Origin of the sequence: Mesobacillus stamsii (assembly GCF_030814065.1) — a bacterium.
Lineage (GTDB): Bacteria > Bacillota > Bacilli > Bacillales > Cytobacillaceae > Mesobacillus > Mesobacillus stamsii.
Window position 1 is genome coordinate 1 of sequence record NZ_JAUSUN010000005.1, and the last position, 56218, is coordinate 56218.

70 protein-coding genes, 1 riboswitch and 1 other annotated feature are annotated in these 56218 nt (G+C 41.7%); of the genes, 7 read left to right on the forward strand and 63 right to left on the reverse strand.

The features are described from left to right. Positions 1–179: 179 nt before the first annotated feature. From J2S25_RS05220 to J2S25_RS05350, 27 genes are all read right to left on the reverse strand, one after another. Positions 180–860, reverse strand: coding sequence for a lytic transglycosylase domain-containing protein (locus J2S25_RS05220; protein WP_307191423.1), 681 nt, complete (start codon positions 858–860; stop codon positions 180–182). Beyond that, complete coding sequence (locus J2S25_RS05225; RefSeq protein ID WP_307191424.1) at positions 853–1227, reverse strand: hypothetical protein; 375 nt, start codon at positions 1225–1227, stop codon at positions 853–855. Before J2S25_RS05225 ends, J2S25_RS05220 begins: the two co-directional genes overlap by 8 nt. 12 nt (positions 1228–1239) lie before the next feature. Next, the gene (locus J2S25_RS05230) at positions 1240–1485 is read right to left on the reverse strand and encodes a hypothetical protein (protein WP_307191425.1); all 246 of its coding nucleotides are present in this window, start codon (positions 1483–1485) and stop codon (positions 1240–1242) included. A gap of 71 nt (positions 1486–1556) precedes the next feature. After that, entirely contained in the window at positions 1557–1901 is a 345-nt protein-coding gene (locus tag J2S25_RS05235; RefSeq protein WP_307191426.1) for a hypothetical protein, read from the reverse strand. Further along, the gene (locus J2S25_RS05240; protein WP_307191427.1) at positions 1898–2530 is read right to left on the reverse strand and encodes a zonular occludens toxin domain-containing protein; all 633 of its coding nucleotides are present in this window, start codon (positions 2528–2530) and stop codon (positions 1898–1900) included. Before J2S25_RS05240 ends, J2S25_RS05235 begins: the two co-directional genes overlap by 4 nt. Beyond that, on the reverse strand, positions 2530–2874 hold the full coding sequence (locus J2S25_RS05245; RefSeq protein WP_307191428.1) for a hypothetical protein: 345 nt from the start codon (positions 2872–2874) through the stop codon (positions 2530–2532). Before J2S25_RS05245 ends, J2S25_RS05240 begins: the two co-directional genes overlap by 1 nt. A gap of 79 nt (positions 2875–2953) precedes the next feature. Then, entirely contained in the window at positions 2954–3118 is a 165-nt protein-coding gene (locus J2S25_RS05250) for a hypothetical protein (protein ID WP_307191429.1), read from the reverse strand. Between the two features lie 16 nt (positions 3119–3134). Continuing rightward, positions 3135–3521 carry a hypothetical protein gene (locus J2S25_RS05255; RefSeq protein WP_307191430.1) on the reverse strand — a complete coding sequence of 129 codons (387 nt, stop codon included), beginning with the start codon at positions 3519–3521 and terminating at the stop codon, positions 3135–3137. Continuing rightward, entirely contained in the window at positions 3522–3659 is a 138-nt protein-coding gene (locus tag J2S25_RS05260; protein ID WP_307191431.1) for a hypothetical protein, read from the reverse strand. Beyond that, complete coding sequence (locus tag J2S25_RS05265) at positions 3650–3934, reverse strand: hypothetical protein (protein WP_307191432.1); 285 nt, start codon at positions 3932–3934, stop codon at positions 3650–3652. Before J2S25_RS05265 ends, J2S25_RS05260 begins: the two co-directional genes overlap by 10 nt. A 1-nt stretch (position 3935) precedes the next feature. Next, positions 3936–4451 (reverse strand): hypothetical protein, encoded by a 516-nt coding sequence (locus J2S25_RS05270; RefSeq protein ID WP_307191433.1) that lies wholly within the window; start codon positions 4449–4451, stop codon positions 3936–3938. A 169-nt stretch (positions 4452–4620) separates the two neighbouring features. Continuing rightward, on the reverse strand, positions 4621–6507 hold the full coding sequence (locus J2S25_RS05275; protein WP_307191434.1) for a fibronectin type III domain-containing protein: 1887 nt from the start codon (positions 6505–6507) through the stop codon (positions 4621–4623). Positions 6508–6527: 20 nt separating this feature from the next. Then, a complete protein-coding gene (locus J2S25_RS05280; protein ID WP_307191435.1) occupies positions 6528–7868 on the reverse strand; it encodes a hypothetical protein in 1341 nt (446 codons plus the stop codon). A gap of 73 nt (positions 7869–7941) precedes the next feature. Beyond that, on the reverse strand, positions 7942–8130 hold the full coding sequence (locus tag J2S25_RS05285) for a hypothetical protein (RefSeq protein ID WP_307191436.1): 189 nt from the start codon (positions 8128–8130) through the stop codon (positions 7942–7944). A gap of 49 nt (positions 8131–8179) precedes the next feature. Continuing rightward, on the reverse strand, positions 8180–8341 hold the full coding sequence (locus tag J2S25_RS05290) for a hypothetical protein (protein ID WP_307191437.1): 162 nt from the start codon (positions 8339–8341) through the stop codon (positions 8180–8182). A 63-nt stretch (positions 8342–8404) separates the two neighbouring features. Then, entirely contained in the window at positions 8405–8608 is a 204-nt protein-coding gene (locus tag J2S25_RS05295; protein ID WP_307191438.1) for a hypothetical protein, read from the reverse strand. Positions 8609–8611: 3 nt separating this feature from the next. Continuing rightward, positions 8612–8770 carry a PTS ascorbate transporter subunit IIC gene (locus J2S25_RS05300; protein WP_307191439.1) on the reverse strand — a complete coding sequence of 53 codons (159 nt, stop codon included), beginning with the start codon at positions 8768–8770 and terminating at the stop codon, positions 8612–8614. A gap of 14 nt (positions 8771–8784) precedes the next feature. Beyond that, positions 8785–8925, reverse strand: coding sequence for a hypothetical protein (locus J2S25_RS05305; RefSeq protein WP_307191440.1), 141 nt, complete (start codon positions 8923–8925; stop codon positions 8785–8787). 127 nt (positions 8926–9052) lie between these two features. Beyond that, complete coding sequence (locus J2S25_RS05310; RefSeq protein ID WP_307191441.1) at positions 9053–9232, reverse strand: hypothetical protein; 180 nt, start codon at positions 9230–9232, stop codon at positions 9053–9055. Positions 9233–9444: 212 nt separating this feature from the next. Continuing rightward, entirely contained in the window at positions 9445–9744 is a 300-nt protein-coding gene (locus J2S25_RS05315; RefSeq protein WP_307191442.1) for a hypothetical protein, read from the reverse strand. 60 nt (positions 9745–9804) lie between these two features. Beyond that, positions 9805–10101, reverse strand: coding sequence for a hypothetical protein (locus J2S25_RS05320; RefSeq protein WP_307191443.1), 297 nt, complete (start codon positions 10099–10101; stop codon positions 9805–9807). A gap of 48 nt (positions 10102–10149) precedes the next feature. Further along, on the reverse strand, positions 10150–10332 hold the full coding sequence (locus J2S25_RS05325; RefSeq protein ID WP_307191444.1) for a Fur-regulated basic protein FbpA: 183 nt from the start codon (positions 10330–10332) through the stop codon (positions 10150–10152). A gap of 5 nt (positions 10333–10337) precedes the next feature. Then, on the reverse strand, positions 10338–10760 hold the full coding sequence (locus J2S25_RS05330; protein WP_307191445.1) for a hypothetical protein: 423 nt from the start codon (positions 10758–10760) through the stop codon (positions 10338–10340). After that, positions 10760–13111 carry a phage/plasmid primase, P4 family gene (locus tag J2S25_RS05335; RefSeq protein WP_439117487.1) on the reverse strand — a complete coding sequence of 784 codons (2352 nt, stop codon included), beginning with the start codon at positions 13109–13111 and terminating at the stop codon, positions 10760–10762. Before J2S25_RS05335 ends, J2S25_RS05330 begins: the two co-directional genes overlap by 1 nt. 93 nt (positions 13112–13204) lie before the next feature. Beyond that, positions 13205–13540: a hypothetical protein gene (locus tag J2S25_RS05340; RefSeq protein ID WP_307191447.1), complete on the reverse strand. Its 336-nt coding sequence runs from the start codon at positions 13538–13540 to the stop codon at positions 13205–13207. Between the two features lie 48 nt (positions 13541–13588). Continuing rightward, positions 13589–13729, reverse strand: a complete 141-nt coding sequence (locus tag J2S25_RS05345; protein ID WP_307191448.1) for a hypothetical protein — start codon at positions 13727–13729, stop codon at positions 13589–13591. A gap of 187 nt (positions 13730–13916) precedes the next feature. Further along, complete coding sequence (locus J2S25_RS05350) at positions 13917–14180, reverse strand: helix-turn-helix domain-containing protein (protein WP_307191449.1); 264 nt, start codon at positions 14178–14180, stop codon at positions 13917–13919. 150 nt (positions 14181–14330) lie between these two features. On the opposite strand from J2S25_RS05350, the gene J2S25_RS05355 reads away from it, so the two are divergent. From J2S25_RS05355 to J2S25_RS05365, 3 genes are all read left to right on the forward strand, one after another. Further along, entirely contained in the window at positions 14331–14657 is a 327-nt protein-coding gene (locus J2S25_RS05355; protein ID WP_307191450.1) for a helix-turn-helix domain-containing protein, read from the forward strand. Then, a complete protein-coding gene (locus J2S25_RS05360) occupies positions 14654–15325 on the forward strand; it encodes a restriction endonuclease (RefSeq protein WP_307191451.1) in 672 nt (223 codons plus the stop codon). The genes J2S25_RS05355 and J2S25_RS05360 overlap by 4 nt, the downstream gene beginning before the upstream one ends. A gap of 107 nt (positions 15326–15432) precedes the next feature. Continuing rightward, entirely contained in the window at positions 15433–15927 is a 495-nt protein-coding gene (locus J2S25_RS05365; protein ID WP_307191452.1) for an ImmA/IrrE family metallo-endopeptidase, read from the forward strand. 27 nt (positions 15928–15954) lie between these two features. Here J2S25_RS05365 and J2S25_RS05370 read toward each other — a convergent pair whose 3' ends face one another. From J2S25_RS05370 to J2S25_RS05390, 5 genes are all read right to left on the reverse strand, one after another. Next, positions 15955–16125, reverse strand: coding sequence for a helix-turn-helix domain-containing protein (locus J2S25_RS05370; RefSeq protein ID WP_307191453.1), 171 nt, complete (start codon positions 16123–16125; stop codon positions 15955–15957). Between the two features lie 228 nt (positions 16126–16353). Further along, positions 16354–16821 (reverse strand): acyl-CoA thioesterase, encoded by a 468-nt coding sequence (locus J2S25_RS05375; protein WP_044393055.1) that lies wholly within the window; start codon positions 16819–16821, stop codon positions 16354–16356. A gap of 135 nt (positions 16822–16956) precedes the next feature. Continuing rightward, the gene (sdhB, locus tag J2S25_RS05380) at positions 16957–17718 is read right to left on the reverse strand and encodes a succinate dehydrogenase iron-sulfur subunit (protein WP_307191454.1); all 762 of its coding nucleotides are present in this window, start codon (positions 17716–17718) and stop codon (positions 16957–16959) included. Positions 17719–17724: 6 nt separating this feature from the next. After that, positions 17725–19482: a succinate dehydrogenase flavoprotein subunit gene (gene sdhA / locus J2S25_RS05385; protein ID WP_044393059.1), complete on the reverse strand. Its 1758-nt coding sequence runs from the start codon at positions 19480–19482 to the stop codon at positions 17725–17727. Between the two features lie 79 nt (positions 19483–19561). Next, complete coding sequence (locus J2S25_RS05390; RefSeq protein ID WP_044393061.1) at positions 19562–20170, reverse strand: succinate dehydrogenase cytochrome b558 subunit; 609 nt, start codon at positions 20168–20170, stop codon at positions 19562–19564. A 441-nt stretch (positions 20171–20611) separates the two neighbouring features. Between J2S25_RS05390 and J2S25_RS05395 the strand changes: the two genes are divergently transcribed. Then, complete coding sequence (locus tag J2S25_RS05395; protein ID WP_044393063.1) at positions 20612–21064, forward strand: YslB family protein; 453 nt, start codon at positions 20612–20614, stop codon at positions 21062–21064. 186 nt (positions 21065–21250) lie between these two features. On the opposite strand, the gene J2S25_RS05400 is transcribed toward J2S25_RS05395, so the two are convergent. From J2S25_RS05400 to zapA, 22 genes are all read right to left on the reverse strand, one after another. Next, positions 21251–22483 (reverse strand): aspartate kinase, encoded by a 1233-nt coding sequence (locus tag J2S25_RS05400; RefSeq protein ID WP_307191455.1) that lies wholly within the window; start codon positions 22481–22483, stop codon positions 21251–21253. Between the two features lie 147 nt (positions 22484–22630). After that, positions 22631–22807: riboswitch (Lysine riboswitch) on the reverse strand. Positions 22808–22876: 69 nt separating this feature from the next. Continuing rightward, complete coding sequence (gene uvrC, locus J2S25_RS05405; RefSeq protein ID WP_044393066.1) at positions 22877–24649, reverse strand: excinuclease ABC subunit UvrC; 1773 nt, start codon at positions 24647–24649, stop codon at positions 22877–22879. Positions 24650–24664: 15 nt separating this feature from the next. After that, the gene (locus J2S25_RS05410; protein WP_307191456.1) at positions 24665–26125 is read right to left on the reverse strand and encodes a hypothetical protein; all 1461 of its coding nucleotides are present in this window, start codon (positions 26123–26125) and stop codon (positions 24665–24667) included. An 82-nt stretch (positions 26126–26207) separates the two neighbouring features. Further along, positions 26208–27128 carry an FTR1 family iron permease gene (locus tag J2S25_RS05415; protein ID WP_307191457.1) on the reverse strand — a complete coding sequence of 307 codons (921 nt, stop codon included), beginning with the start codon at positions 27126–27128 and terminating at the stop codon, positions 26208–26210. A 35-nt stretch (positions 27129–27163) separates the two neighbouring features. Then, positions 27164–27916 (reverse strand): hypothetical protein, encoded by a 753-nt coding sequence (locus J2S25_RS05420; RefSeq protein ID WP_044393069.1) that lies wholly within the window; start codon positions 27914–27916, stop codon positions 27164–27166. 50 nt (positions 27917–27966) lie between these two features. Beyond that, a complete protein-coding gene (locus tag J2S25_RS05425; protein ID WP_084221781.1) occupies positions 27967–28740 on the reverse strand; it encodes a glycosyltransferase family 2 protein in 774 nt (257 codons plus the stop codon). Beyond that, the gene (locus J2S25_RS05430; protein ID WP_307191544.1) at positions 28733–30202 is read right to left on the reverse strand and encodes an alkaline phosphatase family protein; all 1470 of its coding nucleotides are present in this window, start codon (positions 30200–30202) and stop codon (positions 28733–28735) included. Before J2S25_RS05430 ends, J2S25_RS05425 begins: the two co-directional genes overlap by 8 nt. Before the next feature lie 45 nt (positions 30203–30247). Continuing rightward, positions 30248–31198: an NAD-dependent epimerase/dehydratase family protein gene (locus J2S25_RS05435; protein WP_044393071.1), complete on the reverse strand. Its 951-nt coding sequence runs from the start codon at positions 31196–31198 to the stop codon at positions 30248–30250. A 92-nt stretch (positions 31199–31290) separates the two neighbouring features. Next, positions 31291–32493 (reverse strand): hypothetical protein, encoded by a 1203-nt coding sequence (locus tag J2S25_RS05440; RefSeq protein ID WP_307191458.1) that lies wholly within the window; start codon positions 32491–32493, stop codon positions 31291–31293. 531 nt (positions 32494–33024) lie between these two features. Next, complete coding sequence (gene trxA, locus J2S25_RS05445; RefSeq protein ID WP_044392466.1) at positions 33025–33339, reverse strand: thioredoxin; 315 nt, start codon at positions 33337–33339, stop codon at positions 33025–33027. 627 nt (positions 33340–33966) lie between these two features. Further along, positions 33967–34281, reverse strand: coding sequence for a hypothetical protein (locus J2S25_RS05450; protein ID WP_307191459.1), 315 nt, complete (start codon positions 34279–34281; stop codon positions 33967–33969). After that, the gene (locus J2S25_RS05455; RefSeq protein ID WP_157841623.1) at positions 34259–34498 is read right to left on the reverse strand and encodes a transposase; all 240 of its coding nucleotides are present in this window, start codon (positions 34496–34498) and stop codon (positions 34259–34261) included. The genes J2S25_RS05450 and J2S25_RS05455 overlap by 23 nt, the downstream gene beginning before the upstream one ends. Positions 34499–34744: 246 nt before the next feature. Further along, the gene (locus tag J2S25_RS05460) at positions 34745–35740 is read right to left on the reverse strand and encodes an electron transfer flavoprotein subunit alpha/FixB family protein (RefSeq protein WP_277813882.1); all 996 of its coding nucleotides are present in this window, start codon (positions 35738–35740) and stop codon (positions 34745–34747) included. A 15-nt stretch (positions 35741–35755) separates the two neighbouring features. Beyond that, complete coding sequence (locus J2S25_RS05465; protein ID WP_044393475.1) at positions 35756–36529, reverse strand: electron transfer flavoprotein subunit beta/FixA family protein; 774 nt, start codon at positions 36527–36529, stop codon at positions 35756–35758. A gap of 119 nt (positions 36530–36648) precedes the next feature. Then, complete coding sequence (locus tag J2S25_RS05470) at positions 36649–37422, reverse strand: enoyl-CoA hydratase (protein WP_044393474.1); 774 nt, start codon at positions 37420–37422, stop codon at positions 36649–36651. Positions 37423–37498: 76 nt separating this feature from the next. After that, the gene (fadR, locus tag J2S25_RS05475) at positions 37499–38113 is read right to left on the reverse strand and encodes a fatty acid metabolism transcriptional regulator FadR (RefSeq protein ID WP_044393473.1); all 615 of its coding nucleotides are present in this window, start codon (positions 38111–38113) and stop codon (positions 37499–37501) included. Between the two features lie 214 nt (positions 38114–38327). Further along, positions 38328–40025: a long-chain-fatty-acid--CoA ligase gene (locus J2S25_RS05480; RefSeq protein WP_044393471.1), complete on the reverse strand. Its 1698-nt coding sequence runs from the start codon at positions 40023–40025 to the stop codon at positions 38328–38330. 250 nt (positions 40026–40275) lie between these two features. Further along, on the reverse strand, positions 40276–40680 hold the full coding sequence (locus J2S25_RS05485) for a DUF350 domain-containing protein (protein WP_044393470.1): 405 nt from the start codon (positions 40678–40680) through the stop codon (positions 40276–40278). Positions 40681–40765: 85 nt separating this feature from the next. Further along, a complete protein-coding gene (locus J2S25_RS05490; RefSeq protein ID WP_307191460.1) occupies positions 40766–43120 on the reverse strand; it encodes an endonuclease MutS2 in 2355 nt (784 codons plus the stop codon). A gap of 35 nt (positions 43121–43155) precedes the next feature. After that, positions 43156–44877: a DNA polymerase/3'-5' exonuclease PolX gene (polX, locus tag J2S25_RS05495; RefSeq protein WP_044393468.1), complete on the reverse strand. Its 1722-nt coding sequence runs from the start codon at positions 44875–44877 to the stop codon at positions 43156–43158. Positions 44878–45021: 144 nt separating this feature from the next. Beyond that, positions 45022–45564: a CvpA family protein gene (locus J2S25_RS05500; RefSeq protein ID WP_044393467.1), complete on the reverse strand. Its 543-nt coding sequence runs from the start codon at positions 45562–45564 to the stop codon at positions 45022–45024. Between the two features lie 7 nt (positions 45565–45571). After that, on the reverse strand, positions 45572–45832 hold the full coding sequence (gene zapA / locus J2S25_RS05505) for a cell division protein ZapA (protein WP_044393482.1): 261 nt from the start codon (positions 45830–45832) through the stop codon (positions 45572–45574). Between the two features lie 109 nt (positions 45833–45941). On the opposite strand from zapA, the gene rnhC reads away from it, so the two are divergent. Beyond that, positions 45942–46871 (forward strand): ribonuclease HIII, encoded by a 930-nt coding sequence (gene rnhC, locus J2S25_RS05510; RefSeq protein ID WP_044393462.1) that lies wholly within the window; start codon positions 45942–45944, stop codon positions 46869–46871. A gap of 151 nt (positions 46872–47022) precedes the next feature. On the opposite strand, the gene pheT is transcribed toward rnhC, so the two are convergent. The 3 genes from pheT to J2S25_RS05525 all read right to left on the reverse strand — a co-directional run bounded on the left by pheT (position 47023) and on the right by J2S25_RS05525 (position 51605). Further along, complete coding sequence (gene pheT / locus J2S25_RS05515) at positions 47023–49437, reverse strand: phenylalanine--tRNA ligase subunit beta (protein WP_307191461.1); 2415 nt, start codon at positions 49435–49437, stop codon at positions 47023–47025. 19 nt (positions 49438–49456) lie between these two features. Further along, positions 49457–50494 carry a phenylalanine--tRNA ligase subunit alpha gene (gene pheS / locus J2S25_RS05520; protein WP_044393458.1) on the reverse strand — a complete coding sequence of 346 codons (1038 nt, stop codon included), beginning with the start codon at positions 50492–50494 and terminating at the stop codon, positions 49457–49459. Between the two features lie 55 nt (positions 50495–50549). Then, positions 50550–50796, reverse strand: a binding site (T-box leader). Positions 50797–50840: 44 nt separating this feature from the next. After that, on the reverse strand, positions 50841–51605 hold the full coding sequence (locus J2S25_RS05525; RefSeq protein WP_044393457.1) for a TrmH family RNA methyltransferase: 765 nt from the start codon (positions 51603–51605) through the stop codon (positions 50841–50843). Between the two features lie 117 nt (positions 51606–51722). Between J2S25_RS05525 and sspI the strand changes: the two genes are divergently transcribed. Continuing rightward, a complete protein-coding gene (gene sspI / locus J2S25_RS05530) occupies positions 51723–51935 on the forward strand; it encodes a small acid-soluble spore protein SspI (RefSeq protein WP_044393456.1) in 213 nt (70 codons plus the stop codon). Between the two features lie 328 nt (positions 51936–52263). On the opposite strand, the gene J2S25_RS05535 is transcribed toward sspI, so the two are convergent. Both J2S25_RS05535 and J2S25_RS05540 read right to left on the reverse strand, forming a co-directional pair. Beyond that, the gene (locus J2S25_RS05535) at positions 52264–53349 is read right to left on the reverse strand and encodes a M42 family metallopeptidase (protein WP_044393454.1); all 1086 of its coding nucleotides are present in this window, start codon (positions 53347–53349) and stop codon (positions 52264–52266) included. Positions 53350–53425: 76 nt separating this feature from the next. After that, positions 53426–53917, reverse strand: a complete 492-nt coding sequence (locus J2S25_RS05540; RefSeq protein WP_307191462.1) for a dUTP diphosphatase — start codon at positions 53915–53917, stop codon at positions 53426–53428. A 117-nt stretch (positions 53918–54034) separates the two neighbouring features. Here J2S25_RS05540 and J2S25_RS05545 point away from each other — a divergent pair, with 117 nt between their 5' ends. After that, positions 54035–54421, forward strand: coding sequence for a hypothetical protein (locus J2S25_RS05545; RefSeq protein ID WP_044393451.1), 387 nt, complete (start codon positions 54035–54037; stop codon positions 54419–54421). A gap of 233 nt (positions 54422–54654) precedes the next feature. Here J2S25_RS05545 and J2S25_RS05550 read toward each other — a convergent pair whose 3' ends face one another. The 4 genes from J2S25_RS05550 to infC are packed head-to-tail and all read right to left on the reverse strand — an operon-like array spanning position 54655 to position 56103. Next, positions 54655–54927, reverse strand: a complete 273-nt coding sequence (locus J2S25_RS05550) for a DUF1294 domain-containing protein (protein ID WP_044393449.1) — start codon at positions 54925–54927, stop codon at positions 54655–54657. Positions 54928–54985: 58 nt separating this feature from the next. After that, a complete protein-coding gene (rplT, locus tag J2S25_RS05555) occupies positions 54986–55345 on the reverse strand; it encodes a 50S ribosomal protein L20 (protein WP_044393448.1) in 360 nt (119 codons plus the stop codon). 37 nt (positions 55346–55382) lie between these two features. Next, positions 55383–55583: a 50S ribosomal protein L35 gene (rpmI, locus tag J2S25_RS05560; protein ID WP_044393446.1), complete on the reverse strand. Its 201-nt coding sequence runs from the start codon at positions 55581–55583 to the stop codon at positions 55383–55385. A gap of 16 nt (positions 55584–55599) precedes the next feature. Continuing rightward, the gene (infC, locus tag J2S25_RS05565) at positions 55600–56103 is read right to left on the reverse strand and encodes a translation initiation factor IF-3 (RefSeq protein ID WP_044393445.1); all 504 of its coding nucleotides are present in this window, start codon (positions 56101–56103) and stop codon (positions 55600–55602) included. Between the last annotated feature and the right edge of the window lie 115 nt (positions 56104–56218).

Below are 56218 nucleotides of genomic sequence, written 5' to 3' on the forward strand. Positions count from 1 at the left end.
ATGGAGCCACCTTTGATTAGGTAATTACTTTTTTGGCTCTAAAAGAGGAAAAATATTAAACTGAAAATTGTGACATTATTTATGCAACAATAGTGAACCTATATAAAACCTTGTAAAGCTTTCCGGGAAGCAGCCACAACCCCATAACGATCAAAAAAAGAACCAAAGAGAAAAGGACACTATCCATTCTTAATTCTTCCTGCCCTGGCCAATACATCATTTACATACCAATCAGCGTGATTATAATGCCAAATTGCCTTTCTAATATCAGTTTTATATCCACTTGCTATCAAATAATTAGCAGCGCTGTAAATACTATCTTCTAGGTTCCAGGGGCTTTTGATTCCGTCTCCATTACCGTCTACTCCATAAGCTAAAAAAGTCGCTGGCATAAATTGCATGTGTCCGATTGCTCCGGCATAAGACAACATTAATTTAATTTGCGAAAAGTTTGTTTCTACGCTATGTATTGCAGCTAAAACAAACCAATCAACCCCATAAGCTTCGGCAGCAGCTTTATAAATCGGAATAAATTCTTCCGGTACTTTTTGCCCTGGCTTAATCTTGATTAAAGGATTATTAAAATATTGCTCTGCGCTGATCTGCTGCGCTGCTTGTCCTGGCTGCATGTAATTAATGGCTTGTTCATATGCTTTTTCATATGCGGCAAGTTTGTTGTCCTTCATAACTATTTTTATCTTTTTATTTTCAGCCTGTTCTGCTAACAACTGTTGTTTTAATTCATTTCTTTGCTGCTCGATCTTTTCTTTTTCCTGCTGCCATTCTAAAACATTTGCGCTCGCTTGGTTCGATATTAAAAAGAAAAAGGGGATAAAAAACAACAAGATATTTTTAAGCATAGTTCTCTATAACTCTTTCTATCTTTTCTTTTATCCCTTGCAAGGTTTCCATCACTTTTTTATCTTCTCCTTTTAGCTTTTTTCCTGCTGTTTCATAGGTAACTTCTAACTCTAGTAAATACCACGGAACAAAATCATTTAGCATATCTATTTCATATTTGTTAAAATGCAGTTCTCTTTTCTGTTCTTCTTCTGTTTTTTCTATTCCATCATTTAAAGCTGCTTTGATTTCATCGTATACTTCCAGTTTCTCTTGTCCTTCCTGCTTTCCAAAATTGCTTTTAAAACCCTTCCTAACATTTTTTCTTAAAGCTGCCATATTGACCGATAAAACCGCCATTTCTACCCGGCTTAATTCTATAATCATTTGTGTTTCCTCCTATACTCTTACATCAATTGATGTATAATGATTTGTTTCCTTAATGAAATCGTTTATATCTTTCCTGCTTTCTTCTGTTTGCAGCTTCAAACAGGTTAAAAGGTTTATGAATCTTTCATAGTCATATTTATCAATCGTCCTAGTTCTGAATTGCTTTTTAATAAGTTCTAAAAGTTGGTTTGAATAAGAATCAATTCTTTTATTATCATCAAAAAGTTTTGCAGCAAATAAGCTTGGTTCCTGCATTTTAAGCGCTCCTTTTATTGTTCGGGTTTTAATCATTTTTGATTTCTGGATGCAGCTGCTATTGTTCGGGTTTAGCTTATTTCAGCTAAATAATTTTCTAATTTTATTGTTTCATTTTTTGTTAGCTCCTGGGGTTTCAATAGAAAAAAGGATTTTCTACCAATCTTAATTTTCCTGTCTACCCCGAAAGCCTTTGCCCTTTGCCAATGTATGCATTCCCAGGGTAACAAGATAAAACCCTGACGTTTCGCTAAATCTTCTGCGATTTCCAAAGATTGATAAAAGCTAAATTGCTGCATTTTCTTTGCGTAAGAAACTAAATTCACAGAGTTAGGATATAAATATAATAGTGTCCTGGGATCTTTCTTTTTATAATCTTTAGGAATCAATGTGAAGTTTTCTACTTTTATGGTCACACCGGAAGCCCCTTTCTGCTTTTCCCTCTCGCTTTGTCATGAATTTCTTCTAGGTTCATAAAAAATTCCTCTCCCTGTTTTTCGGTCGATGGTAGCGGGAAACCCTGAACCATATTGAAAGAATCATATAAATTAAGTTTAAAAATCTTATCTGCTTTGTATTGTGGTATGAATTGTTTGTGTAAAAATTCCCCTGTCTGATAATCCTGAAAGTGTAAAGAAAATCCTTTGTTCGGTATATGCTTTGTAGTAATTAGAAGTTCAACGATCTGTCTTATTCTTGAATCAACGTTATTAATTGACGGGCTGCAATATATCTGCAAGCTTTTCATCTTCCGGGTGAACATTAGAACCTCGGTTGCTACGGTTGAACCGTATTTACTCCATTTACGGTTACTAAATGCCATTTGCGCTTCATCCCAGCAAACTATGCTGCCTTGCGCTTCTGCGACTTTATACCAATCTGTATAGTTAGAAATCGGAAAAGAATTTTCTAAACCATAATTTGAAAACAGTTCAATTTTTGCCCCTTGTGCTTCAGCTTTCATTTTCCAGTAGTGTGCTAGTAAGGACATCAGAAAAGTTTTCCCTCCTCCTAATCCCCCTTGTATAAAAATATGATGCGGCATTATTTTCTCATTCCCTTCTCTGCCAGGATTACTGGTTTTGGTGGTTTTGGAATCAAACCTTCGATGGTGTCGAGATAATAGTCTGGATTCGCAACATGTGTTTTTCCTTCTCCTGTGATATAACTAATGATTTCTTTATAAGGGTTTCCGGCATGGTGCAAGTATTTGTTTTCCCCCATTCTTTTAAGCAGCAGCAAAGCTTTCATTTGCGGCTCTCTTATGTTTTGTGATAGCTTTGTCATTTCTTCAATTACTTGCTTCACATCTGAGATATGTTGAACCTGGGGAAACAAGTCATCAGATATAACACTTTGGAGTTTTGCTGCGTTTTCTACTGGCTGCATGTTTTTTCATTCCTTTCTTAATTGCATTTAATGGATAACTACCTTACTTTTAAAAGATAATTTTGTTTAAATGCACTTCTCAAGCGATTTTTGTTTCTATTTCTGTAGTTATTTCTCTAATTTTGTTTTCTAGGTTTTCAACCAGGGAAGAAGGGATACTATCATCTATTTCCGATAGTTCGGACATAGTTTTTACCATTCCTTTCAATTCATAAAATAAGCAATATAGTTTTATATTTTCCACGTTTACCCCTCCTGGTTTATTTAAAAATCAATCCAATAATTAACAAGAAAATAGCGCCAAACATTAAGCCTTTTGTCCAATCCATTGAAGTAGGCAGCATAGGCGGTTTATATGCTGTTATTTGTTCGAGAACCATGTTCATTTCTAATTGTGCGAGTCTGCCAGTTTCTAAAACTGATTGACTTGGCGCTCTATAAAAAAAGTTCCTCCCTTCTTTGCCTGTCGTGATCTCGCAATCTTCTAACGGTACTTTATAAAACCCGGCAACTATTACACTATCTTCCGTTACCTGGGTAACTGTTTTTATATCACTTGTTTTTTTATCATTATCAAAAACAATTAAAATATCTGTTGTTTCAAAAATGTATTCCTCGTCATCTTTTCTGCGATTAAATAATCCCATTTAAAAAGCAGCTCCCTTTCTCTTTTTCGCTTTATTGAGTTTCTGCCAAACTTTCCAGGATATTAGCGCTGCGGTTGCTGCTCCCGCTGCAACACCAAACCCAACAAAGTACATATAAACCATTGCATCTACCACCATTTAACCCCCTCTTTAACTGTAAAATACATTCTCATCACTGATCTAAAAATCAAAAGTGAACCCAAAAACACGGTTGAAAGCAAAATTGAGGTGACAACCAACTGCCAGGCAGCAGGCATGTCACCGAAAATTGAAAAATACTGCCCTATATTTAAACCCTGAGAACTTATCAACTGCACTTCTTGTAGCTTTTCTATCCCTAATTCCAAAAATGTAATAGGCGGTTCAAAAATTTTATCTATAAAACCGTGAATGATCGTTTTTATATCAGCCAATTTAATCACCACCAACCCGAATAGAGGATATTAACTTAATAGCTGATATAGCTGTAACAAACCACAAAATAAACAATAAAACATATGCTATAACATTGATCTGCATAGGCTCTAAAACCTTAAAAACCTTTCCGATCATTTCAGAATAACCGTTACCGCTTCCGGCTTGCTGGGTATATGCCAGGCTTCCCAGGGTTTTAGAAAACCCAACAATTAAAGACCAAAGAACCTTAGCAGCTTCAAAAATTACTAGGAACAATTTAACCGCTAAAACCCCGATCATATAGAGCAAATAGAGCAACCCATCAATTAAAGCGTATATGGTTTCAAAAAAACTTATTAAAATGTCTACAAGGTTCTGAAATAGCTTTTTAAGTAGGTTTCCTACCCATTTCAATCCTTCCCATATAACACTAAACAAACCGCCGAACAAATCACCTAAAAAACCGAAAAGATTTGCAAAGATGGAAACAAAAAAAGAAAATAGCTTTCCGAAAGCATCACCGATAATCCCCATTAATATCGGCCCCTTCTATTGCTCCCACGGCTGCTGAAAGATTCATATATTAATTCAATTAATCGATCTGAAAAAAGGATAACCATTAAGAGGAAAAGGAAAGGGGAAAGAAAAACTAAATTCCCCTTAAAGACTATATCTATCATCCCTTGTAAAAGCGCTGTGTCCATTAACTAGCCCCCCTTTTCCTCCTCGGCTCTCTCGCTGCCCTGGTGCGCTCTCTTGGCGCTCTTGGCGCTCTTGCTGCCCTTCCTATTCTCATTTGTTTCTCGGCTCTCCTGCGCTCTCTCTTGCTTTCTTTCGGCGCTCTTGGCTCTTTTATTTTCGGTTCTGCTGCTTTTATTTCTCTTTCTCGCTTTTCTCGCTCCTGGCGCTCTTTTTGCAGCTTGTCCACTTTCTCTATATGCTCTTTTCCTTCATGCTTTTCCTTTGGTTCCTTTTCATCAGTTCTGAACCTTCTGAAAGAAGTATCTTTTGTATCTTTCGCAACTTCCTTCCGATTGTTTCGGAAGCTGTTCACAATCAATTTTCTTAACTTAGGGAATAACAGGAACGACATACCCAATAAAACAAAAGGTCCGACTATCCATAAAAGACCGTTTCCGGCTTCAACTAAATCTTTTACCGAAAAAGGTAAACTCATATCTGCCATTAAAGGTTTTTTAGGTGTTGCGGTTATACCTGTAACCCCTGTACTTTCTATCCCATCTAATGAGGTGGTTGTTACTGTATATTTATATTCCGTTTCCGGTTCAACTGTTAAATCCGTAAAGCTTGTACCATTTGTTTCAAATAATGCAGCTGCATAAACCTTTGTTCCTAAAAGATTATCTAACAACCCTGTTTTTTGGCTTATCACATCACGGTAAATAGTGACGTTTTTAAAATTTGCTGTGCCTGGCAGCATCCAGGATAGCGTTACTTTGTCATATTCCGGCTTGATAACAAGATTTTGCACCTCCCCGGCTGGTTTCGGTATGTTTTCCGGGTCATCAGGGTAAATATCCTCGCTATCTGGTATTCCGTCTCCATCTCTATCTGGTAGGGTACTTATTGTTTTTGTTATTCCTTCTGATTCATTCCCGGTACTATCTACGGTTTTAAAAGTGTAATTATATTCGGTTCCTTGTGTTAAGCCTGAAACCGTATAAGTTCCATTTGTTGAAGAACCTTTTAAAGTTCCATTTTGATAAATATTCACCTTTGAAAAATCACTGTCAGCAGGATTAGACCAATTAAAAGTAGCTCCTGTGGTTGTTGTGGTTGTTGTTACATTTGTTATTTCACCAGGCGAAGTTTTATCAATTAAAATAGGGGCAGTTGTAAAGCTTACATTTTTACCATTAGAAAGAGAACCATCACTATACTTTGCTTTAACGATATAAGTGTAATTCGTTTCAGGACTCAATCCAGTTAAAGTATATGATTGAACACCTTTCGTGATTATGTCTTGCGTAGCACCCAAACTATCAATCAAATAAACAGAAGAAAAATCCGTTTCTACAGGGTCTGTCCATGTAAAAACAGCAGTAGTATCAGTAATATTAGAAACTAATTCATTTGTTACATCGGATTTTGTAACAATACTTTCAGAACCAAAAACATCAAATTCACTAATTGAATTTGTATATCCACTTACATTCCATATTCCTATTTTTTTTACATTAGAAAAACTTAAATTGGTACGTACTGAACTATTATTTAAACCAGTTCCTTCAAAAATAGTACCATCGGCATAAAGAATTTTTAAATATAAATTTGTAGCAGATTCAGCTTTCAATTGATAAGCAGTAATATCCATAGCAACAGGAAATTCATAATATACCATTACATTAGTAGTACCTGCATTACCAAGAACATATTTTGATAGTTCATCATTATCAGTCACAGAATTAGTAACACCAATATTAGTATTATTTTTAAAATTATTGTTATCCCCAATATTTAATGATTTACCATTTAGTAAGCCACCTGTATATGCAAAAGCACTACCTAAAGGCAATAACGTAACAATCGTCATTACAACAATCATTAAAACGCTTATTTTTTTTCTCATTTTCTTTTTTTCCCTCACTTTTATGGTGTTGTTGTTCCAGGTATAGGCGCTGTTTCGGTTGTCGCTCCTGGCAGTGGATATGTTCCCCCTATATCACCTGGAAGTGGTGCTGTTGCTCCATCATCTCCCGGGGTTGGCGCTGTTGCTCCTGGGTCTGTTGGTGTCGGTGCTATCGCTCCTGAATCAACCGGCAGCGGCGCTGTTGCGCCTGGGTCTGTTGGTGCTGCTGGTGCTGTTAAATCTTGCGGTGCTGGTGCTGCTGGTGCTGGCAGGTCTTGCGGTGCTGGCTGGTTTTGTTTAAATTCCTCTTGTGACGGTAAACCGATTAAAGGGTCATTGATCTCAAAACCTCCGCTTTCATCCGGTTTTTCTGTTATTTGTGGCGCTTGGGTTTTAATATCAGTAGATGAAAAGCCAGAACCGTCTAATCCTGGCGCTTCTGTTCCTGTTGGCGCTGTTATCCCCCCATCGTCTAAACCGCCTAATTCCGCTGGTGCTGTCGGTGTTGAAACCGCTGGCGGTGTTGGAGCTGCTGGCGGTGTCGGTGTGCTGCCTAATAAATCTTGTAAGTCTTGTTTAATTTGTGGCGCTATGGTATCTCTAAAAGTTCCTGCGACTTCATCCCAATTAGGCGGCGGCGGTATTTTGCTTATGACCTCATCCACTTTTTTCATGTAATCATCCCAATGAGGAGAATGAAAGACATCATCATGTGTTGTCGGGTCATGTGGTTCCGTTCCCCCGTGGTTCGGGTCGTTTGGGTAAGGGTCTTGTGCATCCGGTGTTCCGTCTCCGTCTGAATCCGGTTCCCCTGTTCCTGGGTCTGTTCCTCCGGTTCCGGTATCTATTCCGCCGGTTCCATCCCCCCCGGTCCCGTCTGCTGCCGGTGTTCCAGGCGGTTCGACTGTTGCCCCAAATGTATCATCAGCATATTGATTCAAAATTTCATTAAAGTTTGACGGAGAAACAATAACCGAACAATCTCCCTGATCTAAATAAGATTCCGTTTGCCCTCTCGCCATTGAATATTGTATGTTTCCCGCACTGTCTAAAAACTGAATTGCTAAATTCCCCTTACATGTCTGATCTATCCAAATATCACTATTTTCTTTTACCGGAAATGTTTTTTCTCCTATTAGCACTTCTGTTCCATTAGCATCATAGTTATATTGGATAAATTTAATCTGTGTAGTTCCAAAGTCGATATAATATTTAAAGCTTATTTTCTTTTGGTAGTAATCCGAATCACTTGGAGGATAATATTCTTTTAAAATTCCGCTTGCTGCATGTGAGTTTATCGGAGATACACCAGAAAGAAACAAAACAAAAACTAAAAAGAAAAAACTTGTTTTTCTTATCATTTAAAAAACCTCACGTTTTAAGGTATAAAAAAGGGAAATAGCTTTTTTCACTATTCCCCTTTTTCCGCTGATCTTACTTGCTTGAACCGAAAGAAGAACGAATAACACGGATGATTTTCGGAACGAATACAAAAGCCATTCCAAGCAGTACAAAAGCGCCAACCAAACCAAGAAGTTCGTTACCGGATGAAACTAAATCTGCTGGTGTGAATGGAAGTGTTACACCGGAAAAAATTCCGACTGGTGCTGTTGGTTCTGTCACAATAAAAACCCCCTCTTTTTTTAGTTTTTATATTGTTAAATTGCTGATCTTACTTGCTTGAACCGAAAGAAGATCGAATAACACGGATGATTTTCGGAACGAATACAAAAGCCATTCCAAGCAGTACAAAAGTTCCTACCAATCCTAAAAGTTCATTGCCTGCGCCGACTAAATCAGCTGGCGTGAATGGAAGTGTTACACCTGTGAACATAATATTTTCCCCCTAATTTTTTTGGTTTTTTATAATAAAGGTTTATCACCTTAATTAACTAATTTAATATTCCTTGTAGTCATAATCATCATCGTTATCTTTTTTTGCTGATTCTTTCCAGGCCCCAACCACAATGGTCAGAAGCATACCAACTCCAATAAGAGCAAACCATATCATGACCCCTGGCGCTGTAGTTTCTAATAAAACCTTCGCATAATCCCAAAATAAAGACATATTTGTGGTTGTCCAAAAATCTATACTAAACATGTTTTAATCCCTATTGCTTCTAACTGCTTTTATAACAACTTGCAGCAACATTCCTACCGCAATAATAGCGACAATAACCATCAAAAAATTCGCAACTGTTTTAAGGATAAAACCGAAAGTATCCCAATAGAATGTCCAATCCCAAACCCCTGATAAATTCATTCACCCTGCCCCCTTCATAGTTTTAAATCTTTAAATATCTCTATGACTGTTAACGCAAGGGTTGTAAGTATCGCCCATGTAATCAAAGCAGCCATAATATCCGGGTTTCCTAAAAAAACTTTGAAGGCATAAACCATTAGTCCGCCTATCTCCATTTATTTAACCCCCTCTTTGCTGCTGTTGTGATCAAGTTTACAAGGGGATATGTAACAAAAGAGGCTGCCATAAATACTACATAAATAACAATTACTGCTTTTGGTGATTGACTAACGATCTCATACATTAGTTAGGTCTACCTCCAATTACCCTGCTAAGTACCAAAAATATTAAAAGAGCAATAATTGATGTAGACACGATTAAATCACCAAAGGTTATTTCATGGATAACATTGATGTTGCCCTTTTCCGTTTCAACCCTGGTCATTTCCCTGATCTCAACAGGAACAACTACTTGCGGATCCATCTGTAAATCACCTCTAAGACAACTATAATTGATGGAAGAATAATACTAATATCCCAAAATTTTTTTTGGGATATAGACAAAAAAAGAACGATTCTTGAAATCGCCCCATTTTGATTCATTTTTTTATTGTCCGAAACGCCTATTTCTATTAGTTTGAATTTTTCTCATACACACCAAATTCAGTGCATAATTTAATATATACTTATATTAATTCATAACACGTTTTTTTGAATTTCAACACAGAATTTCCTTCCGTTTTTAGTTGTACCAGTTTCGATTGTATTAATCCAGTTATTAACATCTTCCAATGTATATCCTCTTTCTTTCAATGCTTCTGGAAACTCCGAATCAAACTTTCTGCACCATCTTTTCATTTTTGATAGTGCCTTCCGACTATTTCCAAAACTGAATACATGATGCTCACGTTTTGAACTAAACTCTTGAATGCCACAGTATTCTGTCAGGTATATGTACTGATTCCCCCCTGATCGCACCTGGCTTAAATAACCCACTGAACACACACTCCCTTTCCCCATAGAAATATCTTTTTATTTTAAAATTCAGAAGCAGCACTACATCTTCGTGCTATGCATCAGTTTTCTTTTCCCCATCCTCATAGCCAAGTGTTGTGCATTTTCTTTGGTTATAGGATAATCGTCAATAATGTTCCAATCGGGATCAATAAAGTCAATTATCATTTCTGGTTCACCTTCATGTTTAGGGTAAGACTCTTTAATCTGATTAAAAAACGTTAAACCTTCTTCATGATTTTTCCCTACACATAGTGTTAAATGTGTGATAAACACGTCATTTTTTAAGTCCACTTCTGTAAAGTTAATTGCATGTTCTTGCCCTTTTAATTCGCTCATTATTATCATCCTTTCTTAGTGCGTAGTTTGTGTCGTTGGCGTTACTGTTCAACTACTAATCTTTCGTTTCCTGATTGCATCCTGGTACTCTTCCGTAAGTTCTGTGATTGTCAGCTCGTACAGCTTCCGGCCGTCTGGCATTTTTGTATGGCCAAGGACAAGGAGCTTTTCTATTAATTGAGTTCGTTGCTGGTTCATTGCTGCTCTTAGATATGATTTAAAGGTTGCCAATGTATTCACCCCACTTTCTTTCGTTGCTGTTTATTCAACCAGCAGATGAATTTTTCTGCTTCTTGATAGACTTTATTAAATGGTGCGTTCTGGATGATTGTCTTTGTCTTATAAGCTTGCTGCTGTTTTGGCATGAAGTTCTCCCTCCAGGCACTGGACAGGCCGTTGGGTAGCCTTTCGATATAAATATAGGATCCTAAACCGAACCTATATTCATAAACTTGCCCATGGTTGAAAACTAAGAACCCTAATTTCATAGCTGCTTCATTTTCTTCTATCCTCTCAATCAATTGGGTTTTATATTCTTTGATTTGTTCTTTCAATTGTTGATCTAGGAGTCCAGGCTCATAGATCAACTTGGTTTTATTGTTTACTTCCTTTAATTGAATATTTAAGTGAAACATCGAATTAAGGATTTGATTTAACATTAAATCTCCTCTTCTATTACTTTATAGTTACTTTTTGTATCAAAAGTTACTCTAAGTGACTTATTCTCTACATTAGTCTCAATTATTTTTTCTATAGAGCTAATACCTGAAAAGGAGTCACTTTCGGTAACTAAGTAACTATTAGGTAACTCACCTTTATAATCCGTTGCTAAGCCAATTCCGAAAAAGAACGTTTTATTTCCGGTTGACTTCTTTTTTAAAAAACCTCGCATCTGGAGCCTGCTGCTGAATACGCGCTGCTTCATTGGATATTCTCCGTTTTCATCTGCCCATTTCATATAAGCCTTATGAATCTCATTCACGGCAATCTTAACTGTTGGAATCATTACGCAGCATTCGTCCAGGAAGTTTGAAAGCAGATCCATTTCTTCTTTGTATTCATCAGTGGCTGCCTTTACTTCTTTTGGCTCCCCTAGCCCTTCTTGCTGCCATTTAAGGCACCCATCCACAGCCCAGCGCAGAATACCAGGAAGCTCTGCTTTTAATTTTTCAGGAAGCTGCTTGTCCACTTCTTCTTTTGGTATTGTATGTGTAAAAGGAATAAGCCTGATCCTTCTCCAAATTCCCTCATCATCGCCTTTTACAATAGGTTTATGGTTTGTTGTGAAGAATATCTTGAATTCAGGAGTAAATTCAAAGAACTCCTTTCTTAAAAATCTTGCTGTGATAGGCTCACCACCGGTAAGTTGCTTAATGAGTGCTTCCGAAAGTTTTTGCCCATCCTCGGATTCTACAGCTGAAACAAATCTTGAACTGTGCAGCCTGGCAACATCATTGTTGATTCCGTTGTCATTCATCTTAGTCGTAAACGTGTCACTATTCGTTTGTTTGCCATAATCGCCAAGTATCTCTTTTACAATATTTATAAATGTGCTTTTACCATTCCTCCCGGTTCCCCAAAGGAAAAATGCAACCTGCTCACTTGTATCTCCAGTCAATGTGTAACCAATTGCTTTTTGGAGGAAATCAATCAGCTCTTGCTTTACGTTCCCCTCTTCATCCTTCATGGTGTTTTCCAGAAAAGAGAGCCATGTTGGACATGAAGCGTTCGAATCGTATACAATGTGAGTATTCTTAGTCATTAAATAGTTGCGATCATGTTTTAGCAGCTGTCCGGTCTTAAGGTCAACCACGCCATTCTTGCAATTCAGGAGGAATCCTTGTGAATTTAATTCCTCCTGATTGAGTGGCAACATTGCCTGTGCACGAGCAATACTGTTTAAGAACACTGAACTTTTCTCACTGGATTGCGCCCACTTTACAATCTGATTTCTCCTGTCTATATCCTCTTCCTTTCCAGCTTCGATATACATTTCTCTAAATGTTTTAAGTGCTATTCGTTCCATCTTCTTTTTATTATCTTCAATCCAAGTAGATCCATCCCAGATCAACCATTCCTCAAACTCAATGCAAAATTTCAAATCTTTTCCGTTTCTATAAACAAGTCTTTCTGCATTTCCCATTTCTGTTAAATTAAATTTTTGTTCCTTAACATTTTTTTGCTCCTGGGAATGTGTATTTGTATTTGTTCCTCCAGTAATGTAAGCTTTTCCGCTGGGATGTTTTTGGAGTGCACTGTTCAAAGTAGCAATATATTCTCTATGTTCCAATGAAGGGATGATAAAAAATTTATTGATAAAACTTGTAATCTCGTGGATTTCATCATGATTGAATCCCATTTCTACTAGCCTGCAAGAATGAGTATAGAGAGCATTGTTTCTTCCACCTTCTTTTAAAGGGATAGAGAATGGCCTTTCTTCTTTGTTCAGCTTTTTAAGTCTTTCAAAGTATATCGGCATTATCGATAGATCACCGTCAACTAATCGAATCCACCCTCTCCCTTCTGTATTATCAGAAGGCAAAACTATTTGTCCTCGTTCTGCCAGACGATAATCACCGACACAACCACAAGTCATTAAGACTGTAGCATCCTGCCCTTTAATTTTGCCGTTGTCCTTAAAGAAGAATTGATATCCTCGAACCGTTTTGATTGCGTGGAATTTCAGTTGGTCAGCAAGCAAAGCTTTATATATGTACTCTCCTTCTTCTTGATCATCAATATCAATGACAATGTATCCTTTAGGTATAACAAGTCCTGTCCATCCTTTTTGGTTTAGCCAAGTTGTTTCTTCATGCTTTGTAAGACCTGGCTTATCCATGTGCTGCCAGCCCTTCATGAATGGTTGTTTTGCTTTACTGTAGCGTCTGTCGTATTCTCTTTCTTTATTAAATGAAGAATATCCCAAAAGTTTAATCACTTTTATCTGGCTAGAAGGAAACAGCTTGCTTAGATCAACTGTCTCCTTAAACTGTGTGTAAGTAGCTAGCATCGGCTTTTTCCTTTCAAAAATAATTTTTGCTTATCATGACAACATTTGATAAGCTTACAGTGTGTAATTAAAAATATTTTTTGCAGTAAGCCCCTATGCTTGCTGCCTTTTTTTATCTATATTTGATGTTTTTCGACTTGCTTCTACAGCATTTTTCTCATCAGGTTCAAAAAAAGAGAAGCAATTTGCGTAATCTATTTTTATTCCCCGACTTTTCATATTCACAACCAAGGATGCAAGCTCCTCCCTTCTCTTTCTTTTAATCTCCAGATCTTCCAAACATTTAAATGCAATTTGTATTTCTTCCAGTTCAAGTTTTGCAGACTCATAATCCTCGTTGCAAAATGCATCCAATAAATACATCGCTGTTTTGATGACGTTTCGCTTAACTTTGATTTCATTCATCGATTGATCAATATTTTTCTTCATTTTCTTCCCATACAGCTCCTTTTATTTGATATTTTTATATAAGGAATATTATTTTAAATGAGATAAAATTTTCCAAGCTTCCTTCTCGCTATTAGCTGTAATTTTCAAGGAAATCGAAGGCTTCGCTTTGTAGACAAATTCGAAAGTATATCCTGTTTGAAATTCAATTTCCCAATTTTTCGGATCCATTTCCTTTTTCCTCCTATATAACTGAAATTTTTTTATCATTTTTGAAATATGGCTCAAGCGCTTTTTTAAAAGCGTCCTCGATTTTCAAAGTGCCATATTCCTCTTTGCCTAGCTTTAAAGGACACGCTTTTGGCTTTCGCATGAGATCACCCCTTGTATTGCATCTTATGCATGGTGGACAGATGGACTATCCTTGAAAAATCTTATTTTGAGATTCCTTGTTCCTAGTTCTCGAATTGTGAACATTTAAGCCAAAAAAAATTTGATCGATTGATACATTTAATATTCGGGCCAATGTTGGAATTTTTTCGGAATCTAAACCTTTCTTGCCGGACTCTATTTCACTTAGCATCGAGGACGATTTATACCCTAACTCCTTGGTAACGTAGGACTGTGTAAGTCCTCTAAATTCCCGAATCTCTTTAATGTTATCACCAATTTTCTTCTTCATTTTCTTTCACCTCAATTCTCAATACGTGAACTTTATAAACTTATTATAAATTCACATTTTGAGAATGTCAACACTGTTTTTCTCGATTTGTGAATTAAATTTCTCGTATAGAGAATTAGTGTTAATATTTTTCATAAGGAGGCGATAACATTGGAATTTCATGAACGTTTACGATTAATTAGAGAAAAAAAGAAATTACAGCAAAAAGATGCAGCTGCAAAAGTAGGGATTAAAAATAACACTTTGTCTAGTTACGAGTCTGGGGATCGGCAGCCGGATTTTAATATGTTAATAAAACTGGCTGATTTGTACGATGTATCTGTAGAGTATTTATTAAGAGGAAAAGAAAATACACAAAACGAGCCTAATAATTTATTCTTTTTTGACACAGAAGGATTATCAGTTGAAGAAATCGAGGATATAAAGAGACATATTGAATATGTAAAATGGAAGTCAAGCCAGGAAAATCAGAAATGATTAAGCAACAAAGAGATACGCTGATAAATTTCATAAGGTTTATATTTTTTTCGATCGGCTTGCCCGTTTGGTACTTTTATCTTTCGGATCTTTGGTGGATGCTCTTTGTGATCGTTATATTAGCAGGTATAGTGCCAGATATATTATTAAGTGGCATACCAGTAAGAACAAATAAGAAAAATCAAGCTAAAAAAAGTATAAAAACCAAACGAAAAGAAAATTCTAAATATATAAGAAATAACGGAAAAGTACGTGATATTAATACTTTGCTTCTAATACCATTTGATCAAATGAACGGCCATGAATTTGAGAAAGTTGTAGCGGAATATTATAAATTGAAATACAAAAGCGCTATCCAGACACCTCCTTCCAAAGATAGTGGGGTTGATATTATTTATACTGATTCGGATGGATTCAGAGTGGCTGTTCAAGTAAAACATAAAGTTAAATCCGGCAAACCGGTGGATGCGCAGGAAATTTATAAAATAAATGGTGCAAAACGAAATCACAAATGCAACCTAGCTGAATTCGTATCTTCTACTGGTTACACAAAAGACGCACTGCAATATACGGATCAAATGAAAATTAATACTCATGGAGCTTATTGGGTGAATAACGATTTGAAAAAATGGAAAGAAAAAGAAGCAAAACTACGAAAATTATCTTAATCTACTATATCACCAATTTTTTAAGAGGCCTAGATTTCAAAGTCCCGGTCTTTTTTTTGTTGATTATAGGAACAAATGTTCCTATAATGGTGAATGAGGTGATTCTTATGTCCTATTCGTATAAGCCATTCCCTTTGGATGCTTGGATATCCAAATTTTATCAAGAGATTGGCATTTTTACACCACGAGATATCAATGAACAGTACATAGCAAGATCGTTACGAATATTTCTCACCTATTCCGAAAAACGTTGCTATTCGACTCAATCGGGTAATTTCAAGATGATAAACATTCATGATGGACTGAATCCAGAAAAGAAAAGGGAAACATTCTTTCATGAACTTTGCCATTTGCTACGCCATGAGGGAAACCAATATGCAATGATGCCAGAAGCGTTCAGAGAGCTCCAGGAAAGAGAAGCAAACCATTTTACCCGTTACGCTGCTATCCCCTTTCATATGCTAAATTTGATGGACTGGAGAAGCCCTACATTAGTTCATGATATTTCAGAGACATTTCAAGTTTCAGAAGAAGTTAGTGAATATCGTGTGCAACAGGTGTTTCGAAATATGAAACCAAAAAAAAGAGTGGAGAATCAATAATCTCCACTCTTTTTTTCTTTAATTTCTTTATTCGCAAAGGGTACACATGGCATTTGAAATATGGTTCCGAACTGTTTTTTCGCTGATAAATAATTCACTAGCAATCTCTTTTGTTGTTTTGTCTTGTACTAACAGTTCGAAAACCTCTCTTTCACGTTTAGTGAGTAGTGGCTTGTGAGCATATTCATTATCCTTCAAGTATTGTAACCCTCCTTGCCTTCGCCAGCTGTGAACTGCGGGGTGGGTATAAATTTAGTCAAAATATCATATGTGAAGGAAAGTAGTGGAGTGACAATATTTAAGGGACGTCAGGCCAATTTTTAAAAATGGGCTAACTTTCCGGTTCATTCTCTTTTGTAGTCACGATCGTCCATTGAGCTGCCGGCCCTTTTTGAAGAAAACCAACGGAGTTGATTTCACCCGATATCATTGAACCGTGGAGTTTTTTCTTATTAAAAACCGCTCCCTCATTTCCTCCGTCCATGACTCACCCTTTCCTGTCTTTTTGGAAATTTGAACCATCGCCCCCCTGCCAGCAAGACAAATCGAACCATCGGCTTTTTTGACCATATAATGTAAATCTACAGAGGAATTGCCGACAGAATTCGCTTTGACAAAAATTTTCAAGTCTTCATCAAAAAAGATCTGGCTTAGATAATCACATTGGAGATCCGCTACAACCGGGATTGTTTGATTTTCAGGCTTTAACCAGTCCTGCATAAACCCATGACTCTTGAAATATTCAATTCTCGCTTGTTCAAAATAGACAAACGGAACGGTGTTATTTAAATGACCGAACATATCTGTTTCTGAAAAGCGGACCTTCACTTGGTAAAAAAAATCAAATTCCTTTTCCCAGCTGGAAATTTCGTCAATGTATTCCATCTTCTTCAATTTAAAACCTCCTGAAAATAATGGTTATTCATTCAGAGAATGATTGGAAAAGCCTCCTTCTCATGAGGAAAAGGAGGCCTTTCTTTCTAATAAAAACTAATAGATTTTCCCTTCGAAAATTGTCCAGCGTATTTCTTACACTTGGTCGCTTCCGAAGAAGTTCTTGAACGATTGGAAGGTTGTATCACGGTTCAAGGCAGCAATGGATGTAGTTAAAGGTATGCCTTTAGGACAGGACTGAACACAATTCTGTGAGTTACCGCAGTTTGCAAGCCCACCGTCTCCCATGATGGTTTCAAGACGCTCGCCTTTATTTAATTCACCTGTAGGATGCGCATTGAACAGACGGACCTGGGACAAGGACTGTGGTCCAATGAAATTTGATTTGCTGTTTACATTTGGGCAAGCCTCTAAGCAAACACCGCAAGTCATACATTTTGAAAGCTCATATGCCCACTGACGTTTTTTCTCTGGCATCCGAGGTCCTGGGCCAAGATCGTACGTTCCATCAATTGGAATCCATGCCTTTACCCGTTTCAATGAGTCAAACATCCGGCTGCGGTCAACCTGAAGGTCACGGATAATTGGGAAGGTTCTCATCGGCTCCAGTCTGACAGGCTGCTCAAGCTGGTCAATCAGCGCCGAACACGACTGACGCGGACGCCCATTAATAACCATTGAGCATGCACCGCATACTTCTTCTAGACAGTTCATATCCCAAGCAATTGGTGTAGTCGCCTCCCCTTTAGCATTAACCGGGTTCCGGCGGATTTCCATCAAAGCGGAAATGACATTCATATTAGGACGGTAATCAAGTTCAAATTCTTCCTGATAAGGGGCTGAATCAGGAGTATCCTGGCGGCTGATGATAAATCGGACAGTTTTTTTCTCTGACATACCTTATTACTCCCCTTTCTTCTTGGAATAATCGCGCTTACGCGGTTTGATTAAGGAAACGTCAACGTCTTCATATTGGAAAGCCGGCGCTGAATTTGCATCAACAAACTTAGCCATAGTCGTCTTCAGGAACTCCTCATCATTACGGTTAGGGAAGTCCGGCTTATAGTGGGCTCCACGGCTTTCATTGCGGTTATATGCACCAATCGTAATCACGCGTGCAAGCTGAAGCATGTTTTGAAGCTGGCGTGTGAATACCGCACCCTGGTTGCTCCATTTTGCCGTATCATTGATATTGATATGTTTGTATCGCTCCAACAGCTCCACGATTTTTTCATCGGTCTTTTTCAGTCTGTCATTGTATCGGACAACTGTGACATTGTCTGTCATCCATTCGCCAAGCTCTTTGTGAAGAACGTATGCATTTTCAGTGCCATCCAATGACATGACATTGTTCCATTTCTCCTGTTCCATCTTGACAGCATCCTCAAACAGTACGGAAGAAATAGCATCAACGCTCTTTTCAAGGCCGCTGATGTATCGGATTGCGTTTGGACCTGCAATCATTCCGCCGTATATTGCCGACAATAATGAGTTAGCGCCTAGACGATTCGCACCATGCTGGGAGTAGTCTACTTCCCCGGCCGCAAACAGGCCTGGAATATTGGTCATTTGATCGTAGTCAACCCATAGGCCGCCCATAGAATAATGTACAGCCGGGAAGATTTTCATTGGAACTTTTCTCGGGTCATCACCCATGAATTTTTCATAGATTTCAATAATTCCGCCCAGCTTGATATCAAGCTCTTTAGGATCCTTATGTGAAAGGTCAAGATACACCATGTTCTCGCCGTTGATGCCAAGTTTCTGGCTTACGCACACATCGAAAATTTCCCGCGTTGCGATATCACGCGGTACAAGGTTTCCATATGCAGGATATTTTTCTTCCAAAAAGTACCAAGGTTTGCCATCCTTATAGGTCCAGACTCGTCCTCCTTCACCGCGGGCAGATTCACTCATCAGGCGAAGTTTGTCATCACCAGGAATTGCTGTTGGGTGGATTTGGATGAATTCGCCGTTTGCGTAATAACCACCCTGCTGGTACACGATCGCAGCGGCTGAACCTGTATTGATAACCGAGTTTGTTGTTTTCCCGAAAATGATGCCTGGGCCTCCAGTTGCCATGATGACAGCATCTGAAGCAAATGATTTGATTTCCATCGAAGTTAGGTTCTGCGCTACAATTCCGCGGCAAATCCCTTCTTCATCCTTAATTATTCCAAGGAATTCCCATCCTTCGAACTTGGTGACCAAACCAGAAACTTCATGGCGGCGAACCTGCTCATCCAATGCGTATAAAAGCTGCTGGCCTGTTGTCGCTCCAGCAAATGCTGTCCGGTGATACTGGGTACCTCCGAAACGGCGGAAGTCCAGCAATCCTTCAGGTGTACGGTTGAACATAACACCCATACGGTCTAGAAGGTGGATGATTCCAGGTGCTGCTTCCGCCATCGCTTTTACAGGAGGCTGGTTCGCGAGGAAGTCTCCACCGTATACTGTATCATCAAAGTGCTCCCATGGAGAGTCACCTTCACCCTTTGTATTTACTGCACCGTTAATTCCTCCCTGTGCGCATACAGAGTGGGAACGTTTTACCGGTACAAGAGAAAACAGTTCAACAGGAGTTCCTGTTTCTGCAACTTTTATAGTAGCCATTAAGCCAGCCAAACCGCCACCGACTACAATTACCTTACCTTTACTCATCGTGACTCACTCCCTTAAATCCAAGTCTGTCTTTCTATTAAGTTCATTCGTAAATCTTTGTTGGCTGCGGAAACTCCTCTTATACAAATGCGAGAATTGCGCTGACTCCGACAATGGAAAGCGCAATGAATACACCGATTGAGATATAGGTGGAAATCACCTGTGAACGCGGTGTTACAGTGATGCCCCAGCTGACGAAAAAGGACCATAATCCGTTCGCAAAGTGGAAAGTAGTAGAAATGACACCAATTAAATAGAACCAAAGCATGAAGGGACTGGACAGAATCGCCTCCATCATCTGGAAGTTGACTGCTGCACCGAACGCTGCGGCAATACGCGTTTCCCATACATGCCAAGCTACGAAAATCAATGTAATAACTCCAGAAACACGCTGAAGCATGAACATCCAGTTTCTGAAATAACCATATTGGCCTATATTGTTCTTAGCGGTAAAAGCAATATAAAGACCGTAGATTGCATGAAATAATAATGGTAAGAAGATAATGAATATTTCTAGAAAATACCTGAAAGGCAACAACTCCATGAAATGTGCTGCACTGTTAAATGATTCCTCTCCCCTAGTTGCAAAGTTGTTGACTACAAGATGCTGTGTGAGGAAAAGACCGACCGGAATAACACCCAGCAATGAATGCAGCCTCCGCCAATAAAACTCTTGTCTACCCGCCATATGTATACCCCCCTTGAATTTTGCCTTGATGTTTTGGCCTGCTCTCCCCATCCCTATGAAACTAACAGATTGATGTCGCCAAACATCAAATATAAGCATTTTTTACAATTATGTGACATGTTCATTTTACTCCCATCATATTAGAGCGTCAAGAAAACGTATACATAAAAATGCTTATTTAAGTAAAATTTTAAAAATATATTAATATTATAAAAATGTCCTTTTCTTATTTATTCCAATGCATGAAAGGTTATATTAAAATAGCACTATCGCCCTTTGAAACCAAAGAGGAAAAAATTTTTTTGGATTTTCAAGATAGTGTATCGGTTCAGTGTGGAATTAACATACAAGAAACCATTTTTTACGAAATGAAATTTTCGTCAACTCCGGTTATTTTTTCGGTAAATTGTTTATAATAGAATAATAGAAAGAGGGGAGAACATGAGCGAAACTACAACTCCTGGGCAGAAAAAGGAACGCAGTCCACTTGCTGTTTCAGCATTTGGATACGATTTGGTCAGGGAAGATCTATTGAATGAGTTGCTCGGCAAAGACAAACCCGAAATCCTTTACTGGGCCGGAAAGCGGCTCGCTAGGAAATATCCATTAACAAGCATGGAGGAGACGGTCCAATTTTTCCAGGACGCCAGCTGGGGCCTCCTAACCGTCAAAGAAGAATCTAAAAGAGAAATGCTGTTGGAACTCAGCAGCGAACTGATTTCCTCGAGACTGAATCAAAACCAAAATTCCACTTTCCAGCTCGAAGCCGGCTTCATCGCCCAACAAATAGAATATCAAAAAAAGGTGACAGCCGAAGCCTTCGAGCACCCGAATAAGAAATCATTCAAAGTTCAGTTTACAATCAAGTGGGATAAGACTGATATTATTGAATAAATAGGAGAGGGCACAGCGAAACCGATGCTGTGCCTTCCCTTTTCATGTGGCCATAAATTCTTAGGTTTTCCTCTTATCGCACATTATCCCTTCTAAAGTGACCATAAACTTTTACTTTTCCATTTACGGTCGCATAACAGCATATAAAAAAGCTTTCCTATGTCCCGGAAAGCTTCAATAGATTATTTAGTTCGTCTTAACTGTTCCTGAAAACAGCTCGAATGCTTCATGCAGTGATTCAACGGCATTTACCATCTGTTTTTCAGGGACAACGGTGGAAACTTTGATTTCTGATGTGCTGACCATTTTCACCTGAATGCCGTTTTCTTCAAGGACTTCAAACATCTTCGCGGCCACTCCTGGATTGGAGACCATTCCCGACCCTACGATCGATACCTTTGCAAGGCCTGTTTCCGATTCGATTGATTGGTAATTCAATGATTTTTTATTGCTCTCCAATACGTCAAGTGTTTCTGGAAGATTAGTGCTCTTGATGGAGAAAGAAATATTGGCCGCGCCAGCCTCTGTACGGCTCTGAACAATGATGTCTACGTTGATGTGGTTTTGGGCGAGTGTTGAAAAAATCGTAGATAGCCCTTTTAAGGAAGTGCTAACCCCAAGTACGGATACTCTTGTGATCTGGTCTTCAAATGCTACTCCGCGTACAATTAGATTTTGCTCCATTTCATTTTCCTCCTCGATAATCGTGCCGCTTTCTTTTTCCATGCTGGATCTTACTTCCAGCCGCAGTCCGTAATTTTTAGCGAATTCGACTGCACGTGGATGAAGCACCCCTGCTCCTAAGTTCGCAAGCTCAAGCATTTCATCATAAGAAACGTTCAGTAACTTTCTAGCGCTTTTCACTATTCTTGGATCTGTGGTGAATACCCCAGTCACGTCTGTATAAATATCGCATTTATCTGCCTTCAAAGCAGCTGCTAGTGCGACGGCAGTTGTATCTGAGCCACCGCGTCCAAGTGTAGTGATATCCCCATCAGCTGTTACACCCTGGAATCCAGCAACAATGACTACCTTTCCAGCTGACAACTCTTTCGAAATTCTGTCTGTTTCGATGTCAATTATCCGAGCGTTTCCATGGATGGCTTCGGTCTTAACACCCGCTTGCCAACCCGTAAAAGAAATGGCCTCAATGCCGTTCTGTGCAAGCGCCATCGCATAAAGCGCAATGGTGATTTGCTCGCCAGTCGTCAAAAGCATATCCATTTCCCTCTTGGATGGTGCCTCGGAAATCTCGTTCGCCATGTCGACAAGATGGTCGGTCGTCTTGCCCATTGCCGAAACCACTACCACGACTTGATTGCCATTCTTCCATTCTTCTGCTGTTCGTGAGGCAGCATTCCTGATCTTCTCCACACTGCCAACCGATGTACCACCAAATTTTTGAACAATTAATCCCATAAGTTTCCCCTGCCTCTTCCTCTTTATTTTGCCTTGTAAGAACTCCATGGTTTCTCCGCATATGTATATCCCTTAAAAAAGTGCGGAAAAACAAAAAAAGCAATGGAAGTGGCTCCCATTGCTTGATAAACGTGTATATACGCTGCAACATGAGATAGCACTCCAAGATGGCAATCTTGACAATCCTGCGTTTATTCAACGAAGGACCAGCAGGAAAATCGATAGGCATCTCCCCACTTCGGCAAGCATCCCCTTTCAAAGCCTTCCTCGAATCCGATCATTCTCCGGACTTTTACTTTTGAAACTTGCACCTCTATCTACACTTTATTACTCTAAAGTGATAGCAATATGAAATTTTTATCATTATAGCATACAACAAACGAGATTGCTACCTTAATCCTGCAATTTCTGGTATAGTTCCCGTGCGATATTCGCCGGCAATCCAGCTGTACTTAAGTCTTCCACCGTAGCTTCGCGCATTTTCTTCACTGAACCAAAGTGCTTCAAAAGTGCTTTCTTGCGTTTCTCTCCAATGCCGTCAATATTATCAAGGATGGACTGGAAAGCACTCTTCCCCCTCAGCTGGCGATGGAAGGTAATAGCAAAACGGTGCACCTCATCCTGAATCCTTTGCAGCAAGTAAAATTCCTGGCTGTTCCGCGGCAATTCGATTACTTGCAACGGGTTGCCATAAAGCAGCTGGGAAGTCCGGTGTTTATCATCCTTGGCCAGACCGGCAATCGGGATATCAAGACCTAACTCATTCTCAAGGACATCCCGGGCGGAATCGATCTGTCCTTTCCCGCCATCAATAAGGATCAAATCAGGCAGAGGCAATCCCTCTCTCAACACTCGAGTATACCGGCGGCGAACGACTTCCCTCATCGACTCGTAGTCATCTGGCCCTTTCACTGATTTGATTTTATATTTCCGATATTCCCTTTTCTCAGGCTTCCCATCGATAAATACGATCATCGCTGAAACTGGGTCGGTCCCCTGGATATTGGAGTTATCAAATGATTCGATCCGATACGGTGTATAAATCCCCATTTGTTTGCCAAGGTTCTCGACTGCGTTGATCGTTCTTTCTTCATTGCGCTCGATCAGCGAAAACTTTTCCTGCAGGGCTATCTTTGCATTTTTTGAAGCCAAATGGACTAGCTCCTTTTTTTTGCCGCGCTGGGGCTTGAGGACTTTTACGCCTAGCAAACCTTCAGCCAGCTCGAGATCGACGCTTTCTGGCACCAAAATTTCCTTTGGCTTGAAATGTTCATTTTTCGCATAAAACTGTCCGAGATAGGTGAGAATGTCCTCTTCAGGTTCGTTGTAGATCGGGAACATCGAAACTTCCCGTTCTATTAATTTTCCCTGGCGGATAAAAAAAACCTGAACACACATCCAGCCTTTATCGACAGCATAACCAAACACATCCCGGTCGGTAAAGTCTGTCGTTGTCATCTTTTGCTTTTCCATTGTTGCTTCAATATGAGCAATCCTGTCGCGAAACTCCTTTGCCCTCTCAAAGTCAAGTTCTTCTGCAGCTGCAGCCATCTTTTCTGTCAAATCAAGTTTAACTTGCTTGTAACCGCCATTCAAAAATTTCGTGATATCATCCGTAATTTGTTTGTACTCTTCTTTGCTGATATCCTTGACGCATGGTGCCAGACACTGGCCCAAATGGTAATAGAGACAGACGCGGTCCGGCAGCGTCGAGCACTTCCTGAGCGGGTATATTCTATCGAGCAGTCTCTTCGTCTCATTGGCTGCCTGGACATTCGGATATGGCCCAAAATATTTGCCGCTGTCTTTCTTAACTTTGCGGGTAATGATCAGCTTTGGATGCCGCTCTGCCGTCAGCTTGATGAAAGGGTAGCTCTTATCATCTTTCAGCATGACATTGTATTTTGGGTCATGTTTTTTGATCAGATTGATTTCTAGCAGCAATGCTTCCATATCGGAAGAGGTGACAATATACTCAAAGTCCTCGATTTCATTGACAAGTCTTAGCGTCTTACCATCATGCGATCCGGTAAAATACGAGCGCACTCTGTTTTTCAAAATCTTGGCTTTCCCCACATAAATGATGGTTCCCTGCCTGTCCTTCATTAAATAACATCCTGGCTGTGCAGGGAGAAAAGCAAGCTTATTCTTGATTTGCTCATTCATGCCATTCACCTCCTGTTACGGTGTCCATTTATATAAAACAATCTCATGATAGACTGGGTCGAAAATTTCGTTGGACGAAAACGTTTTTACTGCTTCAAGCCTTCCGCCGAGATCGACACCCTGAGCGCGAAACCCTTCTAGCACACTGTTTGTTACATAAATCGTTTTTCCTTCATATACTTGCTGGTCATGAAGAAAAACCTCATAGGTGTAAACTCGTTTATGAGGATAAGTCATTCCGAGGAACTGCATCACCCTTGTTTCCTCCCATGTATACACGACAAAACCATCAGGCTGCTCCTGAAGATAATTTGCCAGCTGATACACAGCAGGGAATGATTCAGCTTGTTTTTGCACATAGCTAGTTGAAACAATTGCCTGGGCAATGATTAAGCCAATAGCTAAATAGCGTGGACTTTTCCCGGCTCTTTTTCGTAAAAAAAAGAGCGAGCCCAAAAAAACAATCAGCAGTGCCAAAGGCAGTATATGCCTCGGCTTGTCGATATTCTGGGCAAAAAACGCCCAGCCTCCATAAGCAAGCAACAGCAATAGACTCAATTGGACAGTGGTCTCCTTCCAAACCCCGCTTTTGCGAGCCGGCAAGAAAATCATGCTGCCCATAACTATATATAATACCATCAAAATAGTTGTTTGCGAAAATATTCCCCACCACAAAATATTGGTGAGCACGAATGCCTTCATCCTTGTCAAAAAGGAAAGGTCATTCGACGCTGAGGTGCCTCCCCACTCCTTAAAATGACCGCCGGTGAATCCGAAAGCCAACTCAAGAAAAGACACGAAGCTTCCCTCCGTTAGGATCAGTCCGCCAACCCAAATCAGCTGAAACAGGACGGCGATAACGACAAACTTTATCACACTTTGCAAGGGAAGCTCCTGCGCTTTCCATTTTTTGTATAACAAATAGACGATGCCGATCCCCATCGGAAGATAACTCAACCTGATCCCTAGTAGCACACTGAATAAAAATAGCGGGAGGAGCAGCCATTTTCCTGAAGATTTTGATTCCGCTGCCACTATGCTCCAGAAGAACCACCAGAATCCGGCGAGTGCTGCACCTTCTGACATCGGCTGATTGACGATGATCAGCGGATAGCTCGCTGTATAAAGGAGGGCTGAGACCAGATAGGCACTTTCCTTTGAGACTACTCTTGATGCAAGCATATACACAGGTACAAGTGAACTCGCATAAGCGAGTACATTCACTGCTACTAATGCCTGTCCTGGATCCTGCAGCCATTTATTCATCAGCAAGCCTGCTAAAATAAAGTAAGGATAGCCTGGAAAATGAGGCTGCATTGCTCTTAAATCGTAACGGTCCAGCGCAAGGACAAAATCAACCTGATCCCAGGAAGAGACGAAGGAATTCAGATGGCTGAACTGATTTAAGAAAACATAAAGGATAGCAAGGGAACTGAACCCGATCCACATCGCTTTGTGAAATTTCATGAAATTCATGTTCAAACACCAACTTTGATTTTACGTATGAAAAAAGTACAAGGAATATCCCTGTACTTTTTTGGGGAGAGAAGATTTACGCTTATGGATTCAGTGCATTGACCTGCTTTGCTTCTGACGGTTTTTCAGCTGTTTGCTGTTTTTTGGAGCTGCGTGATGTTGTCAGCAGCAAAATGGCCGAAAAGTAGCCAATATACGCAATGACTTCCTCAATGGATGGCATCGATGAGTATCCAAACAATGCCTTCAGGAAGATTCCGACATCACCAGAGATAAGTGGTGCTACTCCATTGTCCCTGAGGTAATGTGCGTAATCAATCGGATGTTCTGGCAATAGCCAAGTAAGATCGTAAACATGATACATAACGCTTCCAATTAAGTTAATGTCCTGCATCATGGAAATTGCCTGTACAAGCAAACCGGCAGAAATCAAGATGATGAATGCTCCTGTAATCTGGAAAAATGTCTTTAGCTTCACTTTCATTGTACCTTTGAAGAACATATAAGAAACGACTACAGCGATCAGTATTCCGGTAATTGCTCCCCATCCCTGCATCGCTGCACCAATGTTTCCGCCGGTGATCGCAGCAAAGAAGAAAACCGTCTCGACTCCTTCACGCAAGACAACGAGGAAGGAGTGAATAACCATGCCGACAATATTTCCAGTCGAAATGAATTTATTCATTTTCCCTTCCATATTGCCTTTCAGATTCTTGCTGTGACTCGCCATCCAAAACACCATCTGCGTCAGAAGGAGCGTGGAAACAAGCATAATTCCAATTTTTAGGTATATTTCACTGCCCATTGCGGCGAATCCTGTAAACACAACCTGGAACAGAATCGCAACCCCAATACTAGCAAGAACTGCAAGGCCTGCACCGAGCCATACATATTTCGTATATTTGGAATGATCCATCCTTTTTAAGTAGGTGGTGATAATCCCGATAATTAACAATGCTTCCAATACTTCACGAAACGTAATCAATAGCGCTTGAACTTCCATTGCCGCTTCTCCCCTCTCCAAGGTGTCATTAAAATTTATGATTTTCTTCTGTTAATGCCGATGGCCACTGCCGCTGCTATTATTACCAGGATAATTACAATTGGTATCCAGTTGCGAAAATTCGATAAATCCGTCCAATCCTTTTTTCCATTTCCTGCTTGGTCAGTTGCACTCTCAGTAAAGTGCCCAACTTCAAGGCTGGCAAGATTGAATTGCTTTTGCAGGGAATCGAGGATTGCCTCTTTTTTTGCTTGAAAAGTTTTGATGTTAGATGGTTTTTTCCCGACTCCAAAAAGTCCGGGATTCCCTAGTGCTTCCAGTGCAGCATCAAAATCAGCTTTGATTTGCTGATCCACTTCAGCATTTTGTGCTTCTATTTTTGGCGATAAAGTTTGATAGGTAGCGAATCCTTTTGCAAGCAGTTTTTTCGAGTTGTCATATTCGTCAAAATTCTGTTCGATGCTTTCAAGCCTTCTCGCTATATTTAATACGAGCAGTTTTTCCATATTCTCGATGACAGCTTCTTTGTTTTCGTCATTCAAGCTTTTGATAATGATTTCTCCAGGCTCGGTCCCCATATGCATGTCGATTTCTTCCTTTACTGTTTCAAACAGGGATTTTGCCGCTGAAAAATTCGGAGGGGTTTCATCCAGTTTCAATTGCATTTCCTTATAAACCTCTGCAACTTTTTCTTCATTGGGATCCCCGTATGAATATGCGTTAGCAGACTGCGGAATGCTACTGAGAATCAATATCAATGAAAAACAAAAAAATATCGCTCTTTTCATTTGGTATTTCCCTCCTACAATGATAATGATAATGATTATCATTCTGAATGTCAATCATAATTGATAACCGTCGTATTTTGATCGCTATTTTCCCCGCGTTTACGCTCGTAAAGCTCTTCTCCAGCTAGCTTTGCTACCGGTCTGGACATTTCTCGGTAGACGGCAGGCACGACATTCTTTACATATTTTTCGAACGAAATAAAGGATGTGCCTTTTGTCCTCACACGGTATTGGATCGGAACCTCCAGCACTGTAAAGCCTTTGCGGACAATATTCAGCGTTAACACTTGCGCATAATTATAATCATGGATGATTTCCGCATGTTTCAAGACTTGCCTTGAAAATGCTCTCATTCCTGATTGTCCGTCAAAAAGCCATTTTCTCAATAATATGGTTTGCACAAAAGTAAAAAAGTAATTCCCTATTCTGCGATGAAATTTCATTCCTTTAATCGTACCCTTAAATCGTGAGCCCATCGTATAATCAGCTTCTCGATTGATGATTGGTTTGACGATATCCGGAATTTGCCATGCGGGATATTCTCCATCGGCATCGATCATCACCCCAATATCTGCTCCCCTCTGATAGCACTCTTGCAATCCTTTTCGGACGGCAGCACCGAGTCCACGATTTTCTTCAAAGTGGATGATATGATCTGCTCCGGCTTTTTTCGCTTCCGCAGCAGTTCCATCGGTTGATCCATCATCAATAACGAGCACTTCTACCTGATTAGCACCGGCAAAACTGCGCGGTATATTGCGAATCACTTCCGCTATTGAACCTTCTTCATTATATGCCGGCAAAAACACGATCACTTTATTCAACTTGAGTCTCTTCCTTCCTTGCTTTGATTGCGTCGATTAATACTTTCCCCCTGCTGTTAGCTGGATACGGCGCTCCCATCAGATAAGCAAGCGTCGGGGCCAGTGAAACGAGGCTGTGCTTTTCCTGGACTTTTTGTCCTTCACGAATATGCGGACCATGCATAAAAAATGGAACAAATCTCTCCCCTTCATCAAGATGGCCATGACCCCCAATTCCGTCTGCCTGACCATGGTCTGCACAAACGATAAGCGTAGTATTCTCCATTTTTCCTTCTGCCTCAAGCCACTGAACAAACTCCTTAATCAGTGCGTCCGCTTCCTCAATTTTTTCGATATAATCATCGTAGAGGACACCGCGGCTGTGGCCTACCTGATCTGTTCCGATCATTTGCACGACAAACAAGTCAGGGTCCTGCTCGTCGATGATTTTTCTTGCCCGAGCGAGCATGTTTGTGTCAGCCTTATCCTTGTGCATCACAGCCGTCACGGTTTCAACATCGCTTCCCATTGCGTCTACCAGATGGGCAATGCCGAGCAGTCTTCCTCTTTTGCCTACTTTCCTCAGCGAGTCAAAAATAGTCTCCGTGTGGACCCCAAGTTTATAGACCATATTGGATTTAATGCCGTGCTCAAATGGATAAGTTCCCGTGAACATGGAGCTAAAGCAAACCACGGTCCTTGCAGGGTACACTGTTTCCATATTTAAATATTCAGTCCCGTTTTCCTTTATCTGATCGAGAAAAGGGGTATTTGCCTCATAAAAGCGTTCTTTGCGCATTCCATCAATAACGATGACAATCACCTTATCCGAAAGCCCATTTTCAGGCACCTCTGGCCCATCATCCTTTGTATACCGGTCATACGCCTTTGGTTTCCAATCAAACAAATACCTGTGGAGAATGAAGGTATACACCAATACAAAACCATAAAACAAGGCGATATGGAACAATGGCACAGTCGTTTCGCGTGCTATTGCAGTATAAGACAGTTCCCAAACAGAGAGCAGCAGAAATATTTTAGGAAGCTGTTCCTGAGCATTGCCGCTAGTGGAGTCACTATTCTTTAAAACAAGCTTCCAAAATCTCGAAAAGTTAAGCCATGAAGTACCAATTCTGAGATGGTAATAAAACGTTCCCCAGAAAAACACAGTAAAGAAAAAGTATAAACCAGCGGCGAACAGCAGCAGATTTATATTCAATTCTGGCCAGACTATGATAAAAACGACAAAGGGAATCCACAAATAGTTTCTCAGAAAAAGCGGAAAATCAAAAACAAAATACAGGACGAATAACGGCAGTACAATTAAGGCCGCAAGCAAAAAATCGGAAATCCCAGCAGCAAAATCTCCGAGATGAAAGAATACCATCGTACCAACTGTGAAAATCGGCGTAAAAGGCTTGCCTTCATTAAGTAAATTCCAGCTTCGAGCGGCAAATTTCTCAAATTTTGAAGCACTTTTCATCATCAAGCGCCCCTTTCTATCATTCCTATTTTCGAAAAGCGTTTCTTAAAGGAAGTCAGCATACCGCTCAGCCCATGCCACTGTTTTTGCAATTCCTTGTTTAAAATCCGTCTCTGGTTCATAACCAAGCAATTCACGTGCCAGTGAAATATCTGCCCATGTGTTATCTACGTCTCCAGCACGATGATTTTCCCGTTGAATCTTTAGATCAGGATAATACAGTTTAAGCTCGTCCAATAACTGATTCATCGAAATTGGCCTTCCAGAACCGATATTAAGAATAGCGCTTTGTTGCAGCTTTTGCAATGCAAGGGCCATGCCATTCACTATATCCCCAACATATGTATAATCACGGGTTCCACCTTCTCCAAAAATCGTGATCGCTTCCTTGTTCTTTGCTTTCTTTAAGAAATTTGCAATCGCCATATCCGGCCTTCCCCATGGACCGTACACAGTAAAGAACCTGAGGATTGTAACATCCATTCCATATAGGCGGCCATATACATGACAAAAAGATTCAGCAGCATATTTAGACGCGGCATAAGGAGAGATAGGTTTCCCACAAGCCATTTCTTCTTTAAATGGTTTATTTTTCATCATTCCATAAACAGATGATGAAGAAGCAAACAAGACTTGCTTTACACCTGCCTGACCAGCACCTTCCAGCACATTAACGGTTGCCTTTACATCATAATCTATGTATTCAAGTGGACGAAGGATGGAATAAGCAACACCAGGCAAAGCAGCAAGGTGCACAATGACATCCGGGGAAACTTTTTTAATCAAGCTTATCGTTTCATCGCGGTTAAGAAGATCGTTTCGATAAAATGGATACTCCCCTGCTTCCTTTATTATATGGAGATGCTGTTTCTTTCTTTCAACAGAATAATAGGGGTGTAAATTATCGATGATCGCCACTTCATGCTGTTCCTTGAGCATTTTCACTGCAAAATGGCTGCCGATAAAACCCGCTCCCCCCGTGATCAATATTTTCACTAATTAACCCTCTTTTCTTAGCACAAGTCCATTTTTCTCATCATTTTTAGAAAAAAACGGCAATAGAGCCACATTGCTGCGGCTCCCATTTGTTAAAGTAGACTATCCACTGTGGAAATCACTGCGTTGCCACTTACTTTTGCATCTTCCGGCTTATTATCCGCAATGGCATTATACCATGCTTCCGCTTCTGCAAAGGCAGCTTGCGTTTTTTCTTCCCCTAACTTTTCAGTCATTTGCCCTTGAAGCATTTTCAGGAACATATTTCCCTCCATTGCACTTCCTTTTGCTTCTGCTATATTCTTTTCAGCAAGAAGCTTTGGAGCTTTTTCATAATACCCTTTAATTTTCCCAGAAATTGTCTTTGCGAATAATGCATTTGTCTCCGCTGCTTTAATGGTGGCCGGATCCGTTGTGTTAAGTGTTAGCAGCTTTTCTAACTGAGCTGCGGCTGCTTCATCTCCACCGCCAAGTGATCCTTTGATTGCTTGATAGAATCCCCATGCCTCTGCTTGCATGATGGATAATTCTTGCTTCTCTTTTCCTTCTTTCGCTCCTGCTTCCATTTTCTCAGCATATGATTTTACCGCGAGATAGTAGCTTCTGAAGATTGACTTATCCGTTACTTGTAAAAAAACCTGGAAATCTTCCACATTGCCAGCAGCAATTGCTTCTTCCTGTGCGGAGAGGCCGGAGTTGATGTTCTCGACAAGACTTGAATCTCCGCTTAGCTCATAATAGCTATCACGTTTTTCAGCTGTCGGAATGAAAATCTTTTCTGCCAGAAATTTGATTTGTTCAAATGCAAAATTCACCTCATTTTGTTTCTCATTCCCAAGAGCATCAGCAGCTTCCTGTTGCAGGACCTTTTGGATCTGATAAAAATAAGATTGAGTTGTCTTATCTGCCAATTGAACAGCGATAATTGGTTCCATTTCTCCGTTTTTTCCCGCAGAAAGCGCCGCCTGGATTGCCTGGTCAAACTCAGGATTAAAGTCAGCAATTCCTTTTTGAAGACCTGCCTCGTATTTTTGTTGGACAGTATCCCAATCCACTTCCTGACCATCTTTTGCAACTGCTAGCTCAGACATCATATCGGTATATGCTGCAACTTGTTTTGCAACATCTGTACCCGTTACGACTTCTTCCTTCGTTTCTTTCTTATCTCCCTCTGTTTCAGCCTGTTTCGTTTGTTCCGGCTTATCTGTTGTTTGATCTCCTCCGCAAGCCGCCAATACAGTACTTGCCATTAAAAAACTTGCAAAGATTGTGATCAGGTGCTTTTTCTTATTCATGCTTGAAATCCCCCTATGTAGTATCATTCACCTCATAAATGATAATGATTTTCATTTACATTTGTTATTATAATCGAGAATGATTTTCACTGTCAATGAACTTTTTGAGAAAACTAGTAAAAAAAGCGCAAGTGCCTTGGTCAGCCCCGACAAGCGCTGGAGGGCCGACCAGTGAAGTCGTTCTTTGACTTCATGGGTCGGACCGAAGCGACTCGAGGGGCTAGGCGCTGGAGTTAGACCATTCTCGAAGTGAATTTTATGCTTTCTTATCTTGTAAAAAAAAGAGTGTCACAAAAGTATAACCTTTGAGCACCCTCTTTATTTTTACTTACCAAAATAGTCCATCGATTTCCGTTCCAGGCGCTTCGGTCGTCGTTAAAGCTCCTCGTCCGTGTTGGCTTTTACGGGGTCTCATCTATCGGCTGTCTTCGCGTCTTCTACTCCATTCGAGTCAAGTTTAAAGATAAAATAAAAGAGGCGACTCTCAGGTTGGATTTATTCAACCTTTTGAGTCAGCCTCTTTTTTTGAGATTAAATATGCTGTTGAATACGTCCTACTAATGCTTCTTTCGGCTGGTAACCGATAATTTTATCAACCGGTTGTCCATCTTTGAGCATAAGTAATGTTGGGATGCTCATGATGCCGTACTTTGCTGCTGTTTCCTGGTTGTCATCCACATCAAGCTTCACAATTTTCACCTTGTCACTCATTTCTGCGTCTATCTGTTCAAGCACAGGCGCGATCATCTTACAAGGGCCGCACCATGGTGCCCAAAAATCAACAAGCACTATACCTGATCCTATTTCGTTAGCAAAAGTTGCGTCAGTAGCATGTGTAATAGCCATTTAAATGCCTCCTAAAATATTTCTAAATAATATCGTTAGTATATCATTGTCTATCCATTGATGCTATTTATCTGCTCCGGGTATAATATACCCCCTTTAAATGTGAATATTCCTAGAAAAGCGCAAGCGCCTTGGTCAGCCCCGACAAGCGCTGCACGCCTAGAACGCCACGTCCTGTGGCTGGCGGGTCTAACACCGCTGTTTCCTCTTTTCACGGGCACATATTTCCCTTGTATGTGCCCGTGAACCACTGTTTCCTCTTTTCACGGGCACATGTTTCCCTTTTATGTGACCGTCGTCCGCTGTTTCCTCTTTTCACGGGCACATGTTTCCCTTTTATGTGACCGTCGTCCGCTGTTTCCCCTTTTCACGGGCACATGTTTCCCTTGTATGTGACCGTGAACCGCTGTTTCCTCTTTTCACGGGCACATATTTCCTTTTTATGTGACCGTGAACCGCTGTTTCCTCTTTTCACGGACACATATTTCCCTTGTATGTGCCCGTGAACCGCTGTTTCCTCTTTTCACGGGTACATGTTTCCCTTTTATGTGCCCGTTAACCGCTATTTCCTCTTTTCACGGGCACATGTTTCCCTTTTATGTGACCGTGAACCGCTATTTCCTCTTTTCACGGGCACATGTTTCCCTTTCTTGTGCCCGTGAACCGCTTCATTTTTAGTTCTTTATCATGCCTTTTTTGTTGAACGTATTCGGGGCCTAGTTCCTGATACGCTTCTCCTGTTTTTAAGATGTTGTAAGCAATGGTCAAAATTAAATGAGCGGAAGCGACTCGTGCTTTCATTTTTCCCTGTCGCTTCATAATTCTTTTACGGTGTGCGGTGATGCGGTTATTTAGTTTTGTGGTTTCAAATGCACATTCTACTGCGATTGTCCGTAATGCTTTGTTTCCTGCCGTTATTTTACTTGTTTTTTTTACCGGCACTCTCGTAATTTCCTGAACTAACTCCAGCCCATGATGCAAGATATTTAGCCGACTTAAATACTGACATATCAACACCCATATCAGCGATAATCGTCGCTGATGCAGCTTTGTTGACACCAGGTATCGTTTCTAACAATTCACTTTCCTTGTGATAAGGAGTGAGTAATTTGTCAATTTGTTCTTCTACTTTATTAATGAATTTTTCTAGGTACGTCATATGATCCCAATGAAAGCATAACATTTCCCGATGATAGCGAAAAATACGCCCATTTAGTCCTTCAGCAATGTCTGTAATGCTCGCTTTCGTTGTCTATCTACCATTTTTTGCAAATCCAGAATCTCCATTTTTTCTCCATTGAGGATCTCATTGTAGATGGTGGCGGTGCGAAGCCCGCCATATTTGTTTCTTACCTTTTAAAAAAAAAACGAACGCTGTTCTCGTCCGTTTTCTTCATTGGAAATTTTATGCGTTTACTTTGAGCTTCTTGAACTCTTCTGTGAGCATGGGAACGACTTCGAATAAGTCGCCAACGATTCCATAGTCTGCCACTTTAAAGATATTCGCTTCTGGATCTTTGTTGATGGCTACGATAACTTTTGAGTTTGACATACCTGCCAGGTGCTGGATTGCTCCGGAGATACCAACTGCGATATACAAATCAGGGGTGACAACCTTCCCTGTCTGGCCAATCTGCAGGGAATAATCACAATAGTCAGCATCGCAAGCACCGCGGGATGCACCAACCGCGCCGCCAAGGACGTCTGCTAGTTCCTTAAGAGGTTCAAAACCGTCTTCGCTTTTTACACCGCGCCCTCCGGCTACCACGACCTTTGCTTCTGACAGGTCTACGCCTTCCGTCGCTTTGCGGACAACCTCCTTAATGATCGTTCTTATATCTTTTATTTCTGCTGTAACAGTTGTTACTTCACCAGATCTGTCAGCATCCTTCTCCAATGGAGCAATATTGTTTGGACGAATGGTCGCAAACACTAGACCATCCGTGACAATCTTCTTTTCAAAAGCCTTACCGGAATAGATGGGGCGAGTGAACACAAGATTTCCGCCTGCTTCCTCCACCGCTACCGCATCTGAAATGAGTCCTGAGCCCAATTTGCTTGCGATTTTCGGTGCAAAATCTTTTCCAAGTGAGGTATGTCCGAAAATAATTCCCTCAGGCTTTTCCTGCTCCATAACAGCCATCAATGCCTGGGAAAACCCGTCAGGTGTATACTGAGCCAGCTTAGCATCTTCTACTACGATCACTTTGTCGGCTCCATATTGAAATAGGGCATTTCCCAATGACTTTACAGATTCGCCGAGCAGTACTCCAACTACTTCTCCGCCTTCTGCAACTGTTTTAGCAGCTGCAATTGCCTCGAAAGAAACATTTCTTAGTTGTCCTTCACGAGCTTCACCCAATACTACTACTTTTCTCGCCATATGATTTCCCTCCTGCATATTGATTTTTCTATCTTAAATGACTTTTGCTTCAGTATGGAGCAGGCTGACTAGTTCCTTAACCTGATCGGCTAGCTCTCCTTGAAGGACTTTCCCTGCCTCTTTTTGCGGAGGGAGATAAAGTTCAATCGTTTTGGTCTTAGCTTCTACATCATCCACATCCAGATCAAGGTCATCAAGTTCAAGCTCATCCAATGGTTTTTTCTTTGCTTTCATAATTCCTGGAAGAGATGGATAGCGCGGTTCGTTCAGGCCCTGCTGTGCAGTTACAAGAACAGGTAGGCTTGTTTCCATTACCTCTGAATCACCTTCGACATCTCTAGTAATCGTTGCAGTCGTTCCGTTGATTTCTAGTTTCGTAATCGTTGTTACATAAGGGATTCCAAGCTGTTCGGCAACACGAGGCGCTACCTGGCCTGATCCGCCATCGATAGCCACATTTCCGCCAAGGATTAAGTCTGCATTTTTATCCTTAAGGTATTCAGCAAGGATTTTCGCAGTAGTGAACTGGTCTCCGTCTTCTACATCATCCTCGATATTGATCAATACGGCTTTATCTGCTCCCATCGCCAATGCGGTACGTAGCTGCTTCTCGGTTTCCTCATTCCCGACTGAAAGGACTGTTACTTCTCCACCGTGAGCATCTCTGACTTGGATTGCTTCCTCGATTGCATACTCATCATAAGGATTGATGATAAATTCAGCGCCATCTTCATTGATTTTCCCGTTTGATAGCGTGATCTTCTCTTCTGTATCAAACGTCCTCTTCATTAGTACGTAAATATTCAATTTGTTCCCCTCCTAAGTATTCAAACATTTAAGTTGTTCTAAAGATTGAAAATATTTTATGCCAAAAGGATTTTCTTACAGAATAACGTCGGACAGACTCCTAGGCGCTTGCGCTTTTCTTATCTTCCTGTAAATTCCGGTGACCTTTTTTCAAGGAAAGCCTTAATTCCCTCTTGCCCATCCGCTGACAGGAAGACTTCGCCGAAGAGCTTGGCTTCTTCCTTAACTCCTTTGTAGAAGGATTCGTGTTTGGAATAGTTCAAGAGTTTAATAGCTGCACCGAGAGAAACTGGACTTTTTGCCGCGATTTTCCCAGCAAGCTTGTATGCGTTTTCAAGCAATTGCTCTTCAGGGTAAGCATGATTAGCCAATCCAAATTGGACTGCTTCCACACCAGTGATTGGGTCGCTCGTAAACAGCATTTCTGCCGCTCTGGCAACGCCTACATAACGCGGAAGACGCTGGCTGCCTGCAAATCCTGGAATCAGTCCGAGCTGCAGTTCTGGCAATCCCAATTTCGCATTTTCCGCTACTAGACGGAAATGGCACGCCATCGCAAGTTCAAGTCCGCCGCCCAATGCCGCGCCATGAATAGCAGCGATAATTGGCTTCGGAAAATGTTCCATCCGTTCAAACAAATCTTGACCGTACTCCGCAAGCTGGGCAAAATCTTCTCCTGTTTTAATTGTAGTGAATTCCTTGATATCTGCTCCTGCTGAAAAGAACCTTCCTTCACCATGAATTAGGACTACCCTGATTTCCTCATTTCCCTCGATTTCATCAAGGACGACCGATAATTCCTTCAGCAGCCCAGATGCAAGCGCATTAGCTGGTGGACGGTCGATCGTGATCGTAGCTACCCTGTCCTTCGTAGACCATTTAAGATATTCCATACTTTCCCCTCCTTTTTTTCAACTAAGGACTATTCCCAATCGGCGATTCCTTCTTTCATGTTTCCACAATGACATTTTACAAAGGACTTGATGAAATTTGTTTGTCATCGTAGTACCCGCAGCCGTTGATCAGCAGTTGGTGAACTTTTTTAGCCAGGTCAGTAAGCTGGTACTTCTGTTCGTTCATAACCCATGAAGTCGCGGTTTCATCCACCGTACCAAAAATCATCTGCCTTGCGAGACGCACATCTAAAGAGCTAGAAAACTCCCCATTTTCTATGCCTTCCTTAATGATTTTGTCGATCAGCATTAAGTAGCCCTTTAGCACCTCATTGATTTTAAGGCGGAGATCCTTGTTTGACTGCCTTAGCTCCAGCTGGGTCACAATCGCAAGATGCCGATCATCTGAAAGAATTTTAAAATGCGTTTCGACCAACATATATAACTTCTCTATTGCTGTTTGCTTTCCTGCAATTTTTTCTTCAATACTTCCCACAAAATAACCCATTTTCTCCTCGAACAAAGAAATCAGTATGTCTTCTTTATTTTTAAAATACAAATAAATGGTTCCATCAGCTACTCCAGCCTGCTTTGCGATTTTAGACACTTGCGCCTGGTGATAGCCATTTTCTGCAATAACGACTACTGCTGCATCAATTATTTGCATATACTTCGGCCTATTTTTTTTCATTTCGTCCACTCCTGTTTAAAGGAAAAGCACAAGCAATAAATGCTACAGCGTCTCACTCCGATTTGCTAATTTTACTCTGGATTGCTGCTTGCTGAATGAATAATCATTCATAATTTAATAATAGTGTTTCCTATTTTGGCTGTCAAGAAAATGTGTTTCATTGGACAAGCTTTCTTTGCCAAAAAGAAAGAGCCGTGCAAGCAGGGCTTTAAAGTTACGCTCGCTTTTGGTGGTCCTCTATTTTTGCTTTTTCTTCATCTACAAGTGCTCTTCTGAGAATCTTGCCGACTGCTGTTTTCGGCAGTTCTTTTCTAAATTCATAAAGTCTTGGCACCTTATAAGCTGCCAGGTGTTTGCGAGAGTATTCGTTCAGTTCCTCCTCGCTCGCCTCTTTGCCTTCCTTTAGCACAACATAGACTTTCACCGTTTCTCCTCTATATGGATCTGGTATTCCTGCCGCAACAACCTCTTGTACCGCAGGATGTTCATAAAGGACTTCCTCGATTTCACGTGGATAGATATTGAAGCCCCCGGCAATAATCATATCCTTCTTCCGGTCGACAATATAAAAATAACCTTCTTCATCCATATAGCCAAGATCACCAGTCAGCAGCCATCCATCCTTTAGCACCTGCTCCGTTTCTTCTTGTCTATTCCAGTAGCCCTTCATTACTTGCGGACCTTTTACAGCCAGTTCACCAATTTCACCAGGCGGCAGCGGCTCGCCAGTCTCTAATGAGAAAATTGCAGCATCTGTATCCGGCCATGGCACGCCGATGCTTCCTTTCACACGCTTTTTATCCCATAAGAAGTTAGCATGGGTAACCGGTGACGATTCAGTCAATCCGTATCCTTCGACAAGCTTCCCGCCCGTTACCTCCTCGAATCTCTCCTGGACCTCCACCGGAAGGGGGGCAGAGCCACTGATGCAGGAATCAATCGAAGACAGATCATACTTCTTAATATCCGGATGATTCAGCAATCCAATGTAAATGGTTGGAGCACCTGGAAAAAGTGTCGGTTTTTGTTTTTCAATTGTCTTTAACGTCGTTTCTGCATCGAATTTCGGTAAAAGTACCATTTTTTGTCCTTGCATGACAGACAGAATCAAAACAGCTGTCATCCCATACACATGGAAAAACGGAAGAATCGCCAGGACAGTTTCTTCGCCTTCTTTGCATTTATACAGCCAGGCATTGCTCATAGCCGCATTTGCTATCAGGTTTTTATGAGTGAGCATGACCCCTTTCGGAAATCCGGTTGTACCGCCTGTATACTGCAATACTGCCATATCTTCTTCAAAATCAAGCTCGTATTGCTTCCATTTGCCCGCTGGTTTTTTCATAATCTCGGTAAAAAGATGATTCTGGCCTTCGTGCTTCACATTCACGATCAGACCATACTGTTTTTTCTGGATGTAAGGATAAACAAGGTTCTTGGGGAATGGAAGGTAATCTTTGATAGCGGTTACAATTATATTCTCTAAATTAGTTTTGGCGATGATCTTGGATACCCGCGGGAATAAAATATCCAGAGTAATAATTGCTTTGGCTCCGGAATCCTTCATCTGGTACTCCAGTTCACGTTCCATATATTGCGGATTTGTTTGGACGACGATTCCGCCGGCCATTAGGATTGCATAGTAACTGATGATCGACTGGGGAGTATTTGGAAGCATGATCGCCACCCTGTCTCCTTTTTCGATTCCCAGCTCTTGCAGATAGGCAGCCAGTTTTTTCGCATAATTGTAGACTTGCTTATACGTCAGTTCTTTGCCCATGAAATGGATGGCCACTTTCTCAGGATATTTCTCAGAAGTCCTCTTTAAATAATCCTGGACGGTTGCTTCCTGAATTTCCAAATGAGCAGGAATTTCCGGAGGGTATTGCGACAGCCACGGTTTTGCTTCCATCTTGACGCCTCCTTAGTTAAAATTTTTAGAAAATTCTTTTCTTTCATTATAATACAATGATCTTTTTATGACAATTAGATTAGCTAATAGGGACAAATTCTCATAATTAATCGAAAAAACCGCCATTGAAGGCGGTTTTGCAATTGTTTTATACAATAAACATCAAATAAATTATCCCGACCAGCAGAAATAATCCGCATAGGATCAGCAAAATTTTTGCCAGCTTTTGCATCTGTTCCGATCCTCCTGTTTAAATTCCTGCTCCGATGATATACGACAGGCCGACAGAGATGACCATGGAAATCAGACCAACTGCACGATTGTCCTTTTCAATTTCAATGTCGATGTTGAACTTCGGGGTCAAGAATTCAAAAATAAAGTAACCAATCAAAAGCAGCACAAAGCCGAAAACTCCCCAACTAACCATCGTGAGAAGGGAATCATGCTGGTTGATGGAATGACGGAAGATATTCGATACCCCGAAAATTTTCCCGCCGGTTGCCATTGCAACTGAAAGATTCCCTTTTTGGATCTCATCCCAGTTCCGATATTTAGTGACCAATTCAAAGACAGCTAGAAACACAACCATGCAGAGAATTGCCACACTGTAATAGCCTGCTGTTACTATATATTCATTTTCCCAGAAATGCTCCATGTCCAATCTCCCTGAATATATTTTCCTAATATCGCTATTATAATGGTTTTTGGCGAAGATTCCTATTTTTTCAGCTATCGATCCGCTATTGAAATTCTGCCACAGTTACACCTGTTCCACCTTCTCCAGCTTCCCCAAAACGGATTTTTTTGACAGACCGGTGGCCGCGCAGATATTCCTGAACCCCCTGCCTTAATGCTCCTGTTCCTTTTCCATGGATGATGCTGACGCGAGGATAACCGGCTAATAGCGCATCGTCGATGTATTTTTCGACCCTTATAAGCGCATCTTCATAGCGCTCCCCTCTAAGGTCCAGCTCTAGTCCTACGTGGAATTCCTTTCCTTTAACGGTAGCAATCGGCCTTGTTTCTACCGGCTTCGGAGTATGGACGTATTCCAAATCGGTTTCCTTCACTTTCATTTTGAGAATGCCCATCTGGACTTGCCACTCTTTATCATTTACACGGTCCACTAAATGGCCTTTTTGGCCAAATGTCAGCACATGGACCTCGTCTCCTGGTTTAAATTCATGCTTGGCAGGTTTCGCCTTGCTACCCTTCCGCACCTTATTGAGCTCAGGTGTGGCCTCGCTTAGGCGTCTTTTTGCATCAATCAATTCATGTTCTTTTATTTCCGCGCCTTTTTCCAGCCTTAGCTTTCGCAGTTCACGGATGACTTCTTCTGCTTCTTCCTTCGCTTTTTCCACAATGGAAGCTGCTTTCACCTTTGCCTTCTCAGCAAGTTCCTCTTTTTTCTGATGATACTCCGACATTTGCCTCTGCATATCCTTATGGAGGCTGTCGGCATCCTTAAGCAGCTGGCGGGCTGCTTCTCTGTCTGTTTCCGCCTGTTTGCGGCTCGACTCAAGAGAAGCAATCATATTTTCGACCTCATTGCTGTCAGCACTGATATACGATCTTGCTGTATCAATGACAGAGTCCTTCAATCCGAGTCTCTTGGAGATTTCAAATGCATTGCTTCGTCCCGGAACACCAATCAAAAGCTTATATGTCGGACTCAATGTTTCGACATCAAATTCGACGCTCGCATTGGTGACTCCTTCACGATTGTATCCGTATGCTTTTAACTCTGGGTAATGCGTTGTCGCAATTACCCTTGCCCGGCGTTTGTATACTTCATCCAGAATAGCGATTGCCAGCGCTGCCCCTTCCTGTGGATCCGTACCTGCGCCAAGTTCGTCGAAAAGAACAAGGCTGTGATCGTCCGCTTTCTCGAGGATTTCCACGATATGGACCATATGCGACGAAAAAGTACTCAAGCTTTGCTCGATGGACTGTTCATCGCCAATGTCCGCATATACCGATCCAAAAACAGCAACCTCCGACCCGTCTAGCGCTGGGATCTGCAATCCAGCCTGGGCCATTAACGTACAAAGCCCTACTGTTTTCAGCGTAACCGTTTTCCCTCCTGTATTCGGACCTGTAATGACAATGGTTGTATAATCACTCCCCAAACTGACACTATTTGGGACAACCTCCTCTATGGAAATCAACGGATGCCTTGCCTGAAAAAGGTTGATGCGGCCTTCGTCATTGACGATTGGCTTCGAACCCTTGATTTTGCTACCGTATCGAGCCTTGGCAAACATAAAATCCAGTTCACCCATGATGCTTACCATCACCAGTAGTTCATCATGGTGCTCGGCTGTCAGTGCAGAAAGCTCTGACAGGATTCGTTCTATTTCCTGCTGCTCTTTTACTTTTATCGTTTGAAGCTCATTATTCAACTGTACAATCGACTGTGGCTCAATGAACAGTGTCTGGCCGGAAGAACTTTGGTCATGGATGATGCCGCCGTAATGGGAGCGGTATTCCTGTTTGACGGGAATGACAAATCGTTCATTCCTGATAGTGATGATCGCATCCGATAGCATTTTTGAAGCATTGGATGAGCGAATCATGCTTTCTAATTTTTCACGTACTCTTGCTTCCCTTGCGCGTATTTGCTGTCTCAGCGACCTCAGCGCTTCACTTGCACCATCAAGTACTTCTCCGCCTTCATCGATTGCGTTCCTGATCGATTCCTCCAGATTTGCAAGGACGACGATGCCTTCAGTGTAGCTCAGCAAAATCGGCACTTCGATCAATTCCTGAAGATCTTCGATGAAACGCTTTATCTGTCTACTAGCATGCACCGTACTTGCGACCTGCACCAGTTCGTGCGAGCTAAGCATGCCGCCGATCTGAGCTCTTTTTACATGAGGCCGGATATCGTGTATGCCGCCTAATGGGATATTTCCTTTTCGTCTTAGAACCTTTGCTGCTTCATCCGTTTCTTCCTGCAAACGAAAAACCTCGGAAAAATCGACCGATGGCAATAAAGCGACTGCCTTTTCACGCCCTAATGAGGATGAAGTATGTTCCATCAGCTGGTTCCTGATTTTATCAAATTCTAATGTTTTCAAAACTCGTTGCTGCACAAAATTTCCTCCTTCTTCTTAATCGAAGAACCCCCTTATTGATTACGGTCGTGCAGGAAATCAACCAATCCATCGAGCCCAAGAGCATTCAGGACGGATGATTCCTGAATCCAGCCTTTTCTGGCGGTCGTTACGCCAATTCCCATATGTTCCAGTGTATCTACTTTGTGGGCGTCTGTATTAATGACAATTTTCACACCCTCATCCTGAGCTTTTCTTAAATATTCCGCCGCTAGATCAAGTCTGTTAGGATTGGCATTCAGTTCAAGCGCTGTATTCGTTTCCTTCGCAAGCTTGATCAGCATATCGATATCAACCGAGTATCCCTCTCTGCGGCCAATCAGTCGTCCCGTTGGATGGGCGATGATATCAACATGTGCATTCTCCAACGCTGTCTTCAGCCGAGTCATGATTTTTTCGGTCGGCTGTGAAAACGAAGAATGAATCGATGCGATGACCAAGTCCAGCTCAGCGAGCAATTCATCTTCAAAGTCCAGGGTGCCATCCGGTAAAATATCCATTTCGATACCTGTCAAAATCGTGAAGTCATCGAATTTCTTATTCAGTTCTTTCACTTCTTCTATTTGTTTTCGCAAGCGTTCAGGCGTTAATCCGTTCGCAACCTTAAGGAATTGAGAATGGTCGGTGATAGCCATGTATGTATAGCCTTTTGCTATACATTCCCTGGCCATTTCTTCCATTGAATGCCCGCCATCGCTCCATGTTGAATGCATATGAAGATCGCCCTTTATCGCGTCAAGAGTGATCAGTTTCAAATCCTTATTGTATAACTCAACCTCCGAGCCGTCTTCTCGTAATTCTGGCGGAATAAACGGAAGGCCGAAATATTGATAAAATTCCTCTTCCGACTTAAAAGTGGTGACTTTACCCGTCTCTACATTCTCCACACCATATTCGCTGATTTTCTCTCCCTTTTCCTTCGCAAGCTGCCTCATTCTCACATTGTGCTCCTTCGACCCAGTAAAATGATGGAGTGCGGTTGCAAATTCCTCTGGTTCGACAAGCCGAAAATCCACATTCACATCGTAGTCAAGCGCGAGAGTGACAGAGACTTTTGTGTCGCCTGAAGCAATGATTTCTTTGATTTTCGGGAGTTTGACCAATTCGTCCTTCACTGCGGAACGATTTGCGGAAGCGATGATAAAATCGAGATCCTTAATTGTCTCCCTCATCCTTCGCAAGCTTCCGGCTCTTGAAAATTGTTTAATACTGTCTATCTTTTGAAGATAGGATTCCATTAATTCAGCAACTGGAAGCATGTAGGCAAGCGGAAGCCTTTCCGGTCTTGTGCCAAAGTTTTCAATCGCTGCAAGAATTTTTTCTTCTGATTTTTTGCCAAAACCAGCGAGATCACGAATCTTTCTTGCCATGGCAGCTTCCTCCAGATCATGGACACTTTCTACACCGAGCTCTTTATACAGCTTGGCAATCTTTTTGCCTCCCATACCAGGCAGCTGCAAAAGTGGGATGAGGCCGCTTGGCACTTCTTCCTGCAATTCCTTTAACTCGGTCGACTGACCTGTTTCCATGAATTCCAGGATGACTGCTGCAGTACCTTTTCCAATACCTTTGAGTTCAGTAGGGTCTCCCATTTCCGACATGCTGCGTTCATCCCCTTCAAGAGCAGCAGCAGCCTTGCGAAATGCGGATACCTTAAATGGATTCTCCCCTTTTAATTCCATATAGATAGCAATCGTTTCAAGCAATCGAACGATATCTTTTTTATTAACAGACACAAATTCCACCTGCCTTTTCCATTTCTGAACCAGTTTTACAATCCTGTCTTGGCCATTGTCTCTATTTTATAGAAAACCAGCTCCACTGTGAAATTAAATGACACTTTTTCGCCGGATAAAAAAAACTTCTCCGCAAAAGAGAAGTTATGCAGCCTTGTATTCAATCCAAAGTTGTTTGATTTGTTGGGAAAATACTGGAGTATTTTTAATGATGTTCTCGGCTAGAATGGAATCGTTTAAAGGTCCCTGGATCGCCGGGATCGGCAGCAGTGCCGCAATGTAGAGAATGATAAACAGCAGCAGGTACACTTCTATAAAACCAAGGATTCCTCCTGCCCACACATTCAGCTGCTTCAGAATCGGCAGATGTGCGACAAAATCAAGCATCGAGCCGATGATTTGAAGCAGTATTTTCACAGCGAAGAAGATGATTGCGAACGCAATGGCCCGGTAATAAGCATCTTCTAAATTTGTATTCTCCAATAAAAATTTGAATGTAGAATTGCTGTCGAGATTTGGATACGGAATCCATAACGTCAGCTTGGGAGCAAGCTGCTCATAATAAACATACGCAACAACGAAAGCTGCGATAAAACCGGCCAAGTGGATGGTTTGCAGGATAAAGCCCCTTTTCAGTCCTACCATAAATCCCATGACCAATATAGCCAAAACGGCGAGATCAAGCATGCATTATTCAGTCCTTTAACCTTTTAATTTCCGCTTCGAGCGCTTCCATACGATCTTTCATTTTTATGTAATCATTAACAGCGTTCACTGCTGTTAACACAGCCAATTTACTAGTATCAAGTGACGGATTCGCTGAACCAATTTCCCGCATTTTATCATCTACCATCGAGGCAATGAGCCGGATATGGCTGGTGCTTTCTATGCCGACTATAGTATACTGCTGTCCATATATATCGACAGTCGACCGATTTTTTTGTGTGTCTGACAACATTTTTGCCCCCTTCATAAGAATCCTATTTTATACTATAACATGAACGTAAAAAGCTGGGAAGTAGTTGGCTATCCGATTCATAACTTTATCAAGGGAGTGGAGCACGATGGGAAATAGTGTCCTACAGAAAAGTCCGGAAGAAATCAGAAAGATGAAGGAGTATTACAGCAAGTTTCTGATTGAGAAGCTTCCGCCTGGCAGTGTTTTTGCCGCAAAAACACCTTCCTGTGCGATAACTGCCTATCAATCAGGGAAAGTGTTGTTCCAGGGAAAAGACGGAGAGAATGAAGCAGCAAAGTGGGGCGCGGCTACAGCTGCTTCCGCCAAAAAGAGCCCAGCGTCTGTGCCAGGGGCCCACTTACCGAAGAATATTGCAGAAATGTCAATCATCGGTTCCGATGAAGTTGGAACCGGAGACTATTTCGGTCCGATCACGGTCGTTGCCGCCTATGTTAGAAGGCAGGATATCCCTGTGCTAAAAGAGCTCGGTGTCCAGGATTCTAAAAATCTCAAAGATGATAAAATCATCGAGATTGCCAAACAGCTTGTTCCCTTTTTGCCTTACAGCCTGATGACCTTACATAATGAAAAATATAACGAGATGCAAATGAAGGGCATGTCCCAGGGAAAGCTGAAGGCGCTGCTGCATAATCAGGCAATCGGCCATATGCTTGAAAAAATCGCTCCGGAAAAACCAGAAGCGATTTTAATTGATGAATTTGCAAAAGAAGCTATCTACTTTGCCCATTTGAAAGGACAAAAGAAGATCATCCGTGACAATGTCCTATTCAGTACAAAAGCAGAAGGAATCCATCTCGGTGTTGCCGCAGCATCGATCATTGCCCGCTATGCGTTTGTCCGCCATTTCGAAAACCTCAGCAAACGTGCAGGATTCACGATTCCGAAAGGTGCAGGACCTGCTGTTGATAAGGCGGCGGCCAGGTTGATAATCGAAAAAGGTGTGGAAATACTGCCTGAATACGTCAAGCTTCATTTTGCCAATACTGAAAAAGCGAAGAAGATCGCCCGCGTGTAGCATTGGGGAAAATGCGCTGGTTTTTCCAGTTCGCGGAATTGTGGGGGATTTTCGCGGGAATGTCCGTGATTTTCGAGGAATTGTGGCACTAATTCGCGGAATCGCAGAATGGATAAACAAAAAAGGCAGCCCGGGGGCTGCCTTTTCCTGTTTATCCTCTTAAAACTGCTCCAGCTTTTTCTTCAAGTTTAGCAAGGACTTTATTATGAACTTTTGCAATGTCTTCGTCTGTTAAGGTTTTCTCTGGATCGAAGTATTTCAACGAGAATGCAAGTGATTTCTTGTCATGCTCCATTTTTTCGCCTTCGTAAAGATCGAAAACACTCACTTCCTTCAACAAAGATCCACCTGCTTCGGAGATGATCTTCTCCAGGTCGCCAGCAGCTTTTTTCTTGTCAACAACAAGTGCAATATCCCTTGTGATCCACGGGAAGCGCGGGATTGCTGTGTACTGTAATGGTGCTGTTTCTGCTTCCAATAATGCTTTTAGTGATAACTCGAATACATATGTCTCTTTCAAGTCAAGCGTTTTTTGCATGGTTGGGTGAACCTGGCCGATAAAGCCGATCACATCGCCATTCAGGAAAATTTCAGCCGTGCGTCCAGGATGCAATCCATCAAGCTCCGCCTTCTGGAATCCAAGCTGGCTTTCAAGGCCAAGCTTGGCAAACAAGCCTTCCACGATTCCTTTTAGAACGAAGAAATCAACAGCCTTTTTTTCACCCTGCCATGGATGGCTTTCCCATAAGCCGGTAATTGCGGCAGCAAGGTGCTCCCGTTCTTCCGGAAGTTCCCCATCGCTGTTCTTCAGGAAGACGGCTCCTGTTTCATAAACAGCGACACTGTCGTTCTGGCGGGCATTATTGTATTTGAGCACTTCCAGTAGTTCAGGAACGATGCTCAGACGCAGATGGTTGCGGTCCTCGCTCATCGGCATCGCCAATTCCACTGGCTCGTATTTCTCCAAAGCATATTGTGTGGTTTTTTCAGCGCTAGTCAGAGAATAAGTTACAGCCTGGAAAAGTCCGGCTCCTTCCATAAAATGACGGACGAGACGGCGCTTTTTCTGGTAATTTGAAAGATGTCCCGGTGTGGACGGTCCTTCAGGAAGAGTCGTTGGCAGGTTATCATAGCCATACAGGCGGCCAACTTCTTCGATCAAATCTTCTTCTATTGTGATGTCCCCACGGCGTGTAGGTACAGTAACGGTAATCGTCTCGTTGTCGACGGATGTAGCAAACTTCAGACGGGCAAAAATGTCCTTAACCTCGTTCATTTCCAGTGTTGTACCTAAAATTTTATTGATTTTTCCAAGCGTTGTGGAAACAACTGCCGGCTTCACATCTAGAGCATCCGCTTCGACAATACCGCCAAGCACTTCTCCGCCCGCTAGTTCGACCATCAATTCGACGGCGCGTTCTGCTGCTGGACGAACTCTTTCAGGATCGACGCCTTTTTCATAGCGTGAGCTTGCTTCGCTTCGCAAACCATGGTCTTTGGAAGCCTTTCTGATTGCTCCGCCAGTAAAATAAGCAGACTCAAGCAGTATGGTCGTCGTATCGCTGCTGACTTCAGAATTCGCTCCGCCCATGACACCCGCAAGTGCCACAGGCTCTGTTCCGTTCGTAATCACCAGGTGATCCGGAGTCAAAGTCCGTTTCACATCATCAAGTGTTTCAATCACTTCGCCATTCCCAGCTCGGCGGACAAGAATCTCTTTAGACCCTAGCTTATCGTAATCGAACGCATGAAGCGGCTGACCATACTCCAATAAAATAAAATTGGTAACATCCACTACGTTATTATGCGGACGGATACCGGCAGACATCAATCTTGTTTGCAGCCATACTGGTGATGGACCGATTTTTACATTCTTAATGATCTTTGCAACATACAATGGATTGTCTTCTTTTGCTTCAACCGTTACTTTGATATAGTCGCTCGCCTGTTCAGAAGAAGTTTTCGGCTGCGGATTTGGAATTTTCACCTCTTTGCCGAGAATTGCTCCTACTTCATAGGCAACTCCAAGCATGCTCATCGCATCTGCCCGGTTTGGCGTCAGGCCAAGCTCAAGGATTACATCATCCCTGTTTAGGACCTCAAGCGCATCTTGGCCGACTTCCGTATCCGATGAGAAATTATAGATACCTTCAGCATATTCTTTGGGAGCCAGCTTGCCTTCGATCCCCAATTCCTGTAGGGAACAAATCATCCCATTTGATTCTTCGCCGCGAAGTTTCGCTTTTTTGATTTTGAAGTTTCCAGGCAGTACAGCCCCTACCGTCGCAACCGCAACCTTTTGGCCTTTGCCAACATTCGGCGCGCCGCAAATGATCTGGACAGGTTCACCGCTGCCAATGTCAACGAGTGTCTTGTTCAGTTTTTCAGCGTTGGGATGCTTTTCGCATTCCAGCACATGTCCGACAACGACACCCTTCAAACCTTCATTCAATTTTTCTACGCCTTCTACTTCAATGCCGCTCTTCGTAATCTTTTCAGCAAGCTCTTCAGCAGATATGCCGGCCAAATCGATATATTCCTGCAGCCATTTATACGATACCAACATGGTTTTTCCCTCCTACTCCTTATTCTTCAACTGAAAATTGCTTCAAAAAACGGACATCATTCGTATAGAAATGACGGATGTCATCGACTCCATACTTGAGCATCGCAATCCGCTCTGGCCCCATGCCAAAAGCAAAGCCAGTGTATTTCTTTGAATCATAACCTGCCATTTCCAGGACGTTCGGGTGAACCATTCCTGCACCAAGAATTTCAATCCAGCCTGTTCCCTTACATACGCTGCAGCCGGATCCTCCGCAAATTTTGCAGGAAATATCCATTTCGACGGATGGCTCCGTGAATGGGAAGAAGCTTGGGCGCAGACGAATTTCGCGGTCTTCGCCGAACAGTTTCTTTGCAAAAACTTCAAGCGTTCCTTTCAGGTCACTCATCCTTATATTTTCATCAACAACAAGCCCTTCAATCTGCATGAACTGATGGGAGTGGGTCGCATCGTCGTTATCACGGCGATAAACCTTGCCCGGGCAGATGATTTTAACAGGCCCTTTGCCCTGGTGCTTTTCCATCGTCCGTGCTTGCACAGGAGATGTATGTGTGCGCAACAATGTTTCTTCAGTGATATAGAAGGAATCCTGCATATCCCGTGCCGGATGCCCCTTTGGAAGATTCAGCGCTTCAAAGTTATAGTAATCTTTTTCCACTTCCGGGCCTTCTTCGACCGTATAGCCCATGCCGATGAAAAGATCTTCGATTTCTTCGATGATGCTTGTCAGTGGGTGATGACTGCCCATTTTGACAGGTCTGCCAGGGAGCGTCACATCCATTTCTTCGGCTGCCAATTGCTTTTGCACGGCTGCTTCCTCTAGCTCCTTTTGCTTTCCTTCCATTTGACCAGAAATTGCATCGCGGACTTCGTTAGCCAAGGCACCCATTTTCGGCCGTTCTTCAGCCGATAGCTTGCCCATTCCTTTCAAAACTTCTGTGATTGGACCCTTTTTCCCAAGATAGGAAACGCGAATATCATTCAATTCTTTCAGGTCAGCTGCAGCAGCTACTTTTTCTAGCGCCTCTATCTGCAGTTCTTTTAAACGATCCTGCATGGTGAATCCTCCTTCTTATTTTTCATTTTTGAACACAAAAAGACCTCATCCCATATAAAGGGACGAGGTTAAGGTTATCGCGGTACCACCCTTTTTAACAGATAATACAATTATGTATCACGTGTTCGCTTCATTAGGATAACGGCTTGTGCCGATGCATCTTTACGCTTCTGTAAAAGCGGTCCCGATGCCAACTCTGGAGGTGAACTTCGCTCGTCTGTTCCATAAAAATGCTTTCAGTCATTGGCATTTTCTCCCTGAATGGCCATCTTCAAGCTACTTTTCTCCGTCATCGTTTTTAAAATAGTAAGTTTGCTGTTTATTATATTATAATCTTGGCGCAGTATCAAATGGTTTTAGAGCCTATTTTTAAATAATAGAGCAAAATACCTGCGGCGACAGCGACATTCAGGGATTCACTCTTGCCGTATATCGGGATATAAAGGTTTTGTGTTGTTTTTGCCAGCAGCTCCTTGTTTACTCCGCTTCCTTCATTCCCCACCAGCAGTGCAAAGGACTCCTTGCTTTCAGCCTCTGTAAAAATCACCCCATTTTCAAGTGACGTCCCATAAACAGGGATGTTGTCGGTTTGTAGTTTTGTAATCCACTCATGAAGATCGCCGTTTAAAACCGGCAAGTGGAAGTGACTGCCCTGGGCTGAACGCAGCACCTTCGGGTTAAACAGATCGACGCTGCCTTTGCCGACTATTACAGCATCCATCCCGGCTGCATCAGCTGTCCGGATCATCGTGCCTAAATTTCCTGGATCCTGTACAGCATCAATCAGCAGAAAGGTCCTTCCATTGGCAATATTCTGTTTTGACTGGCGACAAACAGCAAAAATGCCTTGAGTAGTTTCGGTATCGGCAAGCTGGAGGCTGATATCATCGGTCACAACCGTTACAGAGATCGAACCGTAATCCATGCCGGGCGGTAATTCCGTTTTTTCGCTTAAAATGATTTCTTCTACATCTTCTTTTTTTGTAAGTGCTTCTTCTACTAAATGAATGCCTTCAACAAGAAACATTCCGGATTTATCGCGTTCTTTTCTCGTCTTTAACTTCTTCCATTGTTTGACTTGCGGATTTTTATCAGATTGAATGTACTTCAATTCTGGCTCTCCTTTGTTATGGCTTGTTCCATTTTCCAATTATAGCGCAAAACGGATACATAATAAAATCAAAATAGTTAATCCTATAACGGACATTGGAAAGGAGTTTGATCAAGAATGAACCTAAACCTTAGAAACGCTGTCATATCAAATGTAGCAGGGAACACACAGGACGAGTTGAAGGACACCATCGTCGACGCAATCCAAAACGGCGAAGAAAAAATGCTTCCAGGACTCGGAGTGCTGTTCGAAGTAATCTGGCAAAACGCATCCGAAGCGGAAAAGCAGGAAATGCTGGATGCTTTGGAATCAGGATTAAAGGGAAAATAGCTTTTTTGGAAGGACTCCTTATATATAAGGGGTTCTTTTTATTATATCTCATTCTTGTTTTTTCTATTTTATGGAAAAAATAGAGATTATCGTTCATTTGGGAGAGATTATACCTATTTTTGGAGAGATTATCGTTCATTTGCGAGAGATTATGGCTATTTTTCGAGAGATTATGATTCATTTCGGAGAGAACATGGTCATTTGACATTCATTCCGTAGTGATACCAGTCCAAAATGTAGGGATGAAAGAGAATTGCCGTTTATAGGAACAAAAAAATTGTCCAGAAAACATGTTTCAGCTGTTTTCTGGACAATTTAATCTTATTTTTTATTCATACGTAAGTTTTTCGACTGTGTCTTTGTCAAGACGCTTGATGACTTCCACGATCAGCTTTACAGCGTTTTCGTAATCGTCACGGTGAAGCATCGCTGCATGTGAGTGGATGTAGCGAGTCGCAATTGTGATAGACAACGCCGGTACACCACGATGTGTTAGGTGGATCGCCCCTGAGTCTGTTCCGCCGCCAGCGACTGCGTCGAATTGGTATGGAATATGGAGCTCGTCGGCCAAGTCGGTTACAAAATCACGCAGACCTTTGTGAGACACCATAGATGCATCATAAATGATGATTTGCGGACCTTCCCCCATTTTGCTTAAAGCTTCTTTTTCTGTGACGCCTGGAGTGTCGCCGGCAATACCTACATCAACGCCGAAACCGATATCAGGTTCAATCATCTGGGCAGACGTTTTTGCCCCTCTAAGGCCTACTTCTTCCTGAACTGTTCCAACGCCATATACTACATTCGGATGCTCTGTATCTTTAAGTCCCTTCAAGACATCGATGGCAATCGCACAGCCGATTCGGTTATCCCACGCTTTCGCAAGCAGCATTTTTTCATTGTTCATGACAGTGAATTCAAAATAAGGAACGACCATGTCTCCAGGTGTGATCCCCCATTCCTTCGCTTCATCCCGGCTTGATGCACCGATATCAATGAACATGTCCTTTATATCGATCGGCTTTTTGCGCACTTCTGCAGAAAGGATGTGAGGCGGCTTTGAGCCAATGATTCCTGTAATTTCTCCTTTGCGAGTTACGATTGTTACGCGCTGTGCCAGCATCACCTGGCTCCACCAGCCGCCGACTGTCTGAAAGCGGATGAATCCCTTGTCATCAATGCTTGTCACCATGAAACCTACTTCATCCAGATGGCCGGCAACCATGATTTTCGGCCCATTTGCATCTCCAACTTTCTTGGCAACAAGGCTGCCTATTCCATCCGTTGTAACTTCGTCAGCGAATGGAGTTATGTATCTCTTCATTACTTCTCTTGGCTCACGCTCATTGCCGGGAATGCCTTTGGCATCGGTTAAATCTTTTAACATCGTCAATGTTTCATCTAATTTAGCCATTATTTCGACTCCCTCAATATATATTTTTGCTACTTAATTATACTAGATATCTACTACAATGTACAAAAAATTCTGCCTAATATCCTGATCGCTGCCTTTGATAATTTACTTCATTTTTCGCAATATATGCCTGTTCAATTTGCGTATCATTTAAACCTAGCAGCTGGGCAAGCTTTATATAGCCTTGAAATAATTCTAGATAGGAGTTCCTGCTGCGACTGTTCCTGAATTTTTGGACAGAGTCGTAAATTGCCAATAGCTGTCTAGTTGCTTCGGTTTCAGTTGATGTGCCTGGCAGAATAGATTCCATATCATCAAAACCACACTCAATTCCGAGCGACAGGATAAAATGGACACCATCCACAAATTCCTCCAGTATCACATCTGTTTCTGCCGCTGGTTTCACACTCCAAAATTTAAAGCACCTAGTCTCATTCGCAAGCTCTCCTATTTCCACTAGCAATGCAAGCAGCTTGCGGTCAAATAAATCATCATTCTCTAATTGATGGTGCCGCTCAATATAGCTGTCAAGTGCTTTTTGCATCTGAAATAGTTTGTTCGTATTCATAATTTGGCTTCACCTCGTATTTTTTTTACACAAAAAAGTATAGATCAATTATCAATTGGTTGAAACTATTTTGAATCTCATCCGTAAATAAGGAAATTCCGTATTGGAGGGGCAGTTATGATTCTGCTTTTACGTCTTATTTTCTTGCTACTATTCCTTTTCCTAATCTACAGTGGAGGGAAGTATGTATTCCACCCGAAACGGAAGCTGGAGCTTGCACATGAGCAGAAGCGCTTCTTTTTATTGGATGACCAAACCAATGCCCGCAAAAACTTTTTGGTGACTTACAAAGGGGTTTTGTTTGAGGGAGAGAAGTATGTAAGTATAACTTCGTCTGCACTCGAAGTCGTTTCCATTTTCATCTGGCCCAAGGAAACTTCTTCCTTAAAGAGACTCGTGCTTGAAGACTTCCAGTTTATCGAACAAAAAATCCGTGACAAGTATCCCGACGCTAAAATCGACTGGAAAAGCCCAGTTAAGGAATTTATGGCAAACGATAAATAATGGAAAGCGTCCGGCCCTATTACGGACGCTTTTGCTATCTTGGGCGGCCCAAAGCATCTCAGGGGGGCAAGGAGTCTGTCCGATAAAAATTTTTTAGCGTATAATTCTGCGAGAATGCTTCCTATTCATCCGTTTTATTGTATAAAAACATTCATTTTAAATAAAAATACGTGGATTTCACTCCGCCGGACAGACTCCTAGACGCTGGAGCTAAATGAAACATCTTTGCACTATTATCCGAACAATGTAAATAAATAGGCAAAGATACCAATCTCGATCACTGCAAGAATCGGCATGCCATACGCAAATTGGCTATGCTTCGTCTTATGCCTAAAATACTTCATTCCTGTTGTTGCCCCAACCGCTCCGCCAAAGAAGGCAATATACCAAAGTGTTTTTTCCCTTATTCGATATTGATTGTGTCTTGCTCGCCGTTTATCCAATCCCATGGTCAAAAATGCCCCTAGATTCATCACAAAAATCAAGCCAGCAAAAATTTTTTCCATAACCCCACGTCCTCATAGTAAAAGAAAAACCACCCTCCAGTGAGAATGGTTGTCTTCCTTACTTGTTTAATTGTTGCTTTGCTGTATCAGCCAACTGAGTGAATGCTTGAGCATCGCTTATTGCCAATTCAGCAAGCATCTTGCGGTTTACTTCGATACCAGCAAGCTTAAGGCCGTGCATTAACCGGCTGTATGAGAGACCGTTCATGCGTGCTGCTGCGTTGATACGAGCGATCCAAAGTTTGCGGAAGTCGCGCTTCTTCTGACGACGGTCGCGGAATGCATACATTAGGGATTTCATAACCTGCTGGTTAGCAACTTTGTATAATGTATGTTTAGAACCATAATAACCTTTAGCTAATTTGATGACTTTTTTACGACGCTTGCGCGTAACTGTACCGCCTTTTACACGTGGCATGTAATTTCCCTCCTATATAAATCGAGATTTCTCGAGTTTACTTAATGTTGTCAAGCATGTGACGAATACGTTTGAAATCGCCTTTGGAAACCATTGCAGATTTGCGAAGCTTACGCTTAGCTTTTGTAGATTTGTTTGCGAATAAGTGGCTAGTGAATGCGTGTGAACGCTTAAGCTTGCCAGTTCCAGTTTTCTTGAAACGCTTGGCTGTGCCGCGGTGTGTTTTCATTTTTGGCATAGGGACTTCCTCCTCGTTACTTTTCAGTTTTGGGTGCTAGTACCAGGAACATGCTTCGGCCATCCATTTTTGGATGCGATTCGATTGTCGCTACTTCTTTGCATGCTTCTGAGAAGCGATCAAGAACACGCTGACCGATTTCCTTATGAGTAATAGCACGTCCTTTAAAACGGATGGATGCTTTTACTTTATCGCCTTTTTCCAAGAACTTGATAGCGTTGCGAAGCTTCGTGTTGAAGTCATGCTCATCAATTGTCGGGCTAAGACGGACTTCTTTTGTTGTGATGATCTTTTGGTTCTTACGTGCTTCTCTTTCTTTCTTTTGCTGTTCGAACTTGAATTTTCCGTAGTCCATAATTCTGCCTACAGGAGGCTTCGCGTTCGGAGCAACAAGCACAAGATCAAGATTGACGCGCGTTGCGATCTCAAGAGCCTCAGCTTTGGATTTAATTCCTAATTGCTCGCCGTTTTGATCAATCAGACGAATTTCGCGAGCGCGAATTCCCTCGTTTAATAACATCGCATCTTTGCTAATAATTAGCCACCTCCATGGTTTTATCGAATACATTGTTAAGGAGAAGAAGTATATTGCAAGGACAAAGCCTTTTATCTTGCTCACCCAATAAGAGTCCATT

Excerpts from the sequence above, each read along its gene's own strand:
- J2S25_RS05220 (WP_307191423.1), bottom strand. The coding sequence starts at position 860 with ATGCTTAAAAATATCTTGTTGTTTTTTATCCCCTTTTTCTTTTTAATA.
- J2S25_RS05225 (WP_307191424.1), bottom strand. The coding sequence starts at position 1,227 with ATGATTATAGAATTAAGCCGGGTAGAAATGGCGGTTTTATCGGTCAAT.
- J2S25_RS05230 (WP_307191425.1), bottom strand. The coding sequence starts at position 1,485 with ATGCAGGAACCAAGCTTATTTGCTGCAAAACTTTTTGATGATAATAAA.
- J2S25_RS05240 (WP_307191427.1), bottom strand. The coding sequence starts at position 2,530 with ATGCCGCATCATATTTTTATACAAGGGGGATTAGGAGGAGGGAAAACT.
- J2S25_RS05245 (WP_307191428.1), bottom strand. The coding sequence starts at position 2,874 with ATGCAGCCAGTAGAAAACGCAGCAAAACTCCAAAGTGTTATATCTGAT.
- J2S25_RS05255 (WP_307191430.1), bottom strand. The coding sequence starts at position 3,521 with ATGGGATTATTTAATCGCAGAAAAGATGACGAGGAATACATTTTTGAA.
- J2S25_RS05260 (WP_307191431.1), bottom strand. The coding sequence starts at position 3,659 with ATGGTGGTAGATGCAATGGTTTATATGTACTTTGTTGGGTTTGGTGTT.
- J2S25_RS05270 (WP_307191433.1), bottom strand. The coding sequence starts at position 4,451 with ATGGGGATTATCGGTGATGCTTTCGGAAAGCTATTTTCTTTTTTTGTT.
- J2S25_RS05275 (WP_307191434.1), bottom strand. The coding sequence starts at position 6,507 with ATGAGAAAAAAAATAAGCGTTTTAATGATTGTTGTAATGACGATTGTT.
- J2S25_RS05280 (WP_307191435.1), bottom strand. The coding sequence starts at position 7,868 with ATGATAAGAAAAACAAGTTTTTTCTTTTTAGTTTTTGTTTTGTTTCTT.
- J2S25_RS05290 (WP_307191437.1), bottom strand. The coding sequence starts at position 8,341 with ATGTTCACAGGTGTAACACTTCCATTCACGCCAGCTGATTTAGTCGGC.
- J2S25_RS05295 (WP_307191438.1), bottom strand. The coding sequence starts at position 8,608 with ATGTTTAGTATAGATTTTTGGACAACCACAAATATGTCTTTATTTTGG.
- J2S25_RS05300 (WP_307191439.1), bottom strand. The coding sequence starts at position 8,770 with ATGAATTTATCAGGGGTTTGGGATTGGACATTCTATTGGGATACTTTC.
- J2S25_RS05305 (WP_307191440.1), bottom strand. The coding sequence starts at position 8,925 with ATGGAGATAGGCGGACTAATGGTTTATGCCTTCAAAGTTTTTTTAGGA.
- J2S25_RS05310 (WP_307191441.1), bottom strand. The coding sequence starts at position 9,232 with ATGGATCCGCAAGTAGTTGTTCCTGTTGAGATCAGGGAAATGACCAGG.
- J2S25_RS05320 (WP_307191443.1), bottom strand. The coding sequence starts at position 10,101 with ATGAGCGAATTAAAAGGGCAAGAACATGCAATTAACTTTACAGAAGTG.
- J2S25_RS05330 (WP_307191445.1), bottom strand. The coding sequence starts at position 10,760 with ATGTTAAATCAAATCCTTAATTCGATGTTTCACTTAAATATTCAATTA.
- J2S25_RS05335 (WP_439117487.1), bottom strand. The coding sequence starts at position 13,111 with ATGCTAGCTACTTACACACAGTTTAAGGAGACAGTTGATCTAAGCAAG.
- J2S25_RS05340 (WP_307191447.1), bottom strand. The coding sequence starts at position 13,540 with ATGAAGAAAAATATTGATCAATCGATGAATGAAATCAAAGTTAAGCGA.
- J2S25_RS05345 (WP_307191448.1), bottom strand. The coding sequence starts at position 13,729 with ATGGATCCGAAAAATTGGGAAATTGAATTTCAAACAGGATATACTTTC.
- J2S25_RS05350 (WP_307191449.1), bottom strand. The coding sequence starts at position 14,180 with ATGAAGAAGAAAATTGGTGATAACATTAAAGAGATTCGGGAATTTAGA.
- J2S25_RS05360 (WP_307191451.1), top strand. The coding sequence starts at position 14,654 with ATGATTAAGCAACAAAGAGATACGCTGATAAATTTCATAAGGTTTATA.
- J2S25_RS05365 (WP_307191452.1), top strand. The coding sequence starts at position 15,433 with ATGTCCTATTCGTATAAGCCATTCCCTTTGGATGCTTGGATATCCAAA.
- sdhB (WP_307191454.1), bottom strand. The coding sequence starts at position 17,718 with ATGTCAGAGAAAAAAACTGTCCGATTTATCATCAGCCGCCAGGATACT.
- sdhA (WP_044393059.1), bottom strand. The coding sequence starts at position 19,482 with ATGAGTAAAGGTAAGGTAATTGTAGTCGGTGGCGGTTTGGCTGGCTTA.
- J2S25_RS05390 (WP_044393061.1), bottom strand. The coding sequence starts at position 20,170 with ATGGCGGGTAGACAAGAGTTTTATTGGCGGAGGCTGCATTCATTGCTG.
- J2S25_RS05395 (WP_044393063.1), top strand. The coding sequence starts at position 20,612 with ATGAGCGAAACTACAACTCCTGGGCAGAAAAAGGAACGCAGTCCACTT.
- J2S25_RS05400 (WP_307191455.1), bottom strand. The coding sequence starts at position 22,483 with ATGGGATTAATTGTTCAAAAATTTGGTGGTACATCGGTTGGCAGTGTG.
- uvrC (WP_044393066.1), bottom strand. The coding sequence starts at position 24,649 with ATGAATGAGCAAATCAAGAATAAGCTTGCTTTTCTCCCTGCACAGCCA.
- J2S25_RS05410 (WP_307191456.1), bottom strand. The coding sequence starts at position 26,125 with ATGAATTTCATGAAATTTCACAAAGCGATGTGGATCGGGTTCAGTTCC.
- J2S25_RS05415 (WP_307191457.1), bottom strand. The coding sequence starts at position 27,128 with ATGGAAGTTCAAGCGCTATTGATTACGTTTCGTGAAGTATTGGAAGCA.
- J2S25_RS05420 (WP_044393069.1), bottom strand. The coding sequence starts at position 27,916 with ATGAAAAGAGCGATATTTTTTTGTTTTTCATTGATATTGATTCTCAGT.
- J2S25_RS05430 (WP_307191544.1), bottom strand. The coding sequence starts at position 30,202 with ATGAAAAGTGCTTCAAAATTTGAGAAATTTGCCGCTCGAAGCTGGAAT.
- J2S25_RS05440 (WP_307191458.1), bottom strand. The coding sequence starts at position 32,493 with ATGAATAAGAAAAAGCACCTGATCACAATCTTTGCAAGTTTTTTAATG.
- trxA (WP_044392466.1), bottom strand. The coding sequence starts at position 33,339 with ATGGCTATTACACATGCTACTGACGCAACTTTTGCTAACGAAATAGGA.
- J2S25_RS05455 (WP_157841623.1), bottom strand. The coding sequence starts at position 34,498 with ATGACGTACCTAGAAAAATTCATTAATAAAGTAGAAGAACAAATTGAC.
- J2S25_RS05460 (WP_277813882.1), bottom strand. The coding sequence starts at position 35,740 with ATGCAGGAGGGAAATCATATGGCGAGAAAAGTAGTAGTATTGGGTGAA.
- J2S25_RS05470 (WP_044393474.1), bottom strand. The coding sequence starts at position 37,422 with ATGGAATATCTTAAATGGTCTACGAAGGACAGGGTAGCTACGATCACG.
- fadR (WP_044393473.1), bottom strand. The coding sequence starts at position 38,113 with ATGAAAAAAAATAGGCCGAAGTATATGCAAATAATTGATGCAGCAGTA.
- J2S25_RS05480 (WP_044393471.1), bottom strand. The coding sequence starts at position 40,025 with ATGGAAGCAAAACCGTGGCTGTCGCAATACCCTCCGGAAATTCCTGCT.
- J2S25_RS05485 (WP_044393470.1), bottom strand. The coding sequence starts at position 40,680 with ATGGAGCATTTCTGGGAAAATGAATATATAGTAACAGCAGGCTATTAC.
- J2S25_RS05500 (WP_044393467.1), bottom strand. The coding sequence starts at position 45,564 with ATGCTTGATCTCGCCGTTTTGGCTATATTGGTCATGGGATTTATGGTA.
- rnhC (WP_044393462.1), top strand. The coding sequence starts at position 45,942 with ATGGGAAATAGTGTCCTACAGAAAAGTCCGGAAGAAATCAGAAAGATG.
- pheT (WP_307191461.1), bottom strand. The coding sequence starts at position 49,437 with ATGTTGGTATCGTATAAATGGCTGCAGGAATATATCGATTTGGCCGGC.
- pheS (WP_044393458.1), bottom strand. The coding sequence starts at position 50,494 with ATGCAGGATCGTTTAAAAGAACTGCAGATAGAGGCGCTAGAAAAAGTA.
- sspI (WP_044393456.1), top strand. The coding sequence starts at position 51,723 with ATGAACCTAAACCTTAGAAACGCTGTCATATCAAATGTAGCAGGGAAC.
- J2S25_RS05535 (WP_044393454.1), bottom strand. The coding sequence starts at position 53,349 with ATGGCTAAATTAGATGAAACATTGACGATGTTAAAAGATTTAACCGAT.
- J2S25_RS05540 (WP_307191462.1), bottom strand. The coding sequence starts at position 53,917 with ATGAATACGAACAAACTATTTCAGATGCAAAAAGCACTTGACAGCTAT.
- J2S25_RS05545 (WP_044393451.1), top strand. The coding sequence starts at position 54,035 with ATGATTCTGCTTTTACGTCTTATTTTCTTGCTACTATTCCTTTTCCTA.
- J2S25_RS05550 (WP_044393449.1), bottom strand. The coding sequence starts at position 54,927 with ATGGAAAAAATTTTTGCTGGCTTGATTTTTGTGATGAATCTAGGGGCA.
- rplT (WP_044393448.1), bottom strand. The coding sequence starts at position 55,345 with ATGCCACGTGTAAAAGGCGGTACAGTTACGCGCAAGCGTCGTAAAAAA.
- rpmI (WP_044393446.1), bottom strand. The coding sequence starts at position 55,583 with ATGCCAAAAATGAAAACACACCGCGGCACAGCCAAGCGTTTCAAGAAA.
- infC (WP_044393445.1), bottom strand. The coding sequence starts at position 56,103 with ATGTTATTAAACGAGGGAATTCGCGCTCGCGAAATTCGTCTGATTGAT.